The following is a 41,973-nucleotide window of genomic DNA, read 5'->3' as shown; positions in this document are numbered from 1 at the left end:
TCGCATCCGAATTCATGGATCATTACATTATTTAACACCGAATGAATACAAGTTAATGAACCTTTAAAAATTTGTTTGATTTAGTGTTGACATACCATGAATTTCTAGGGAATGTACTATTTAATTTAGATAACAATGAGACAATCGTAAATGAAAACATTAAATTCAGAACTTTATTTCCTTATTTTGCAAGAAAAGCAGCTGATGGTGGCTTTCTGACTGCGTCTAGATATTATAAAAATCAAAAAGTGTTCCTAACGCAAATTATACTTACATATTTAATAGGACTAGACACAAAACTGTCTATAAAACAGAAGAAGCTAGAGGAAAAGAAAAAAGAAGTCTCAGATCTTAAAAAGGTGTTAAAGACTGATGCTTATAAGGAAATCGTTAATAATGGAATTAATTTAGATAGAGAGATAACTATTTTAAAAGATAAAGCTGACAACTTAAAGAAAGAATTAGAGAATTTTCAGGTTCATCCCAAATATAAAGAAATTGAAGTTGAAGCAAGCGGTTTCGCTAAACAGATTTCCGAATTAAGTAACCAAAACTTTATTGACAGACAGGTAATTGCAGATTTAAAAGAAGCATCAATGAATGAAGAAAATATTTCAGATATAAATATTAGGGAACTGTATAAAGAAGTGAAAATAAAGCTCCCAGATGCTCTTATTAAGACTTTTAAGGATTCAAAGATATTCCATGAACGATTGGTTAGTAACAGAAAAAATTATCTTAGTTCTGAGTTAAATAAATATGAAAAGTTAGTTAAGGATAGGGGAGTTTTAATAAAGGAACTATCTATGGAGCAATCCAAGAAAATGGAAATTCTTAATACACATGGTGCTTTAGATCAATATTCCTTACTACAATCAGAATGGAATGAGCTAGAAAGTAAGATAAGAACATATAAAAATCAACAAATGCTTATTAGTTCAATACGTGAGGAGGAAGCAAACTTAAAAATAGAAGAGCAAAAGCTAATAATAGAAATTACAAAGTCACTAGAAGAACATACAAAGACGAAACAAAAAGCAATTTTACTAGTAGAAGAGGCCTCTAAAGCATTGTATTATTCTTCAGCACAACTTAATATCGGTCAAACAAAAAATGGGCGTTATGATATTGAAATGATATCTAGAAATCAAGGTAGTACCGGAATAAATAGCATGTTAATATATTGTTTTGATATGATGCTTATCCAAATGTCGGCATATTTGGGTAGAAGGATGAACATATTAATTCATGATAGTGCTTTGTATGATCCTGTTGATGAACGACAAATAGCAGAAGCGTTACGATTTGGAAAACATAAGTCTTTAGAAAAGGGGTTTCAATATATAATTACCTTAAATTCAGACGATCTTCCAGAAAGTATAGCTAAGGATGTAGAAAAGAATATACTACCAAAAGTACTTACAGATTCTGATGAGTCAGGTTGTCTTATGGGTGTCTATTTTTAATAGAAATGCTAACATTTTGCTAACGCAATCCTATAAAAAACTGTAAATCCCCGTTAAAGATGTTACAGTCAAAAACATCCAAAACGTTGATTTACTGCACTTTTTGCACCTCTCGTTAAAGATGTTACACACTCACATCTTACGCGCGGTAGGATGTGATGACTGCTCAATCACTTGATATATAAGGGTTCATGTGCAATCTGCTTACAAAATGCTAACATTGGATATATAAAAGTGGCTTCTCATTCATTGATTAAACTTTTGGGAGGCTTTGTTTATTTATTAAAAGTATATTGTATTTAGGAGGATTTTAACAAATTTTGTAGAATTATGTTTATAGAAAAGCAAAATTACAGAGTGTGAGTTAAACTGTAAGATTATCTCTGAATTTTATGTATAGCAAGGATGAAATGGTATTGACTTTATTGGAGGTGCAAAATGTCTAAAGTATCACTTTTACGAATAGACACACAGATTCTTAATATAAACAAGGTCATTGGCCGTCACATAGACAGCCTAGCCACTTCGCCAAGGGGAGTAGTTTCGCAGGACATCCTGTCTCAACTACGTAACTTTGTTGAGCATATAATGCTGAAATTCTACGCCAACGGCCAAGACATAGATAACAACTATGATAATATACGCAAAGCAATTGGCTTTGTTGGAACACAGGGCAATTTAAAAGTGCTGAGGCGGTTTCATGATTTTTTGCAAATCGTAGCATCACACTATACGCTTGACGAGGAAAACTCAGAGAGATTAATGCTAAAATATTATGAATACCTTTTGAGAATCAAAAACCTCATGCATGACAGATTTTCCTTTGAACTTCTTGGAAACCTTGACAAGTTTCCGCTGAACATGGATTCAAACTTGCAGGAGTACTATGAGAAGATTGCCACTAAGATAAATCAATATAATATACAGAACGTCGGAAAATCTGAGAAATACTATATTCAAAAGGTAAAGCCATTCTTTGTCGGGCAACGGGTATACTATGAAGTAACTTTTACACCCGCCAATGATTATGCGAGCAAGTTTAACCGAGTTATCGCCTTTACAAGTATGGAAATAACCGACAACTATGCTGTCAAGTTTTCCTTAGCCCCCGACAGCATTGAAATACTCGGCAAGACTATGCCTGTCATCGTTATCGTAGGTTGGGAGGTAGCAATTCGAGATTGTGAGTTTAAAAATTTCACAAGTCTAATTAGAGGAACAGCTGTTAAGACAGGATATGCTGAACAACAGGGGATTGCACAATTTTTAACATCAACCGGATTTAATCTAACGGAACTCGTGGATTTTCCCGATGCGGAATTTCAAAGGATTAAACAGCAAGCGACACAACAATCCAAGGCAGTTGTGTTCTTCGATGATTTAGAGCGTTGTCGTGCGGTATTGAATGCAAATTGCGCGGGCAAAAATCTACTGCGTTATTTGCTTTACCATATGAATAACAAAATTATTAAGAATCAACATCATAGCCTTGCAAACAATAATTTGTCCGGGCTTTTTGTGAAAAATGGTTGTCTCCCGTTCGACAGGATGCCCTTTAATTCTTCGCCATTAGGACATAACCCCAGACTGGTAGATTTGTTCGCTTGCATAAATGCTGCCGAACGGCAGCATGAAATACTTGCACGTCTAGTTAGGAACAACACCGAAATCAAAGGACAACTTTTTACGCCCGTAAAGGATATTGTTGGATTTGATGATATACCAGCACTTATAAGAATCTATAACTCTACTTTATGGCACGGCCATGTTGAAAACAGTAAATTAGTGATTGAATCTGGTCAAATATTCATTAATGGTTATAAAAAAAATACCCGATTCATTATTGGCGAACTTGAGGATCTAGCAAAAAGCGGAGTTGAGAACTATTCAAATTCGGTAAAGGCATGGTTGAGTGAACCCAACCACGGTGTTGACTGCGATGAGAAAAAAGCGGCTTTAACTCAAATGTTTGAAAACTCAAGAGTGGCCCTGATGTATGGATCGGCTGGCACGGGAAAGTCTACGCTCATAAACCACATAGCACATTTCTTTGCCGATAAGAAAAAGCTGTTTTTGGCACAGACCAACCCTGCTGTGGATAATTTGAAAAGACGGGTGAAAGCTTCCAACTGCACATTTTCCACGATTACAAAATTTGTAAAAAGACGGAGCATCATTACTGACTATGACTTGCTAATAATAGACGAATGCAGTACTGTGAACAATGATGACATGAGGGCTATTCTTACCAAAGCTACATATAAGTTGTTGGTTTTGGTAGGGGATTCATATCAAATAGCCTCTATCCGATTTGGTAACTGGTTCAGTGTGGCTCGTGCGTTTGTTCCTGAAAGCTCGGTATTTGAGTTAACTAAGCCTTATCGGAGCGACAACGAGGGATTGCTTTCACTATGGGCCAGAGTACGTAAGATGGATGACACCATTTTGGAACTCATTACACGGCAAGACTATTCAACTACGTTGGACGTTTCAATTTTTTCCTCTGCTGAAGCGGACGAAATAATTCTTTGTCTGAATTATGACGGGCTGTACGGAATAAATAACATTAATCGTTTTTTACAAGAGAGCAATCCGAGTGTTTCAGTGTTGTGGGGAGTTCAGCAATATAAGGTCAACGATCCAATTTTATTCAATGAATCCGATCGCTTTGCGCCCCTGATCTACAACAATATGAAGGGGCGGATAGTAGGGATAGAAATTCTTGATAGTGAAAAGCCTACCGAACGCATACAGTTTGATATCGAACTGGGTATGGTAATCAACGGCGTAGATGCCTTCGGTCAGGACTTTGAGTTGTTGGGCAATTTGGAGAGCGGTAACTCCGTAATACGTTTTTGTGTCTACAAACTTAAAAGCACAGATGAAGATGATGACGGATCTTCAAAATCTGTAGTTCCATTCCAAGTTGCATATGCCGTGTCCATACACAAGGCACAAGGCTTGGAGTACAACTCTGTTAAAGTCGTCATAACAGATGAGGTTGACGAACTTATAACACATAATATTTTCTACACGGCAATTACCCGTGCGAGAAATAAGCTCAAAATCTACTGGACACCGGAGGTTGAGCAAAAGGTGTTGAGTAACATAAAACCAAAAAATAACAATAAAGATATACAGCTGTTGAAGAATGCCATCGAATGATGGCTTTGGAAGACTATTTCACTACTGTCAAGTTTTACTATGCTAGAATGAGTTTTGATATTCTATTTCAAATAATAAATGCTGCAAAAATGTTGCTATGTGGCAGTGGAAAATAATTAGACAGAGTAATATATTTGAATTTAAAGGAGGAAAAAATATGGCACCCTATATTAGGGATTCCCTGTCGGAATTTGGTAAAGAACTATTGGGGCGAATAAGAGAAACTAGCAATGCAAGGCTAGAAGAAGCTGCCTTTGAAGAAAGAGTCATTGGGATTGAAAAGGCTACTGCCGCTCTGGTGGAAGCTACAGTTGAAGATGAAAAAATTATTTACCTTTTGCAAAAATATTGGATTTACGCCTCAGCGAGGCTAAGGAACTTTTGCAGCAAGAAAGATACCCTGAAGAGGAGTAATTGATTATTCTGGGTAAATATCCCAAAGATAAGTATTTGTGTGTTGCTTCAGAAAATTCATAAAAATATCGGAAAACTAAAACACGAAAACTAATTCTAGTTATCATGTTTTTAAAAATAAAACTAAATAAAAGCTATCTACTTAGTTTTTCCCTTCCACTACCAATACATAAGTTTATGCAAATATTATGTTAAAATTTAGTTAAAGTGCATTTTTGAGAGTCTTGCATTTTTAGGAGAAGACAGTCCATCATTGTCCTTTATAAAAGAAGTTATTGATGAGTTTGATAAATCATATACTTCAGATCAGGTTTTAGTGTGGCTTAGTAAACTTGGTAGTGTCTTAATAAATACACTTAATCATGAATGGAATGTATGGGCGGAATGGAATAAAAAAATAAAAAATAGTATTCTAAATTTCTGTAAATTATCTTATTTGAACTAATGTCACTTCTGTGTATACTATCATCTCTACAAATTTGGAGTTGTGAACAAGTGCTATCTGTTTGGACTTGCTAACATTTTGCTAACGCAATCCAGTGAAAAACAGTAACATCCGGTTAAAGATGTTACAGTAAGAATTTAACAAAACCTTGATATACCGCACTCTACGCATGCCAAGTTAAAGATATTACACATTCTCAACTTACGGGCGGCATGATGTAATAAGCATCAAGAAACCCTCATAAACCAAGAGTTATAAGAATACTATTAAACTGATAGGTATTCGAGGATAAAAATAAGAGGTTTTCCATTAAGTTCTTAACTTTTTGGAAGCCTCTTTTTTTATTCTTTCTCCACTTGGTAATTAGCATTCCTTATAGTTACGATTCAGCACACATAAAAAACATTGACAAAAAATCTACACTAATATATATTATAAACGAGATAAGTTAGTACTAAAAAATATAAATAAACAGACTTAGTACTAAAGGTTTGAAAGGAGTTAACATGAAAAAAGTTATTGACGGTGCAGTTTATAACACTGAGACAGCCAAAAAGGTCTGTGAACAAAGAATAGAAGAGGCCGATCATGCAAGAGGAGCTTATGTAAAACAGTTAAAACAACTTTATAAAACAAAAAGCGCAAAATACTTCTTTTATATTAACAATGAATTTCCAGCATACGTTGATATGAATGATGATGACCTAAATCCAAATTTTGAACTTACAGAAGTGACAGAAGAAAAAATCATACCAATATCTTATGAATTGGCTGCTCAATTTGCCAATGAAACGATAACTTCTTACCCTGAGTCAAAAAAGCAAATAGGAAAGTTTCTACCCGAGCTAATTCAAAATGAAAAGTCAGGTGATAAGAAAATCCAAAAAAAACTTTATATCTCTGAAAAAGCGAATTGGTATTTAGGGATGATGCTAACGGAAAGTAACGATACAAACAGTAGTTTCATTGAGAAATTAATCGTTGAGGAATACCGTAAACTTTATAAAAAAGGAATCATGCAGGGTGACCCATATTTTGAAATGGAAAATGACTAATATACTATACGAGGGGGAGATTCAGATGAAAACAACAGTTAGAGAATTTATTTTGGCTAATATGACCGATGAAAATTTTGAAAAACTAGTTAACATGTTAATTGTAGAAAAAGCATGGTATTACAACTATGATCATGAATTAATTGACACTCTGGAAAATTACTTAAATGAACAATCACCTTGTTACCCGCAAAACAATACATTCGAAGTAATGAATGAGATTAAGAAAGTTTCTACGCTATATAAATCGGATTACAGAGATGCCCTTATATTTGACGAATTGCAGGATTTGGAAGCATTAAATGACTTATCAACAACATTATGGATGCCTTCAAAAAATCAAACAGAAAATATTCCTGAGAAAGTGACCGATACAATGCCAAGGAAAATTGAGAACTTATCTGATGAACCTCTTGATTGTGGAGATTGTTTTGAAACGACGGAGGGTTACCCTTTAGATGATGATACACTCGAGATGTCAAATAATAATTCTCATAAAGACAATTCGGTATATTCTCACATACAAGATATAAAAATTGTTTTAATAACTGATAGATATGCAGGTTATCAGGAATATGATTTGACTACTGAAAATTATAAAGAATATGTGCATAAGGAAAAAAGTCAAACGGCTTTAGCACTTGCAAACTTTATTTATGAAGTGCTGTATTATACAAATGAAAACAGATTTGAACATAATTTCAATGAATTTTCTAATGAACCTTCCCTAGTTAAAATAACTGATAATAATAAATACATGGAAGGTTACGGTGTACAATTTCTTCTTGACAACAGAACGCGATATGTTTCCGAGAAAACGAAAAGAGCCTATTATGAAAGAAATGAAAGTATAGATGCAGCAAATGAAGGGAAGTTTGGCTACTATAGTATGCCGTATTTTCATTATACGGTAATGCCACCTAGATTTGTTGAATACATGGAATTAATGGAAGACTTAAGAGATTCACAGACTTTTATTCTGGCTCCATTTACATTTTACCTTAACGAAGAGTTAGAGATACCAAAAGTTTCAATGGAGGTTCTTTACGAAATTCTTGGACAATTAATCTGCCTACTAACTTTACAAGGATTTATCAAAGAAGAACAAATAAGCAACATTAATTTTTTTAATAAAGATTTTGAAAATAAGATTATGTAAACAAGGTCACATAACATCTGTACTTCAATAGGTGACTGAAAAAAATAAAGTTAAATCAATGAAAGAAATACAATCTACCTTTTTCGAAAAATGGTATAATAGAACTAGTGTCGCTTGAAAAATCATACATATGATCTAAATGAGGAGATGGGAAAGGATGCTACATAAAAAAATAGCGACCCTATTAACGGTTCTTATTGCTGTACTTGTTTTAACTGCTTGTGGGGGTTCAACGGAGAGTAAAATCATAGGGAGTTGGAAAGCTGTTGTTAATGGAGAGTCAGGGCAATATATAGAGATAGGTGAAGAAAGATTAATAAACAGATCCGAAAATATGAGTGCTGAATACATACTGACTGAAACACAAAGTGATACCTTCATGATAGAAATTATCAATCCAGAAGATGGTGTTCCTTTCCATTTTTTTGAAGGATATTTTGAAGGTAAAGATAGAATAATAGTTGTACAAATGATGGGTGAACCAATAGATAATGCCGAATTTATTAGGGTGGACAACATAGAAGAAGAAAAAGAAAAGGATGCAAAAGCACAACGAGAAGCTGAGGAAAAGAATCATGCTGCAGAAGATGTTGAAAGAAAAAAGGAGCAGGAAGAACAAGAAGAAGTTGTAACGGATGAAGCAGAAACAGTGAAAGTGAACGATGATGAATTAGAGAGATTTAATGCAGAATCAGAATATATTATGGAATTGATTGATGAAGGGAAATTAGGGGAAGCTAAGGAGCGATTAAATTTATTGACCGCATCAATCACATCGGAGGAATATATAAGTAGTATACGTGCTATGGACGATATGATAGAAAGTGCGAAATATGAAAAGGAACAAGAAAGGAAATCTCCAGATTACAGCAGCTTGAAAGAGGAATATGCTCATAAAGCAAGAATCTTAGATGAAGATGTTGAACAGAAATATAAAGGTGACATTGCGATCGGTCTTTTCGGAGATTACTTTGATGAGTGGGACGGATTGCTAAATGAAGTATGGGGCGTTTTAGCAGATACAATGCCAAAGGATAAATTTGAACAGTTAAAAAAAGAACAAGTGAAGTGGATTCAAGAAAAAGATGCAGATTATGAAGAGGCTCGTGGTGAAATTGATGCAAAAGATAGATTAACCAACAAGACGAGAGAAAGAACCTACTATTTAATTGAAAATTATTTAGATTAGTAGATAAGTAAGATGTACTAAAAAATCTTACTTTTAAAGACTATAACGGTAATTAAAGTCGAGTTAAATGATTTAAACTCATCTAATAATGACCACAGTTGGAATAACGGACGATGAAGAATGCTCTAATAGATAAAACCCGATCTATTATTATTCCGACTATTATTTTGACAATTGTATTCAATAAACTTTTCAATCAAATAGGAGGTAACATATGAATATCTTATATGAATCATGGATATGGAGGAAATTTGGAAATTATAAGACATTACACTTTATAGTTTATACTTGGATTTTTGCTAGCATTTTTAATAATATTGCGGATAAAGAGTTAACCAAACTGTTGAATGCCAATAATCAAACAATATATACATACAACTATTCGTTCGGTGCCACGGGTATAATACTTGTGATTCCAGCAGCATTACTTAGCTTAGTGCTTGTAGCAGCGTTGGTCAAAATAAGGGATATATTTTTTCCAAGTTTGACTACATATAAGGTCATAGTATTCCTGGTAAAAATGATTAAATTACTATGGAAAGTTGTATCTTATATACTAGCTTCGATAGGGATGCTTATATTTGCTCTCGCAGCTTTCTTTTCTGATAGTGGTGGCCGTTCTGGTGGTGGTAGTTATCGTTCTAGTGGGGGAGCTTCTGGTAATAGTTCAACCAACTCAATTGATAAACAGAAGTTAAAAAGAGAAGCAGAATGGGAAGAAAAAAAGGCGGAGAAGGAAGCAAAATATGCTTGGAAACAAGCAGCTAAACAGGGTAACTACAATGACAAAACCTATCATTTTAACAACAGTGTTAACAGGGCAAAGGCGAAGCAACGTGAATATGATGAAGCAGTGAAGAGAAATAGAAACTTATAATGATAGGACAAAGCAATCAATAGTGGGGGATATATTGGGGATAAGATAATATGAAGTAGGATTATTCGAGGTGCCGTTTACAACACAAAAACAGCGCGGATGTAAAAAACAACTAAAATAACCATTTATGTAGCGAGTATTTCCTTTCCGATAAAAAGAATTTATTGGCCATGTCGATATAAATGGTGATGATTTACATCTAAAATTTAAATTGGATAGGTTACACTTAATTAAGTTGTCCAATTAAGTGAACCTATCCAATATTGCTCTCTGTAAACTAATAGGAGGCTATTTTTTTGCGTGAAAAATAGCGACAATGGGCTTATCACGATACAATGAATACTGCTGCGTTACATGAAAATACTGCTTTGCCCGTTGATTTGCAGCATATTACATATTCGCATGATGGTCAGACATCATCTTTATACATAATAGATGCAACAATCATTTTCCATTACTTAATTTCCCTTTGAATAGAATTTTCTTTGAAAAAGTCAGATTCAACTGACGACCAAATCTTTGTAGTTGACGCTCCTCATTTTCCGTAACAATTGCTATAACGGCTCCTGATTCAGATCCCAATCGCCCAGTTCTACCAGAGCGATGCACAAATTGTGATGTCTCTTTAGGTAAGTCCATATGAATTACATGAGTTATATCAGGAATATCTAAGCCTCTTGCAGCAACATCAGAAGCTAGTAGTAGTTCCGATTTTCCTTCACGGAATTCTTTCATTGCTTTGGCGCGCTCTTGCTTTTTGACGTTACTATGCAGAACTCCTGCACGGATTCCTATATAATCTAATTTTTCTGCCAGTTCTGAAAGTGTTGAAATGTCTTTGACGAATACAAGAGCTTTCATTTCATTATTTCGAACGAGCTTTCTTAGTGATTCAATCTTATCTCTCGCCTCTGAAACAAGATACATGTATTCTACATGAGGTCGAACATCTTCTTCTTTACCTACTCGAATTACTTCAGGACTGCTCATCAGTTCTTCTGCCTTTAATTGTATAGTCTCAGGTAGAGTTGCTGAAAAGACGAGTACTTGTCGCTCACTCAAGGTACTTTTTACAATTTTTTCGATAACAGATAGATGTTCAGGCACTAACAGTTGATCTGCTTCATCCATTACAATCGTTTTTACATGATGCATCTTTAATTTTTTTTGGTTAATAAGTTCATGCATTCTTCCGGGTGTGCCGATTACGATATGCGGTTTCTTCTTCAATTTTTCAATTTGGCGTTTTACGTTCGCTCCACCAATCAGTGTAGCACTTCCTATTCCACTATCCCTTGACCACTCTTGAACCTCTTGATGTATTTGCATGACTAGTTCATGGGATGATGCTAAGATAACCACCTGCGTACTTTTTTGAATTGGATCGATTTGTTGCAAAAGTGGTAAAAGGTAAGCTAACGTTTTACCACTGCCAGTTGGGGACTCAGCAATGATATCTTTTCCTTCGATTATAGAGCGAGCTGTATGCATTTGAATAGCTGTAAGCTTCTCAAATCCAGATTTATCCCATGCGGTTTGAAGAAACGATTTTAAATTGGATATTGTTTCATTTAATGATTGTGTTTTATTCATTTTTACTGCTCCTTTTATTGCATCCATTCATGCATCTCTATTTAGAGTAATGCGGATTGTGATATACGTCAACTTGTACCATTTTTTAGTGATATTTTAAGCGATTATGTGCTAACAACATGATTGTGGGAAGATTACACATTATAAGTTTTTTCTCGTCACAAACTAAAGGTAACTAGAGATCTTTCTAATGGAAAAGTCATATTTAAATGTTATGGACGATAAACCAATCATTAAGAGTAATTTTATATACCGACTTTTGATATGGTTGATTAAAAAAGTATAAAGTCAGCAACACATCTCTAATGAGTAAAAAAATCTTGCTACTAAAAAATGGTCTTGCAAAATCTAACATTTACTGTTATTGTAATATAGCATCTATAAATCGTAAAGATTACGTTTTATCAATTGATATTTTTGCAAAGTGAGGAATGGCTCGCGTAGGTTATGGATACTAATAAGCGTTATATATTTCTAGTATCTACAGAAATGCATATTTAAGACTCATTTAGAAATCTGCATATATACCTTTTGGTAAAAAATTTTAAATTGTAAATCGTAATCATTATGATTTGTCATTGGGTTGTTCTTGAATCGCAATGAAAGAATATACTATGAGGTGCAAGTTCTTAGTATAAAGAATGTAAGTTATTTGAAGAAAGGGGGGTATGTTGGTATATAGAAATAAATTTCCGAAGATGAAAGTGTTACAGTTGATTGAAAGAATTGCGCAGGTGTAAATTGTTTGTAAATGATCTATTTTTTTACGATTTAAATCGTAATGATTACTATTTACAGTAAAGATTTTCTCAGATATTAATTATTTTTAATCTATGGAGGAGAGAATATGTTAAGAAAATTATTTGGAGTGTTCATTTTAGTTATTTTCATTATTACAATGTCTGCATGTGGTAATGGGGCTACAGAAAGTAGTGAAGAAAGTTCAGCTGCACAAAGTAAAGAAAAAACCTTGAAGATATTTACAACTGTTTATCCACTACAGTATTTTACACAAGTAATTGCAGGAGAATCTGCTTCTGTTGAGTCCATATTACCTGTAGGATCAGATCCACATACATATGAACCAACTTCAAAGGAAATAGTAGATTTAGCCGAAGCTGATGCATTTATATATAATGGAGCTGGATTAGAACCTTATGCGAAACAAATCTCTGATTCTATTGAATCCGAAGATGTGAAAATAGTGGAAGCTTCAAAAGGGATTGATTTATTAAATCACTCTCATGATCATAGCCATCAGCATAATCATACCGATGAAGAAAGTAATCATGAGGAAGAACATACGACACATAATCATGGAGATAAAGATCCACATGTTTGGCTAGACCCAATTCGCTCAATTGGAATAGCTGAGAATATAAAGAATACACTTGTAGAAATTAATCCCAAGTTAGAAGAAACCTTTAACAGAAATTTCGAAGAGCTGAAAAGAAATCTAGAAAAATTAGATGAAGAGTTTCGTATGCAATTAGAGAGCTTACCAGGAAAAGAAATGATAGTATCTCACGCTGCCTATGGATATTGGGAGCAATCGTATGGTATTAAACAAATTGCTGTTTCTGGTTTAAGTCCTTCTAATGAACCTTCACAAAAGGAATTAGAAAATGTTGTGAAAATTGCTCGGGATCATGATTTGAAATATGTGTTGTTTGAACAAAATATAACACCTAAAGTGGTAGAAGTGATTAGAAAGGAAATTAATGCTGAGGCGTTGCATATTCATAATTTATCCGTATTAACAGAAGAGGATATAGCGAATGATGCAGATTATTTTTCACTTATGAGAGCAAACTTAGCAGTGTTAAATGAAGCATTATCGGTAGAAACAAATCATGCATCAGATAGTGGACATCATCATGAGCATAGTCATGATGAGGAAGCAGAACAAATATATGCTGGTTATTTTGAAGATAGCCAAATAGAAGATCGTGCTCTTTCTGATTGGGAAGGGGACTGGCAATCTGTATATCCTTATCTTCTAGACGGTACACTTGATGAAGTTTTTGCTCATAAAGAAGAGAGTGGAGATAAGACAGCAGAAGAGTATAAGGAATATTATGAGGTAGGATATAAGACGGATGTGGAACGGATTATTTTCAATGGTGATACGGTAACTTTTTTTGAAAATGGTAAAGAAATGACAGGCACATACTTTTACCATGGTTATGAAATATTAACCTATGAGGCTGGTAATCGAGGGGTAAGATTCATATTTGAGTTAATAGAAGGTGCAGAAGGACTTCCACAATATATTCAATTTAGTGATCACAGCATTTATCCGACTAAAGCTAGTCACTATCATTTGTATTGGGGAGACGATTATGATGCTTTACTTGAAGAAGTTACAAATTGGCCTACCTATTATCCATCTACCATGAGCGGAGAAGAAATTGCACATGAAATGATTGCCCATTAAAAGGCTTGTCAAAAACATGTTATATAATTGGTAAGTTATTAGAGAAGCAGGAGACCTAACTAGTCTGCTGCTTTTCAACTATCCATGAATGTTTATGCGTACTTATACATATTGTGATTGCATCCACTCCAGAAATTACTTAATAACAATAAATCAAGTGCCAGATTTCACAATTTTATAATTGTCTTCATAACATACTTTTTATTATCCATTGGAATTTTGTTACATATATGGTACATTGATTATAACTATAGACAGCACTTTCGTTAAATGCCGTAAGTTTGTGTATTTTCTATTTCTTAGCAGGAGGGAATTAGATTGGGAAAAAATAAATCATTGGGCGTAGGAAGTCTGTCATTATTAATATTTATTCTTGCTTTACTAGTTTCTTATATGAATTTTAATAGGAAAACCCTTGGTGACCATATTTCAGACTTGCTCCACATCAATATACCAGAGATGTGGCTTACCATTGCTTTACTTATCTTAGCGATTATTGTCGGTAGAAAATTCGAGGATCACCTTTTTGCAAGAATAAGCACGTTGCTTTCACAAATTTTTTTAGGTATTTTTATCATAACAATAGTTATAGCAATTATTTTGTGGCTTTTCGAGTTATTTTCCTAATTGCATGAATAAATTAATTAGCAATTGTGTATGTGCTAAAAGGATGAGTATATGAGACAAATGAAAATAGGTTCTTGGATAATAGAAGTTGATGTGAATAAAACGAAGGAATTTTATGATAACTATCACGTAATCAGAGAAGATTGCAATTGTGATTACTGTGCGAACTATGTTTTGGCTTGTGAGCAGTTTCCGCCAAAGATGAAAGAACTCTTTCGTTCACTTGGTATAGATCCACGTAAGGAAGGAGAAGTTACAGAATATACAAAGAATAAAGATGGAACGCATTTGTATAGTGCATTTTATCATCTGGTTGGTCGAATAATAGAGGGGGAAAATGACTTTGTTTATGGTGATGGTGTGGAAATAAGTTTTACTGAGGAATTAGATTTAGTCCCAGAAGGATTTCCTAAGCCGACTATTCAATTTGAAATACAAATGAAGATTCCGTGGGTGTTAAAATAAAGGCTACTCATGTGATAGAGACTTTTTTGACAAACAAAAAGGAAAGACCACCTCTGTCTAATTGGTGACTGAGTGATCTTTTCTAAACATTTCCTATCAGAAGGGAAATTGGAAGTAATGCATGCATAGTCAACTCTCCCCAATCAAACAAACTTCTTCGTTATCGTAAACGACACAATTGTACCAACACCAACTTTACTCTTTATTCGTAATCCATCCCCAAACCCTTGCTTCAATCGCTTATTCGTATTGATTAAGCCGACACCTCTAGTTTCATCCTTATTCATTTGCAAAATAGATTGTAGATTAGATGCTTCTATACCAACACCATTGTCTTTAATAATAACACGTAAATACTCCCCTTTTTGAATTGTCTTGATAGAAATTGTACCTCCATTTGCTTGCTTCATAATGCCATGTTTTATCGCATTTTCTACAATAGGCTGGATGGTAAGTGTCGGTAAATGAAAAACGTCTGAATCTTTACGATCAATCTGAATCGTTAACTTATCACTATACCTCACCTTTTGAATATATAAATAAGAATTAACTATATCTATTTCCTCATTAACTGATACCCATCTACTAAATGAATGATAATCGAATTTGCTTCTTAAGAAATCACTAAATGCTTCCACTAAACGACGCATTTTCTTAATATCAATCGTGCTTAGTGCATTAATTGAATTCAATGTATTAAAAATGAAATGCGGTTGTATTTGTGCTTGAAGCCATTTTGCCTCCATTGCACCTTCTATTTCTTGTCTCATTTGATAAGTAATTGCAAGACTTAATCCTAAAGACCAACCGATAATATGTGGAATGACACTTAAAAACAATATGCCTACAAAAAAATGCCCGGAAGGTCCGACTAATGAAGTCTCTAGTTGACCACTAACTGCTAAAAACCACCGATAAGAAAAAACAGGAATAATAATTACAAATGCAAGAGCTGTGTACATATGTACAATAAATTGTAGTTTTGTTGTTTTGTATAACATAGCAAGTGCTGAAATAATCGATACAGCGACAACAATGAAGTCGTGATATATATATCTCGCAGTTGGATTGTATTGATTGATATATGCCATCACAACAGAAAGAATCATAAAGAAAATGATGTACTTTAATCGTTTTCGCTCATTACCAATGTTTCTAAATCTAAGAATTCCTTCCATCAATAAGAGTGCACCAATTAGTGTTCCGCAATTATTTAGAAAAATACGATAACTGTCATCCCATGTCTGCATCAAAATAAATCCGATAAAGGAAACCGAAGCAGATGCTGCCCACAAAGCAGGGCCTTTAACCATCTTATTAATTCTCCAAAAAACAATCATTAACATACATGCCATAAAGTTAACAATTCCAACAACAATATATAATGTAGCAATGTCAAAAGTCATATGTAACCCTCCGATGTCCATCTAATACGAATACAACTATTTTACCATTAGAGTCATTTTTTTGTATATATCTAGAGAAAGCAATTGTATATAGATTTCAATAAATGAAACTTTTACAGAATAATTTGATATATCTATCATGTTGAAAGCGTTTTATAATTTGGATGACTACATATTTAAGGAGGAGTTCGATTGTGATAAGAAAGGGAATGGTTTACAGCATTATTTTTCTACTAATCTTTAGTTCTACATTGTTTCAACATCCACTAGACGTACAAGCAAATACATCAACGAATCTGATAGAAAATGGTAGCTTTGAAACGGATTTATTTGCTGATGAGTCATGGGCAGTAGAATCTATTGATTGGGATTATGTAACGATTAATGGACAAAGTACAGAAGCGGTAGATGGAAGTAGTTCATTTAATTACTGGTTAAATGACAATGGAACAAAAGAGCAAGTATTTCAGTTGCAACAAGAGATTCCTTCACTAGAAGAAGGTACGTATCGTTTCACTGTAAATTCGATGGGTGGTGAGGCAGAACAAGCGGGACAAATCTCTTTATTTATTGGTGAAGCGTCATCAACAACGTATACAACAACAGGTTATAACAATTGGGAGGCACTAACATTTGATGTGACAGTTACAGAGGCAAAAAGTAATGTGCCAGTCGGTATTCAAATTGCTGGTCAACCAGGAGCATGGGGAAATATCGATTATCTATCATTAGTAAAACTTACAGATGATGATGGCACAACAGAGCCTATCGAAGCAGATATATTTGTCGAGCGAATAGACGGGTTAGCAAATGACTTTATAAAAGGTGTCGATGTTTCTAGTGTTATTGCTTTAGAACAAAGTGGAGTGACATTTAAAGATGCGACTGGTAACGAACAAGACATTTTTCAAACAATGAGTGAAGCTGGTGTGAATTATGTTCGGGTTAGAATTTGGAATGACCCTTACGATGCAGAAGGGAATGGCTATGGCGGAGGAAATAATGATATTGATAAAGCAATAGAAATAGGGAAGCGTGCAACAGCGAATGGAATGAAGTTGTTAGTCAACTTCCATTATTCAGATTTCTGGGCAGATCCAGCAAAGCAACATGAACCAAAAGCGTGGGAAGATTTGAATCTTGAAGAAAAGAAAGTAGCCTTATATGACTATACAAAAACAAGCTTGGAACGACTTGTAGAAGAAGGCATCGATATTGGAATGGTGCAAGTCGGAAATGAAACAAATAGTGCAGTGGCTGGGGAAAGAGATTGGGCAAACATTTCACAATTGTTTCAAGCAGGTAGTGCAGCGGTAAGAGATGTAAGTGAAGATATCTTAGTTGCATTACATTTTACAAATCCAGAAACGAGTGGGCGATATGAATCGATTGCAAAAACATTAAATGACCATAAAGTCGATTATGATGTGTTTGCGAGCTCCTATTACCCATTCTGGCACGGTTCATTAAGTAATTTGACGAATGTGTTATCAGATGTAGCAGATACGTATGGGAAAAAAGTAATGGTAGCAGAGACAAGTTATGCCTATACCCTTCTAGAAGGAGATGGCCATGGTAACACGATAGCAGACAATTCTAGCCATTTACCATATCCAGTATCTGTACAAGGTCAAGCAACTGCAGTAAGAGATGTGATGAAAGCTGTGCATGATATTGGAGAAGCAGGCATTGGTGTGTTCTATTGGGAGCCAGCGTGGATACCTGTCGGGACACCTGATAATATTGAAATAAATAAACAATTGTGGGAGCAATATGGTTCAGGTTGGGCGACAAGTTATGCAGCGGAATACGATCCAGAAGATGCGGGTAAATGGTTTGGTGGAAGTGCTGTGGACAACCAAGCATTATTTGATTTTAATGGGAAACCTTTATCATCCTTACAAGTATTTCGTTATGTAGAGACAGGAACAATTGCACCTCGTCAAATAGAAGAAATACAAGATGTAACATTGGAGATAGAATTAGGATTAGATATAGCTTTACCGTCTCATGTGGAAGTAATATACAATGACGGAAGTAAAGAAACGAGTGAAGTGAAATGGGACGAAAATGCGTTACAGATTGTAAAAAATAGCGGGATTGGAACATATACAGTAAGTGGAACAGTACTTGAACAATACGAAGTAAAAGCAACGATACAAGTAAAGCCAGTAAACTATGTAGATAATAGTAGTTTTGAAGCAAGTGATATGAGTATGTGGCAGATTACTTATCCAGAAGACATCACACCATATGTCACCAGAAAAGATAATGCCCAAGATGCACACAATGGTTCGCACTCCTTGCATTTCTATTCTGAGCAAGCTGTGGAATTTGAAGTGACGCAGAAAATAACAGGTCTTGACGATGGTATGTATCAAGCATCTATGTTTATCCAAGGTGGCGATGCTGGGGACCATGACATGAACTTTTTCGTAATCATAGATGGAGAAAAAAAGGAAGTCGCAACTGGTGTGAATGGATGGGCGAATTGGAATGAAGCGATGCTAGATGATTTCATCGTAACGAATGGAGAAATCACCATTGGTGCAACGATTAAAGCCGGTCCTGGCGCATGGGGTACACTAGATGATTTTTCATTGTACAAAAAAGGTGACTTAGAAAATATTGATTTATCTGCACTTGATGAATTATTGGAAGAAGCGAAGCAATTTGAGAAAGAAACCTATACAGAAGTTTCTTATGCGCAGTTAACAAAAGTAATCGAAGAAGCAGAAAGAGCAAGAGATACAATCCAAACAGAAGAAGCATTACAAGAATGGATGCGTTTGTTAACAGATGCGATTCATCAATTAGAAGAAGTAAAACCAAGTGAATCAGAAGAGCCTAATGAGCCAACGGAACCAGATAGTCCAGAAAATCCAACGCCAGATGTGAATCAAGATTTACAAACAATTGTTACAACAAAACCAAGTATAACGAATCAAATTGCTAAGATAGAGGATGCATCAATAGAACACATTGCAATGAATGGGAAGTTAGTAATTGACTTAGGTGAAAATGCAGAGTCTGTAAGTATTCAGTTAACTCAGGCACAAGTGCAACAGTTAAAAGAGAAAGAGGTCACTATTTTAATAAAGCAAAAAGGTGTTGCACTTGAAATTGCAGCAGTTAACTTTACGAATGGAGATTATGGAGTGACCATTTACCTCAAAAAAATGAAAGAGATAGAAAGTGCATTAAGTGATGTCTATGACTTCTCTATTCAACAAGGTGATGTGGCTATTAGTCAATTTAATATACCAGTAGAGCTTCAATTTACAATAGATGAAAATGAAGTGAACAATGTAGACAATGCAAAAATCTATTATTGGAATACAGAAGCTGATGTTTGGAAATTAGTTGGTGGTACCTATAAAGATGGTATCGTCACAGCTGACACGAATCATTTCAGTACATTTGCTGTATTTGAAGAGGATGTAGAGAGTGATTCTTCTATCGATAGTGGAACAAAACCTGTACAAGGTAATGATGGGCAGTTATTACCAGATACCGCGTCAAATGTATGGAATCTAGTATTTGTTGGAATTATACTGATTGTCGCAGGTCTAATTGTACAAATACGTAGAAAATCTTATAAGTAAGAGCACAGTGAAAGAATGGTGGAGTGGATAGCTTACACCATTCTTTTTTTATTCCAATCTAGCATGTCTGATTTCATTCATAGAGAAAGTTTATAATAATTGTAGTTCTGGATGAATTTATATACTATAGATTCATAGTGATTTTTTACTATTCAAATAGTTATGTAGGTAAATGTAAGGTGAGGTATATAAGAAATGAGTAATATATTAATTAGAAACAATGTACATGTATTAGGTGAAGGAAATAACGTTTTGTTATTTGCCCCTGGATTTGGGTGCGATCAGAATATGTGGAGATTTGTCGCACCTGATTTTCAAAAAGCGTATCGCATAATTCTTTTTGACTATGTAGGATCAGGCCGCTCTGATTATGCCGCATATGATTCGACAAAATATAGTGAACTAAATGGCTATGCTGAGGATATTATTGAGATATGTGCAACATTGGAGTTAGAAGAAGTTACGATTATAGGACATTCTGTTGGTTCTACAATTGGAATGTTGGCGGCAATTAAGCGACCTGAACTTGTGACTAAGTTAATCCTTATCGGTCCATCACCATGTTATGTAAATGATCCACCGAAATACTTTGGTGGATTTGAGAAGGAAGATTTAGATGGTTTAATCAACATGATGGAATTAAATTATATCGGTTGGGGAAATTACCTTTCTAAATTAGTCATGAAAAACCCTGATCGCCCAGAACTTGCCCAGGAGTTAGAAGAATCTTTCTGCTCCACAGACCCTGATATTCAGCGTGAATTTGCGATAGCAACTTTTATGTCTGATTACCGAATTATTTTGTCAGATGTAGACACACCTTCACTTATTTTGCAGTGCCAAGAGGATGCGATTGCACCAATAGAAGTGGGAGAGTATATGAGTAATCAAATGCCAAATAGTACTATGCGACAAATGAAAGCAACTGGACATTGTCCTCATATGAGTCATCCGAAAGAAACAATCGAGCTAATCAAAGAGTACTTAACAGCAAATGAATAGGATGTCTTGAAGGAGTAGATGATTCTGATGGAAGAACGATTGGATTTCGCCCCATGTGGGTATGTATCAATTAAAGACGATGGTACGATTGTTTGCATCAATCAAACATTACTTACATTACTTGATTATAAAATGGATGACGTGAAAGGGAAACTTATATATAAGATTCTAACCAAGCCGAGTCAATCCTTTTATCAGCTTTACTTTTTACCTATGATTACAATAGAAGAAAAGGTAGAGGAAATGCATCTGACATTAGAGACAAAGGATGGTAGTCACATACCAATACTCCTGAGTGCTGTTCGCAGAAAATCGGATGGAATGCTTGTAAATGAATGTATTCTATTTCCGATGAAGCAGCGGCATGCATATGAACAAGCAATGCTACTCGCAAAGAAGACTGCAGAAGACAGTGAACGTAGTAAAAAAGAAGCGCTAATGGAGCTAGAAAAAGTACAAAAAGAATTAGAAAATAAACAGACAGAATTACTTCAATTAAATGAGAAATTACAAAAACTAGCGATGACAGATGAATTAACAAGTCTTTATAACAGAAGAATATATAAGAGAGAATTAACAGAAAATCTGTCTATTTATAAAAAAACGAGGATTCCATTTTCTTTATTGATGGTTGATATTGATTATTTTAAAGATATAAATGATACGTATGGGCATGTAACAGGTGATCGAATTCTAAAGGCATTAGCACAGATGTTAGTGACACAATCAAGAAAACAGGATGTTGTTGCGAGATACGGTGGAGAAGAGTTTGCTATTATTCTTACAAATACAACTGTTGCCGACTCGATTCAAATTGCAGAGCGAATTCGTAAGAGTGTAGAGGAAGCGATTTGGGACATCTCCTCTCTGTCCTTAACCATCAGTGCAGGCATTGCAACGAGTAGAGAAGGGGATAATAGGAAAACTATTCAAACAAGAGCAGATGAGGCGTTATATCGTTCCAAACATAATGGGCGTAACCAGATTACGCATGCTTCGCAGTTGGAGAGAGTGTAGCCGAGATAGTATTACAATTGTTGGAGAAAGATTAAAAAACAACGGAATAGTTGTTAAAAATGAATTTGATAGAAATTGTATTTATTAAATAAATAGAATTTGTACGCCTAATTAGAATATGTTTTATATTCTGGTTGGGCTATTTTTATACAAAAAAACAAATCTCTTACCTACTCTAGTTAATCTTAATAACGAATTTACAGTATCCATAAATTTACTTAACAAATCTACGTTATTCTTAATATTAGCAATTAGAAAGAGTATGAGGGGGATTACTGATGAAAAGATTATGGCTATTGATTACAGCACTAGTAGTAACGATGGTACTGGTTGCATGTGGTGATGCTGAAACAGATGGTGGAGAAGACACGAATACTGCTGAAGCGAGTGAAAATAATGCTTCAAGTCAAGAAAACACAGATGAAGAGCCAGCGAAAAATGAATCCATTGATAAGCTATCTATTGGATTTGTTCCTTCAAGAGAACCAGATGAAATCATTACTGCTACTAATCCATTGAAAGAACTATTAAAAGCAGAGTTAGCTAATCATGGATTTGATGTTGGTGAAGTAGAAATAACTGTAGGAACAAATTATGAAGCAGTAGGCGAGGCATTATCATCTGGAACACAGGATATCGGGTTTATACCTGGTGGTACATATGTGTTATATGATGACGGTGCAGAAGTCATTTTAACATCTACTCGTGCAGGATTAACTAATGATTCAGATGATGCAAAAGATTGGAATGAAAATAAACCAACAGATGCTAGTGTTGAGCAAGTGACGTATTATCGCGCATTAATGATAGCTGGTCCTTCAGAAAAAGGACAAGAATTAGCAGAAAAAGTGAATAACGGTGAACAATTGACATTTGAAGATGTGAATAGTGCTTCTTGGGCGGTGATGTCATCCTCCTCACCAGCTGGTTATATTTATCCAGCGTTATGGCTAAAAGATAATTTTGATAAGACCATTTCAGATTTGGAAAATGTCGTATCAGTAGACTCTTATGGCAATGCATTCGCACGTCTTGCAGCAGAGCAAATTGATGTAATGGTAACATATGCAGATGCTAGAAGAGATAATGCAGATATTTGGCAAACAGATTTAAATCGTGAAGGAACCATTTGGGATGAAACAAATGTGATTGGTGTGACACCAGGTATTTACAACGATACTGTAAGTGTAAGTAAGAATTCAGAAGTGATGACAGATGAATTGAAAAAAGCAATCCAACAAGCATTAATTTCGATTGCTCAAACAGAAGAAGGAAAAGAAGTCATTGCAATTTATAATCATGAGGGGTATCAAGAAGCAACAGATGCCGATTATGATAAAGAACGAGAGGCACAAAAGCTAGTACAGACATTAAATTAAATAGATTGACAAGATGAGAACATCAGATGGTGTTCTCATTTTGTCACGATAGTTTTTGTTAGGTTTGCTAACTAGAAAGGAGCTCTTTCATGATTGAGTTTATAAATGTAGATAAGGTTTATAAGAATAATGTAAAAGCATTAGATAATATTAATATATCCATTAATCAAGGGGAATTTGTTGCAATAATTGGATTATCAGGAGCAGGTAAGTCTACTCTATTAAGATGTATTAATAGAATGCATGAAATTACTAGTGGACAATTGATGGTGAATGATACGAATGTAAGCAAGCTAAAAGGAAAAGAAGTTCGTACGTTTAGACGGAAAATCGGAATGATTTTTCAGTCATTTAATTTAGTGACAAGAACGACTGTCCTAAATAATGTCCTTGTTTCTTTCGTTCCAGACTTATCACTTTTTCGTAAATGGACAGGGATATTTGCTTATGAACATAAAGTAAAAGCACTATCAGCATTAGATAAAGTAGGTATATTAGATAAAGCATTTGTGCGTGTGGATCAACTATCTGGTGGGCAACAACAACGTGTTGCACTAGCAAGAACATTGGCGCAAAATCCTGATATTATTTTGGCTGATGAACCCATTGCATCACTAGATCCAATAACCTCCAAACAAGTAATGGAAGATTTCAAAATTATTAATCGTGATATGAATATTACAGTACTCATGAATATTCACCATGTAGAAGTAGCGTTAGAATATGCTGACAGAATTATTGGTGTACGAGAAGGAAAAGTCGTTTATGACGGGAAAGCAAGTGAAGTGACAGAAGCTGTATTAAATCATATTTATCAAGGAAATCAAGAGCAAGAGTTGGAGAAAGCTAAGGGAGACGCAGTATATGCTTGAAAAAATTTGGACGCAGAAGCCAATAGTTTTAGACAATGGAAGAACGGTTACTATCAGACGATCTAAGATACCATTTATTCTTGTGCTAATCATAGTTGGTATTCTATTGTCGATTGAATTTACTCAATTTGATGTACAGCAGTTGATTAAAAGGTGGAATCAATTCTTTGTCATTATTGGTGAAATGATACCACCTACATGGGAGTATATCCCCTACATTTGGCAACCGCTAATGGATACGATTAAAATGTCGCTACTTGGTACTTTGTTAGGCTCTATTGCGTCTATACCAGTCGCGTATATGGCATCATCCAATATAGTCAATCATACATGGATCAATACTGTTGCGAGAATTTTTCTAAGTTTAATAAGAACAATGCCTACATTAGTCTCAGCACTAATTGCAACTTTTGTATTCGGATTAGGCACATTAGCAGGTACAGTTGCCATCTTTTTATTTACATTAGCATATGTTGGGAAGTTGTTATATGAACAAATAGAGAATGCGGATATGGGTGCATTTGAGGCTATGGAGTCATTAGGAATGCATCGTATCCAAACATTTCGGTATGCTATTTTCCCACAAATAGTTCCCAATTTCTTATCTACTTCTCTTTTCTGTTTTGAAGGAAATGTTCGTTATGCAGCTATTTTAGGATATGTCGGAGCAGGTGGAGTTGGATTGTTACTACAAGAAAGCCTTGGTTGGCGGAATTATGCGAATGTTGGCATGATTTTGCTTGTACTAGCAATTACAGTATTTTTAATTGAATCTGTAAGTGAACATTTCAGGAAAAAATTAGTATGAAATGACGTAATTATTTTTCTAAATAAAAGGAGAAGGACATTGTAATGAATGATATAGAAAAACAATTATATGTAGCCCCAAAAAATTACGCTCGTTTCCTCATGTATGTTGTGTTGATAACTTTATTACTAGGATGGACATTATCTACACTTCAATTTAGTCAAATGGAAGCAAGTAACTGGGTCATTGCCAAGAATATACTGACAGGAATTGTAACACCTGATTTAAATTTATTATTTACTTTTACGTCAAAAGGTGTGCCATATTTACTAGTGGAGACAATAGCTATTGCATTCCTTGGAACAATCATTGGGGCGCTATTAGCCATTCCTTTAGCATTTCTGTCAGCTTCTAATGTAGTACCAAAACCTGTTGCTTTTGTAACAAGAATAATCTTAATATGCATTCGTACAGTTCCTGCTTTGGTATATGGGCTAATGCTAATTAGGGTAACAGGGCCTGGGCCATTTGCAGGTGTATTAACGATAGCGCTCGTTTCAATTGGGATGCTTGCTAAACTCTATGTAGATGCAATTGAAGATTTAGATACAAGTATATTTGAGTCAATGAATTCCATTGGTTGTACTACATTTGAAAAGATTCGATATGGAATTGTCCCACAGCTATTCTCCATTTTCTTGTCTATTATGATTTATCGCTTTGATATGAATTTGAGGGAAGCTTCTATCCTCGGTTTAGTAGGAGCGGGTGGAATAGGTGCACCATTGATTTTTGCAATGAATGCATATAGATGGAATGAAGTCGGATCTATACTAATTGGATTAGTTGTGTTGATTTTGATTGTAGAAGTATTTTCAAATAAGGTGAGGAATAAATTGATTCGCGGATAGATGTATACAGGCTTCAAGGAACAAATGAGAATGAAGTGTATGCAAAATTATTTGTGAAGTATTATTATTTATAGTTATAGTCTATTTACTTCATTCCATAAATTTTACACATTCGAACATCAGCAATTGAAGGATGTGCTATAAATGGCGTTATATAAGGATATAATCTAAATCAATAGCCAGACATATTTTATACTTCCTTTTGCTAATGATTTTACATTTTATTTTTATTTGTTACAATAGCACCTAACATGTTGTAAAGGAGAATGTTTGTGAACAAGAAATGGTTAATTAGTTTATTGCTAATTTGTATAACAACAGTGATGGTAGCATGTAGTGACAATGATTCTACTGAAGGAAATGAGAAAACAAGTACTGAAGAAGGTAACCAACAAGCGGAAATGGAACAACCTGATTTAGAGAATGTTCCAGAAGTGGTTGCGGAAGTAAATGGTGACAAGATTTCAAAAGCAGATTTTGAATCAACATATCAGGCACAATTTCAACAAGTCATGATGCAAGCGCAAATGTCAGGTGAAGAAGTGAATCAAGATGAATTAAAAGGGCAAATTGTCGATGCACTAATTGGACAAAGACTTGTGATTCAAGAGGCAGAAGATAAAGGGTTTGAAGTGGCAGAAGAAGATGTAAATAAGACATTAGATAGTTTAGTTGCTCAAAATGGATTAGAGTCACAAGATGAATTTTTCGCTGCATTAGAAGAACAAGGAATGGCGAAAGAGGAAGTAATGAGCCAAGTAGAAACACAAGTAAAAGTAAACAAACTCATTGCTGATGAGACAGGGGAAGTCAACCCATCAGAAGAAGAATTGAAAGAAATGTATGACACATATGTGAAACAATTAGAACAAATGAGTGAATCAGGCCAAGATGTGACGATTCCATCATATGAAGAAATGGAACCGAATTTAATTGCGCAAATCAAGTCTCAAAAAGATGCGGAGACATATCAGAAACTAGTAGAAAAACTAGAAAAAGATGCAGAAATTACAAAAAATCTTTAAATAAAACAGAGATTTAATATAGACTGTATCGTCCTTACGCCAAGATGAAAAGGACGATGCGGTTTTTTTATATTCAAATTAAGAAACTATAAATGTAAGTGTATATAGGTTGAAAATACGTATATAAATAGGTGATTTTAGTAGCAAAAGAGCTTATTTCCAATTTTGACGTTAGAACGATTATAGGAAAAAATAATAGTACAAACATTCTCCTCTCCATTTAACATCACATTATCTAGAAAACCATTCTGTAAAAATACATCCAATATGAGTCAAATTTAATTAAAGGAGGTGTCCATGAAATGGGACACGACATTTTTGCATATAACAAGGCAAATCAAGAAGTTGCATATGCCAGATTTTCTATGTTTAACGATAATTCTTATATATTATATGATTTGTTACAAGCGAGGGAATTTCATGCAGGTGTAAGTGGAAGTGGTGTATGTGTGGAGTTTTCTGATGTCATGATGAATCAAGTGATGCAAGATTGTAATTTACTATTTCCTAAAAATGATAGAGCAAATCGTAGAGATATTGATGTAAAACAGATTCAAGGATTTATCAAGAATTCCTATGAAGCAGCTAAGAATGAGGGTAGTGTAAAAATTTGCTTTGGATGAAGGAATAAAGAAATCGATGGATTGAGGGAGAATGTTTCTACAAATACAACTGCACTGCCAATAATAGGTAGTGTAGTTTTTGGTATATAATAGATTGAAAAAGTAGCGAATGCGAATATATGTTCTATTTTTTGCTGGATTATGTTATAATCTAAAAAGATAACGTTCTTTTAGGGTTAGGTCGGCTAATTCCCTTATGGAAAGGGGGAATGCCTATGAGTATGTATGAAAGCTTTATGGTACTATTTGGTTTTGGTACTTTCTTGATTGCACTGCTCACGTTGATTATCTCGATGATTAAACGAAAATAGACCTCCCTATTTGCCCTTACAAGTAACTAGGAGAGGTCTAATACAAACAATGTTTAGCCGATTCCTCTGGGGGAACCACTTATCTATACCCGTAGTTGCCGCTACGGGTCATTTATTATATGTGTAATTCCTTTCTATTATAACATGTTTCCACAAATAAGTGTATGGATGAGTGATAAAGCATACAAAATAAACGGGGTGTACTGGATGCAGCAACAACAAAAAGAAATTATTTCTAAGAAGATATTAACAGAGACAAAAGGGTATCTAGATATTGGTTTCACACATTCCTTAAATCCTTATAGTGGCTGTGGTTTTGCGTGCTCGTATTGTTATGTGAGAGAAATGCCTATTCAACGCTTTAAAGATATACCATGGGGTGAATGGATTGAGATAAAATCAAATGCTAAAGAAATTCTTCAAAAAGAAATGAACAAACTACGCAAAAAAGGGAAAGTCATCAATATATTTATGGCTTCAGCAACAGATCCATATCAACCAGTGGAGAGAAACACGGAGTTAACTCGTAATTTATTAGAAGTGATGATTGACCATCCACCAGACTTATTACAGATACAAACAAGAGGACCACTAATTACAAGAGATATCGACTTGCTTATACAATTAAAGGAAAAGTGTAAATTAATTGTTTCAATGACAGTGGAAACAGATAGAGAAGATATCAAGCGAATTTTCGCACCATATGCACCAGGTATAGGAATTAGATTAAAAGCAATGAAGGAGTTACACGATGCGGGGATTGTTACACAAGCATCGATTTCACCTGTACTCCCATTTACAAGGAATTTCCCAAATAAATTAAAAGGGATTGTCGATGCTGTGTGGATTGATACATTGATGATTGGAGATGGAGCAATGGGCAAGAGGTCATCTCGATTAGGTATGCCACAGCTCTTTCTGGAACATCATCTAGAGAAATGGTATGATCCCAAATTGCATGTAAAAGTAGAGAAGTACTTCAAGAAATACTTTTCTGCCGAATGTGTTCGTGTATCTAAAGAAGAAGGTTTTCCAAAGCAAATAGAACAGAAAGGACGATGACAGTTCCATCATCATTTTAAATGTAAAAATGCCTTGTTCTAAAAACATTTTTCTTCTTATTTCATATAATGCCCTTAGAGGTGATGAATGTGGCAAGAGTGAAATATACAGACAATGATCTCGCGTTACTAGCAAGAATGATGCGGGCAGAAGCAGAAGGCGAAGGAAAGCTTGGCATGTTAATGGTCGGTAATGTAATTATAAATAGATTAAAAGCAAATTGTTTAGATTTTAAAGATTTACGATCAATTAGAGATGTGATTTTTCAAATTCAAGGTGGTAACTACTCTTTTGAAGCCGTTCAAAAAGGGAACGTATTCTACAATCGGGCGAGAGATGTAGAAAAGAGATTAGCGGAACAAGTTGTGAAGTATTGGCGTGAACATCCTTCGAAATATGCATTATGGTATTTCAATCCATATGGACCTTGTCCTCCGACATGGTATGACCAACCTTTTGCGGGACAATTCAAACAACATTGTTATTATGAACCACAAGCAAATACGTGTGAAGGCGCGTATCGTTGGTAAACTTACACGAAATTCAAATCAAGAAAAAACCGACACTTGTCTACAAATATAGTAGCTAAGTGTCGGTTTTTGACTATTTATTTTTTTCCTTGTTCCTCTGGTGCGGGTAAATCTTCTATTTCTGGCGCTTCCTCATCTTTATTATCAGAATCATCCGGCACTGGTAATTCTTCTTCAGGTGGTGTAGGTGTAGTTACTTCAACAGATTTGTTGTTACTTACGCGTATTTCCACAGTATAATCCATGGAAACAAAGGAATTAAATTGGCTCATGCCTACAACGGTTCCTTTTACTTCTGCTGAATCGACATATTTAATAATATAAGAAATGTTAGCACCTTTAGACTGATAATCTTCATAGAATAGGCGCGGTAAGTCACCCTCTAATTGGCCACGATAATCTCTAAGATATGGCTTACCTTCTGAGTAAGTTACAGTAATGTTCTTATTGTCTTGGTCCGTTAGCTTTGTACCTGGTTCAATCGATTGTGCAATTAATTGTCCAAATTTCACTTTGTTATGGAACCTTTGCTTTACAGTAACATTTAGTCCTTCCACAGTCATTGCTTCTTCGACAGAGTAGTTAGCGAAATTAGGAACTTCAATTGCTTTACCTAGTGACAGAGTTATTTCTATCTTATCTTTTTTCGCAACGAGTTCATCTGCAGCGATGCTTTGACTAGCAACAAATCCTGCTTCCACATCATCAGAAGCAGCATCTTTGTAGCTAACGTCAATTTCATTTGTCTTCGCCCATTGATCTACTTCTTCTTTTGATTTGTTTTTGAAATTAGGAACTTTAATATTTTTTTCAAATGTCTCTTTACCTCTAGAAAAATAGATTGTTGCAATATCTTGTCTTCGATAATTGTCTTCGGAAATCGTTTCATCTCTAATGACAAATCGAGTGAATTCGCCTTCTTTAACGTCATCGCTATATTCTGTGACAACTTGAATATTTTCTGCTTTCGCTTCTTCTTTCCAAGCTTCAAAGTCACTCATTGTCATAACAGCAAAATCAGGCAGTTCTATTTTTGCTTCAGGATCAGGTCCTTTACTACTAGTAATCGAAATTGTTGAACCTTTTTTAATTTTTTTCCCTTTTACAACAGATTGTGTCATGATTTGATTCGCAGGATACTCCATGCTAAATTCATGTGTAAGTTCTAATTCCATATCGTTCTCATCTGCCCATTTTCTTGCATCAGATATCGGCTCTCCAACGAAATCTTTCATTTCAATATAAGAAAGTTGATAGTAAATGAATCCAATAAGAGCAATTCCAATGATTGCTAGTACGCTAAATAGGATAATTTTATTCCGTTTTTTCTTTCTGTACGTTGGGTCTATTTCTATTTGTTCATTGGATTCGCGTGTACTTCTTCTATCCACTACTGGTTCATGTTCCGCAGGAGCTGGAAGGTCACTCTGCTCCTGTTTATTAGTGGGCTTCGAACTAGATTCTTTAGACAAATCATCATATTTGTCTTTATCGAAATTAGATAAAAAATCACTCATGTTTATTTAAAACGCCTTTCTTTAAATATAAAACTTCGTCAGATTGGAGTGCGATATCATTTGAGTGTGTTACCATAATGACACATTTATTATGTTCGTGAGCTAATTTCTTAAAAATATCAATGATTTCTTGTTCCATCTCTTCATCAAGATTACCTGTAGGCTCATCGGCTAAGATTAATTCCACATTCGTAGATAAAGCTCTTGCTATAGCAACACGTTGTTGCTCACCACCAGATAATTTATTTACAGTACGATTTGCCTTCTCTTGCGAAATACCAATATAGTCTAATAGATTGTAAGCAACCGTTTTTTGGTCTTTTGGTATATCATTTTCTGTAATCGACATTGCGATTAATACATTCTCAACTGCTGTAAATGTAGGGATAAGATTATAATTTTGAAAAATAATCCCGATTTTGTTTTTTCGATAAGAATCATATCCAATTTCAATTAAATTCTTTTCGTGAAAAAGTACTTCTCCACTGTGCGGTTTATCCATCGCACTAAGTAAGGATAATAGTGTCGTCTTTCCAGAGCCTGATTGTCCTAGAATTGTATAAAATTTTCCTTGTTCAAAGGAAACGCTCGTGTCTTTTAGAATATATCTTCGGCTTTCTCCGTCTTGATAATAATAGTTCAGATTTTTTGCTTCTAAAATCATGTTTTTACCTCCCTTTACATCATTATTTTCTTCGGATTCAGACGCATTATATAAATCAATGGAATGAGTGTGGAAAGTAAGATAGTAGCAATTCCAACACCATAGAATAATAGAATGAATTCAGTAGATAAGTTCACTTCATATGCTGCTAATACATCATCTGTTGTTAAATCTGTTTGCAACTCTGAATAGTAGAACATCTCATCTGTTGTCTGTTCATTATTACTTTCAATCATCTTATCAGATACCGATTGTGCAAGAAGATTACCAGTAAATAAGGATAGAGTCATTCCAATAATGGATACGATCAATACTTCTGTCATAATTTGTCCGATAACTTTTCCTCGAGACTCACCAAGTGATAAATAAATACCTAGCTCGTGTTTTCTATCTCGTAAGAATAATAGAACAACAAGACCGATAATTAAAATTGTAGTAGCAATAGATACGATAAGGACATATTTAGATAATGTAGACATGGATTCAATCGGTTTTGCGATAGAATCGTACGCATCACTTGCATGTCTCACTACATATAATTCTGGTAATAATGGATTGACTTCTTCTTCAAATGCTTGTGCATCTTCCGGTTGTTTTAAAACAAAAATCGGTACATAATACTCTTCATACTCTCCGGCCATCTCACCCATAGAATGCTTTGTTTCTGCAGCAACTAACTCGTTAGATACATAGACAGTATTTTGGTAATCAATATCCATCCAATTAAATTCTTCGTTATTTTCTGTGTCAGTATTTACTTTTTGTGGTTCAAAAATCCCAATAATTTCAATTGGTACTTCTCTAGAATTATCTACAGATTCTTCGCCTGTTTCTTCATTAAAAGAATAGACAGAATTGATGAATGAAATCGTGTCCCCAACATGTACAGAGTTCAACTCAGCAATTTTGCTAGAAATAATCGCAACAGGAGTACCATTCTTTATTTCATCTTCCGTAAACACGCGTCCATCTACAAGCTTACCTTTTCCTTCTTCAAAATCAACAACTGGTGCGTAGTTAATTCCTTTAAATTGAAAGTCTGTGCTAATGTATTCTTCGTTCTCTTCAACAGCGAAGTCGACTTCCGTGTCTTCTCCATAGTATGCATTTACTTCTTTTGAACCAAGATAGAGCATTTTGTTGAAGTCATAGTACTTCACATAAGAAAGTTGCCCAATTTCTTCAATTAGATCCAATTTTAATGGTTGCATCTCAAAATTCATTAATTCCGATTCTTCCATTTTGTCTAATTGCTCATAATCTAATTCAATCGTCGCAGCAGAACCTAAGCGATCTTTAATCGTACTTTCTACATTAGATGTTGCTTGGGTAATCGAAATCGCACCTGCAATCACATTTCCCAAAATAAATAAAACTGCTAACAAAATAATCGACTTGCCTGGTCTTCTCGTAATACTTAATAATCCACGCTTAAAAAAACTCATGTCTTTCCCCCTGTTCTTTATATTAATGATGAGAGCAAATTTATTCTATATAGATGTTAGATTCTATATTCATTAGTGTATGTATTCTAAATAGGATATGTAGGTAAAGAAGCCCTCATTAATTAAACGAATGAATCATCTAAAAAGTTACAATTATTTTCATAAATTTATAGAAATATATAAAATAATTGTTTTCATGTTAAATATTACTATATTTATTAAAAGTTGACGAGTGTATTTGGAAAAAAGTAAAATAAAAATAGTCGTTTTTTAGAAGGAAGTGTATTTTTTTGAAAAAAGGATATTTACATATTGTAACTAAAGTGATTCGGATAGTAATAATTGTATTAGGTGGATTTATTACTGCATATGGATTAGAAGCAGTTCTTATTCCAAATAATGTATCTGATGGTGGTGTAACAGGTCTTAGTATTGTTGGATCACAATGGACAGGTCTACAATTAGGTATATTAATTGGAATTCTAAATATTCCTTTTGTCTATTTGGGATACAAACAAATCGGTAAAAGTTTTGCGATTAATTCAATTATTGGTATTGTTTCATTAGCGATTGGTACGAGCTTGATGCATCATATACCACCAATCATTGAAGGAGATACATTACTTGTTACTGTTGTTGGTGGTATTATTATTGGTTTTGGGATGGGACTTGCCTTGCGTAATGGTGGTGCTCTAGATGGGATTGATATGTTAGCAGTATTATTATCCCGTAAGCTACCTTTTGGTACAAGTGATCTAATTTTGTTCTTGAATTTGTTTGTTTTTATTGTTGTATCAACAGTATTTGGATTACAAGGTGCCTTTTTATCAGGTATCGCATATTTTATAGCATCGAAAGTCATTCATATTGTAGAAGAAGGCTTGAGTGGTTCCAAAACATTCAAAATCATTACAAATGAACCTGAATTAATGGTAGAGACGATACGTGATCGCTTAGGAAGAGGGGCGACTTACAATATTGTTCGTGGAGCATATTCTAACGAAGAATTTAAAGAAATTACATGTGTAATTAACCGATTAGAAGAAAGCAAAATGAAAGAAATCATTCAAGAGATTGACCCTCGTGCATTTGTAACAGTATACGATGTTGCAGAAGTAAAAGGTGGAAACTTTAAGAAAGCGAATATTCACTAATGTAGGGTGAGGCAGTATCGAGTGGGAGCTTGGTGCTGCTTTTTTCTTATGTGGTGGGGATGACGCTGGGAATGTTTGTGGGACGCAGGGAAAATGAGAATGACGCTGGGATTCTTTGTGGGACGCAGGGAAAATGAGGATGACACTGGGAATGTTTGTGGGACGCAGGGAAAATGAGAATGACGCTGGGATTCTTTGTGGGACACAGGAAATATGAGAGCCACGCAGGGATTAATGAAAAACCAGCATTAATTTTAAAAAAAGAAGTTTATTCACTTCTTGGTTAATGAGAATTCCAGCGTGGCTATGAGAATCCCAGCGTGGCCATGAGAATTCCAGTGTGGCTATGAGAATTCCAGCGTGGCTATGAGAATCCCAGCGTGGCTCGAAGAATCCCTAATTTATGAGCAGATATGTTTATTTTCATATACTAAAGGCGTACCATTATATTTAGGGAGTCGAAATAGTTTTAAAAAACAGTCACTTCCTAACATGGTTAAAATTAAATTAGAAGAAGGGGATAATGATTAATCAACAACAAGTAGCAAAAAGAAATCTGTTTATCATGTGGTTTGCGAATTTCTTTATTGCAGCAAGTATGACGATGGTGATTCCGTTTCTTTCATTATATATCGGTTCATTAGGAAATTATCCTGATGATTTTGTTCAACAATGGTCTGGATGGGTATTTGCGATTACCTTCTTTATCGCATTTCTTGTCTCACCGCTATGGGGAAGATATGGGGATAAACGAGGTAGAAAGCCTTTCTTGGTTATCTCTGGATTTGGTTTAGGAATTAGTGTACTTTTGATGGGGTTTGTTACGAATGTGTATCAACTCTTTTTATTACGCTTATTCATGGGACTTTTTGCTGGTTTTATCTCGATGTCACAAGCATTTATCTCGACACAAACACCAAAACATATTGCAGGTAAGGTTTTAGGAACTTTGCAAACAGGGAATGTAACTGGGAGTTTGCTAGGTCCATTGTTTGGTGGAATACTAGCTGATCTTATTGGATATGCACACACATTTCAATTAACTGCAATTACTCTTTTTACTGCAGCAATCTTCGTCTTAGTCGGGATTAAAGAAAGACGAATAGAGGAAGAAAGTGAAAATGAGAAGAAATATACTTCTTTGCAAGTGTTAAAGCATATTCTTGCGCACCCCATTCTTGTAATGGTAATGATCGTATCTATGTTTGTCCAAGTTGCTAATTTTAGTATTCAACCAATATTATCCTTATATGTGGACCAAATTCATGGGCCGACTAGTATTGCCTTTTTCTCTGGATTAGCATTTTCTGCTGCAGGGTTAGGGAATCTTTTTATGTCTAGGAATTGGGGGAAATTAGCTGATCGTATAGGTTACGAAAAAGTACTCATTCTTCTGTTGTTCTTGTCAGGTATCTTTTTCTTTCCAGGTGGATTTGTTTCCTCGATTAGTCAGCTCATAGTCGTTCGCTTTTTACTAGGAATGGCGATTGGTGGCATCATTCCAATTCGTACTGCATATATACGTCAAGTCACGCCGCTCCATATTCAAGGAGAAGTACTTGGCTATAATACGAGTATTCGTTTTCTAGGAAATATTATTGGACCTATTTTAGGCGGTTGGATTGCAGGTATGTATACAATCGCAACAGTATTCTTCTTTAGTAGTTCGATCTTAGTAATAAGTGGTTTAGCATTAGTTGTGACAGTGAAACGAAATAAAGAAGAAGTAGTCGCGCATTATCCAGTACATTCTTGAATGAAATAGATAAGAAAAAGCAAGCTACATGGACAAGATGTAGCTTGCTTTTTCAGGTTCCAGTCCCTACGTCTCTAAACGAATGCTTGCGCTTTTGTGGCATCCAGCTTAAGCACCCAGAAACTAGGCGACTTCGTGAAGCAACTATCAACATAGAAGACTTACCTCATGTGAATACATGAGGTATAGTCGCACTTGTACTGGTGAGTATAAGTCATCATCGGCTCGTGCCTCACCGTGATTCCTTTATTTCTGTTACTTCACTCCAGTCGCTACGTTTCTAAACGGGTGCTTGCGCTTTTGTGGCATGTATTGTTCCGAATGGGTGTTCTGGTGGGGCGTAGATAGAATAGAGTTTTAATGGGCGATTTCCTACATTGATTAGATTGTGCCACACGCCAGCTGGGATCATAATGGCTGAGCCTGGACATACATATTGTTGGAAGGTTAGTTGATCTTTGTGCTCGCCTATTTGCACAAGACCTTCACCGTCTTCTATTCGCAGGAATTGATCCGTGTGTGGGTGAATTTCTAAACCGATATCATCACCGACACCAATACACATTAACGTAACTTGAAGGTGTTTGCCCGTCCAAATAACTGTACGGAAATAATGATTGTGCTTTGTTAATTGTTGAATATCCACCACATTAGGGGAATTTCCTTTATCATAGGAAGGCATTTGTTGCATCATTGGATACGCCTCTGTTGGATAAAATGGCTGATTCCAATAAGGTGGTGTAGGGCTCATTGGATGGCAGGAATACGGATAATTATACATAATGGACTCTCCTTTTTTTTAGTAACTTTTTCTCTACATAGTATGCAAACGCCTAGTAGTGTGACAAAATTACTTAAGGAGAGTAGGAAGATTAGTTGTTAACTGGAATGTCATTCTCACACTCAGGTAAGATGAAAATAACGGAAATGGTTACAACAGCTTTAGAAGGGTTGCAATAGTCTACATCAGAGATATAGGCAAATGCCAATACATTTCCATTACAAAATTCTGGGCATGGATCAACTGTATCTGGTGTAGTGTAACATAATGTGTGATTCACACATAACGTACTAGCACAAGAGAATGTGTGATTCATTGTTCTGTTACAATCTGCGGCACCATTGTTATAAAATGTAGGAGCGTTAAATGAAGTAACATAATTAATATTCCCTATTGCTTTTACTTCTTGAGCGGTACATGCATTGACAAGTGTGCCACACTCTGTAATCCCATCAATTGTAGTAGGATTCGAGCAACATTCAAGGAAGAAATAATCCGCATAAATATTGATCAATCCTTTTGGTAAATCGATTACGGATTCGGGTGATAATGTGAGGTGACAACAATCAAATAAAACGCGATGACAGTTTGCTTGTTGTGCATCTGCTACTTGATCTAACACAGCTTGAACGGACGGGTCCATATTTCTATTCTCTAACTTTTCTCTTAATTCGGCTAATACTTTATCTCTATTTACAGCCATATAATCTTTCCTTAAAGAATGAATTAGAAAACATAAGACAATATTGCTTACGTTTCTAATACACTATATTCTTTTTAAAGGAGAATGTAATGGACAAGTGTTCGAGCACAAACGTATATTTTTGAGCGTTGACTATAAAATAACAAGCAGTTCCATTCGCTAATCGGAATGGAACTGCTTTAAAAGTATGTCTTTATTTAAAAACAACTTCTTTTATAATTTTAGTCGGTTCATGATCTAACATATTTTTAGGAACAACTTTTGTGATATTTTTTTGCATATTTGATTTTAAATCATGCACTTCATCTTTTTCACCTACAATATAGATGTTGTCCCAGTGTAACCCTTTCGCAAATCGATCAAGTGTAGCAGCTAATTGTTTATACCAACGATAACGATTGGCCTCAAAACGTTCCTTGAATTGATCCTGTTGTGTGCTTTTACTGCCATTACCTACAGTTGCTTGCGCGCGATGGGGCCCAGCATATTCTCGCCAATCTTCTGTTTCGATGTCTAATTCGAATATATGTGTATCTTTCACTGTGCCTAATTCTGTATCAAGTACACGTACCGCTTCTCTTTGTGTAAGAATAATCCCTGATTTAGGAAATTTCTCGTGCATCTGTTTTAATTGATTAATCTTCACATCCTCATCCCAAGCAAAATCAGTTGTGACAGGCATTTGGAATTTATCAGCAAACCAAATGGATCCATCAGCTGTTGCGAATATGACGACACTTTTGGCTAAACTTTGTTCGTTTTCTTTCATAAATGTAAGTACTTTATCTTTAATGATGGTAAAATTCTTTTGTTCTTCTTTGTTGTTATCTTTTTCTAAATACTTCTCGAAATTATTCAATCCATTCTTAAGGTGTATTTTCCATTCGCCACCTTGTTGGTCGGGATCGGCACGGTCTGTGTTCAAATACATAGAAAAAACTCTGTTCGGCTTGGCTAAAGATACTTTTTTCCATTGCTTTATTTGTTCTTTAATATCCATTCGCGCACTACTCCTTTATTTCTTAGTATTAGAAAATGTACTACACTACTCATGTAACCGTTAACTATCATAGTTAAACATTCTAATTGGTGATAAAAAAATGACGCAATGATTTCCAATGCGTCATTTGTATTTTATACTGTTAAAAATTCATTCAGGTAATAGGCTACTTGACTATCCCAATATGTTTTTTGATCTGTGATGTATTGTTCGATTTCGTCAAAAAATGCTTGATCTAATATTGGGTATTTCACTGTACGCACTTGATCATATGGTGAATTGTGTTGCAAAACAATGTTGATACTTTCAAGGAAATGAGTGATTAATTTTTGATTAGGTGAGATGCCAATGACTGCTTGGAATATCTCCTTATCTTCCTTAATATCTAATGCGTGATAAGGTAATTTCATATCAATATGAATACCATCAACTAAATGAAGTTCAATCAGTTGCTTTAGTTTGTTTGGATATGCCCCACATGTTGTTACAATGATTTTACCATCAAAGCATTTCCGGACACGTGTAAGTAACTGAATGATATCATCTATTTTATCTATTAGAAATTCTCCCCCACTGAACATAATCGCATCAAATAAGAAGCCACTTTTATCTAAATAATCATATAAATCTTGTTCTGTCTTATACAATTTTGGTTTGTTAGCAATAATTTCATCGTAATTATGACACCCATAGCAATGAAGCAGACAACCTGATAAGGAATGAACTAGTAGTGTCGTATGATCTGGTAAGTCGTTAAATGTACGAATGAAATTGTTGTAAAACTCCATTATTTCACAGCTTCTTCCATTGTTTCTTCTTTTAGTCGTTTACGCTCATTCCAATCATGTCGTCTTGCTTTAGACCAGAAGTTATATTTTCCTTCATAATATCCTTTGTCATTTACTTCAATATTGTTGCGAGCAATCATTTTCAAATAACCAATCACACGGCTGAATGTGGCAATATCATGTGACTCACATGTCGGGCATTGTTTAATATTCTTGGCATCTTCTGCAATAATTTTTTGACCACATGCCATACAAGAAGTAATTGTTGGTGTTAATGTAATATAATTAATTGGTTTTTGGAAAATACGATCGATATATATTGCTAACTTTTCAGGTGCTACTTTAGCTTCTAAGAAATGATGCAAGACACTACCTGATGTGGCATATCCTTGAAATTCTGCACTGTTTTCTAATTGTTCTAAAAAGTCTTCTTCAGAAAATGGTGTCATGCAGCCGCTTGTTAAATATGGATTCTCTCCTTCGCCTTGTGTAAAAATTTCTCGACCATTCTTCTTAGCCCATTTGTGATCATGTCTCGCCAACTTAATCGCTGCATTTTCGGCAGGTGCATATTCAATACCACATGCCACTTTGTCACGTACAATGAAGTGATTCACTATTTCTGTCATGTATTGCATTAAGTCATGTGCAATTAATTTTCCTTCTGAATCTTTTATGCCATTCTCATAACCAATGTTGACAAGTCCTTCATTCATCCCAGTGATGGCAAAGACATTGAAATAATTTTTTAGATTATGGTTATAAGAGAAGAAGGTAGGATATAGTTCTTTATTTTGTTCAATCCATTTTCTTTTTGCCATATGTGCTTCTTGCATAACTTCTAAGTATTCGGCCATTTTTTCTTTTACTAAAGCTAAATCGTGTCCGAATTCAATCAGTAATCGATTCATATTCAAATTGAGTACTTGTACAGCACCAGTGGAACCAGTAGAAGAACCGAATACACCACCGCCAGCTTTAGATAATGTTTCTAAATTAATTTGAAGACGACAGCATAAACTACGACTAACTTCTGGATCTTTTGCTTGAATCATAGGGTTTAATGATTTGTAATAGGTATTCTCAAATGGGGCTGTTTTGAAATTCTCGAAATACACACCACCCCAATTGTACATTTTGTCTAATAACTCTAGAAATAATGGATTTTGGTAGTTGAAATCATCATCAATCTGTACGGTTAGTAATGGGAATGTGAATGGAATGCCATCACTACCTGTACCTTCACTCATGACGTCAATAATTGCTTGATTAATTTGGTCAAAATATGTACTTGGTAAATCTTTATACGTCATGGACAGTGCTTCACCGCCGATTACAATATATTCATCTTTAATTTCCTCAGACGGTTTGCCAAATTCAAGTGTGATATTAGAAAAGCTACTCTGCGCACCTGAACGAAGCGGCATGTTCAATTCCCAGATTAAACTTTGGAATAATTGCTTTAACTCATCTTTATCATACTCATGGCCTTGTTGTTCTTCAGCGTATAAATAGGAAGCGGCTATAGTCGATAATTGAGCAAGCATGACCGCACCTGATACTTGTTGAGAAATTAATGTAACCACATTACTAAAATGGCGTAATAATATGGATAATCGCTTAGTTGGTTTGGAAGTAATCATATTCTTTGCGAGTGATGGAATACCTTTCATCGCAATATCTTTACAACTAATGGAGACGCAATATGGTGCCAATTGTTTGTCATGCACATACACAATGCCATCATCATATAGTTCTTTTATTCTTTTAGGGAGAACATGTCGGAATAAAAATTCTTCCTCTGCATGATTATTTAAATTATGTCGCAATAATGGTAAGGAATAGACATAGTTACTATTCTCACGTTTTAAGTAATCCGCTTTTTTATCTTCTGTATTCGAAGTGAATTTCTGGATAATTTGCTCTGAATTTTGGAACATAGACTGAACTCTCCTTATCAATATGATGATTCTACATTAATACAATATATAGTGTCTAATAGTGATATTTATCACTATATATTGTACCTAGATGTTTGGAAAGTTAATCTATCAAGACATATTGCATACGTGAATTCGTGTAAAAAAAGTCTGCTTTTGCTAAAATGATATAATAGATTTAAAAAAAGGAGCCAAACATAATGGAAACAGCAAACCAATTATTTTTTCGTGAATTTAATGAAGCATTTGTCAAAGGTAATGTCGGGAAAATTTTAGAAAGTGTGACAGATGATATTGTATGGCGCATGGTCGGTACAGATACGATTCGGGGAATAGAATCACTAAGACAGGCATTAGAAGGGATGGAAAGTGGCAATCAGTTTGAATTAGACATCGAAACAATGATTACACATGGAAAAGAAGCTGCTGTTCATGGTGTCATCCATACGACAGATCGTGACGGAGAACTAAATCATTATAGTTTTTGTGATATCTATAAATTAAATAAGCATAAAGATGGGAAAATTAAAGAAATAATTAGTTATGTTTTGGAAGCATAAGTTGTTAGTATAGAAAAAGCACACATCTGCTAAATGAACAGATGTGTGCTTTTACTTTTTGTATCGGCTAGCGTAAATGCCCAGAAACTAGGCGACTTCGCGAATCAACGATCAATAAGTCATCATCGACTCGTACCTCGCCGTGATTCCTTTATTTCTGTTGATGCACTCCAGTCGCTACGTTTCTAGACGGGCATTTCTGCTTTTGTATCATCTAGCATAAATGCCCAGAAACTAGGCGACTTCGTGAATCAACGATCAATAAGTCATCATCGACTCGTA

At 34.9% G+C, this 41,973-nt stretch carries 35 protein-coding genes; 25 read left to right on the top strand and 10 right to left on the bottom strand.

Features of this window, described 5'->3' with window-relative positions; translation table 11 throughout:
* Nucleotides 1-71 precede the first annotated feature (71 nt).
* From ACFOZ1_RS14700 to ACFOZ1_RS14670, 7 genes are all read left to right on the top strand, one after another.
* Nucleotides 72-1,466: a DUF2326 domain-containing protein gene (locus ACFOZ1_RS14700; protein WP_390200510.1), complete on the top strand. Its 1,395-nt coding sequence runs from the start codon at nt 72-74 to the stop codon at nt 1,464-1,466.
* Nucleotides 1,467-1,904: 438 nt separating this feature from the next.
* Nucleotides 1,905-4,631: an ATP-dependent DNA helicase gene (locus ACFOZ1_RS14695; RefSeq protein ID WP_390200508.1), complete on the top strand. Its 2,727-nt coding sequence runs from the start codon at nt 1,905-1,907 to the stop codon at nt 4,629-4,631.
* A gap of 157 nt (nt 4,632-4,788) precedes the next feature.
* Nucleotides 4,789-5,049 (top strand): hypothetical protein, encoded by a 261-nt coding sequence (locus ACFOZ1_RS14690; RefSeq protein WP_390200507.1) that lies wholly within the window; start codon nt 4,789-4,791, stop codon nt 5,047-5,049.
* 947 nt (nt 5,050-5,996) lie between these two features.
* Nucleotides 5,997-6,545 carry a hypothetical protein gene (locus ACFOZ1_RS14685; RefSeq protein ID WP_390200505.1) on the top strand — a complete coding sequence of 183 codons (549 nt, stop codon included), beginning with the start codon at nt 5,997-5,999 and terminating at the stop codon, nt 6,543-6,545.
* Between the two features lie 25 nt (nt 6,546-6,570).
* Nucleotides 6,571-7,704 carry a hypothetical protein gene (locus ACFOZ1_RS14680; RefSeq protein WP_390200504.1) on the top strand — a complete coding sequence of 378 codons (1,134 nt, stop codon included), beginning with the start codon at nt 6,571-6,573 and terminating at the stop codon, nt 7,702-7,704.
* Between the two features lie 157 nt (nt 7,705-7,861).
* Entirely contained in the window at nt 7,862-8,893 is a 1,032-nt protein-coding gene (locus ACFOZ1_RS14675) for a lysozyme inhibitor LprI family protein (protein ID WP_390200502.1), read from the top strand.
* 214 nt (nt 8,894-9,107) lie between these two features.
* Nucleotides 9,108-9,770, top strand: coding sequence for a hypothetical protein (locus ACFOZ1_RS14670; RefSeq protein ID WP_390200501.1), 663 nt, complete (start codon nt 9,108-9,110; stop codon nt 9,768-9,770).
* A gap of 444 nt (nt 9,771-10,214) precedes the next feature.
* On the opposite strand, the gene ACFOZ1_RS14665 is transcribed toward ACFOZ1_RS14670, so the two are convergent.
* Nucleotides 10,215-11,390: a DEAD/DEAH box helicase gene (locus ACFOZ1_RS14665; protein ID WP_390200500.1), complete on the bottom strand. Its 1,176-nt coding sequence runs from the start codon at nt 11,388-11,390 to the stop codon at nt 10,215-10,217.
* 820 nt (nt 11,391-12,210) lie between these two features.
* On the opposite strand from ACFOZ1_RS14665, the gene ACFOZ1_RS14660 reads away from it, so the two are divergent.
* The 3 genes from ACFOZ1_RS14660 to ACFOZ1_RS14650 all read left to right on the top strand — a co-directional run bounded on the left by ACFOZ1_RS14660 (nt 12,211) and on the right by ACFOZ1_RS14650 (nt 14,892).
* Nucleotides 12,211-13,800, top strand: a complete 1,590-nt coding sequence (locus ACFOZ1_RS14660) for a metal ABC transporter solute-binding protein, Zn/Mn family (protein ID WP_390200498.1) — start codon at nt 12,211-12,213, stop codon at nt 13,798-13,800.
* Between the two features lie 318 nt (nt 13,801-14,118).
* Complete coding sequence (locus ACFOZ1_RS14655) at nt 14,119-14,427, top strand: hypothetical protein (RefSeq protein ID WP_390200496.1); 309 nt, start codon at nt 14,119-14,121, stop codon at nt 14,425-14,427.
* Between the two features lie 51 nt (nt 14,428-14,478).
* Nucleotides 14,479-14,892 carry a hypothetical protein gene (locus tag ACFOZ1_RS14650; RefSeq protein ID WP_390200494.1) on the top strand — a complete coding sequence of 138 codons (414 nt, stop codon included), beginning with the start codon at nt 14,479-14,481 and terminating at the stop codon, nt 14,890-14,892.
* A gap of 143 nt (nt 14,893-15,035) precedes the next feature.
* Here the strand turns inward: ACFOZ1_RS14650 and ACFOZ1_RS14645 are convergent, their stop codons facing one another.
* Nucleotides 15,036-16,298, bottom strand: coding sequence for a sensor histidine kinase (locus tag ACFOZ1_RS14645; protein WP_390200492.1), 1,263 nt, complete (start codon nt 16,296-16,298; stop codon nt 15,036-15,038).
* 194 nt (nt 16,299-16,492) lie between these two features.
* Between ACFOZ1_RS14645 and ACFOZ1_RS14640 the strand changes: the two genes are divergently transcribed.
* The 12 genes from ACFOZ1_RS14640 (at nt 16,493) to ACFOZ1_RS14585 (ending at nt 29,383) form a co-directional block, all read left to right on the top strand.
* The gene (locus tag ACFOZ1_RS14640) at nt 16,493-19,903 is read left to right on the top strand and encodes a glycosyl hydrolase 53 family protein (protein ID WP_390200491.1); all 3,411 of its coding nucleotides are present in this window, start codon (nt 16,493-16,495) and stop codon (nt 19,901-19,903) included.
* A gap of 195 nt (nt 19,904-20,098) precedes the next feature.
* Nucleotides 20,099-20,905, top strand: coding sequence for an alpha/beta fold hydrolase (locus ACFOZ1_RS14635; protein WP_390200489.1), 807 nt, complete (start codon nt 20,099-20,101; stop codon nt 20,903-20,905).
* A gap of 27 nt (nt 20,906-20,932) precedes the next feature.
* Nucleotides 20,933-21,922 carry a sensor domain-containing diguanylate cyclase gene (locus ACFOZ1_RS14630; RefSeq protein WP_390200488.1) on the top strand — a complete coding sequence of 330 codons (990 nt, stop codon included), beginning with the start codon at nt 20,933-20,935 and terminating at the stop codon, nt 21,920-21,922.
* Nucleotides 21,923-22,200: 278 nt separating this feature from the next.
* Complete coding sequence (locus ACFOZ1_RS14625; RefSeq protein WP_390200486.1) at nt 22,201-23,301, top strand: PhnD/SsuA/transferrin family substrate-binding protein; 1,101 nt, start codon at nt 22,201-22,203, stop codon at nt 23,299-23,301.
* Between the two features lie 89 nt (nt 23,302-23,390).
* Nucleotides 23,391-24,173: a phosphonate ABC transporter ATP-binding protein gene (gene phnC / locus ACFOZ1_RS14620; protein WP_390200484.1), complete on the top strand. Its 783-nt coding sequence runs from the start codon at nt 23,391-23,393 to the stop codon at nt 24,171-24,173.
* Nucleotides 24,166-24,981, top strand: a complete 816-nt coding sequence (phnE, locus tag ACFOZ1_RS14615) for a phosphonate ABC transporter, permease protein PhnE (protein WP_390200483.1) — start codon at nt 24,166-24,168, stop codon at nt 24,979-24,981. The genes phnC and phnE (ACFOZ1_RS14615) overlap by 8 nt, the downstream gene beginning before the upstream one ends.
* A gap of 44 nt (nt 24,982-25,025) precedes the next feature.
* Nucleotides 25,026-25,832: a phosphonate ABC transporter, permease protein PhnE gene (gene phnE, locus ACFOZ1_RS14610; RefSeq protein ID WP_390200482.1), complete on the top strand. Its 807-nt coding sequence runs from the start codon at nt 25,026-25,028 to the stop codon at nt 25,830-25,832.
* 272 nt (nt 25,833-26,104) lie between these two features.
* Complete coding sequence (locus tag ACFOZ1_RS14605) at nt 26,105-26,857, top strand: SurA N-terminal domain-containing protein (RefSeq protein WP_390200481.1); 753 nt, start codon at nt 26,105-26,107, stop codon at nt 26,855-26,857.
* A 302-nt stretch (nt 26,858-27,159) separates the two neighbouring features.
* Nucleotides 27,160-27,480, top strand: coding sequence for a hypothetical protein (locus ACFOZ1_RS14600; protein WP_390200480.1), 321 nt, complete (start codon nt 27,160-27,162; stop codon nt 27,478-27,480).
* Between the two features lie 215 nt (nt 27,481-27,695).
* Nucleotides 27,696-27,791 carry a putative holin-like toxin gene (locus ACFOZ1_RS14595; RefSeq protein ID WP_390200478.1) on the top strand — a complete coding sequence of 32 codons (96 nt, stop codon included), beginning with the start codon at nt 27,696-27,698 and terminating at the stop codon, nt 27,789-27,791.
* A gap of 207 nt (nt 27,792-27,998) precedes the next feature.
* Nucleotides 27,999-28,853: an SPL family radical SAM protein gene (locus ACFOZ1_RS14590; protein WP_390200477.1), complete on the top strand. Its 855-nt coding sequence runs from the start codon at nt 27,999-28,001 to the stop codon at nt 28,851-28,853.
* Between the two features lie 89 nt (nt 28,854-28,942).
* Nucleotides 28,943-29,383 (top strand): cell wall hydrolase, encoded by a 441-nt coding sequence (locus tag ACFOZ1_RS14585; RefSeq protein ID WP_390200475.1) that lies wholly within the window; start codon nt 28,943-28,945, stop codon nt 29,381-29,383.
* A gap of 77 nt (nt 29,384-29,460) precedes the next feature.
* On the opposite strand, the gene ACFOZ1_RS14580 is transcribed toward ACFOZ1_RS14585, so the two are convergent.
* Genes ACFOZ1_RS14580 through ACFOZ1_RS14570 form a run of 3 tightly spaced genes read right to left on the bottom strand, consistent with a single transcriptional unit; the run spans nt 29,461 to nt 33,009 of the window.
* Entirely contained in the window at nt 29,461-30,900 is a 1,440-nt protein-coding gene (locus tag ACFOZ1_RS14580) for a PASTA domain-containing protein (protein WP_390200473.1), read from the bottom strand.
* Nucleotides 30,893-31,564, bottom strand: coding sequence for an ABC transporter ATP-binding protein (locus ACFOZ1_RS14575; RefSeq protein WP_390200472.1), 672 nt, complete (start codon nt 31,562-31,564; stop codon nt 30,893-30,895). The genes ACFOZ1_RS14580 and ACFOZ1_RS14575 overlap by 8 nt, the downstream gene beginning before the upstream one ends.
* A 14-nt stretch (nt 31,565-31,578) precedes the next feature.
* Nucleotides 31,579-33,009 carry an ABC transporter permease gene (locus tag ACFOZ1_RS14570; RefSeq protein WP_390200471.1) on the bottom strand — a complete coding sequence of 477 codons (1,431 nt, stop codon included), beginning with the start codon at nt 33,007-33,009 and terminating at the stop codon, nt 31,579-31,581.
* Nucleotides 33,010-33,299: 290 nt separating this feature from the next.
* Between ACFOZ1_RS14570 and ACFOZ1_RS14565 the strand changes: the two genes are divergently transcribed.
* Both ACFOZ1_RS14565 and ACFOZ1_RS14560 read left to right on the top strand, forming a co-directional pair.
* Nucleotides 33,300-34,163, top strand: coding sequence for a YitT family protein (locus tag ACFOZ1_RS14565; protein WP_390200469.1), 864 nt, complete (start codon nt 33,300-33,302; stop codon nt 34,161-34,163).
* Nucleotides 34,164-34,686: 523 nt separating this feature from the next.
* Nucleotides 34,687-35,919, top strand: a complete 1,233-nt coding sequence (locus ACFOZ1_RS14560) for an MFS transporter (RefSeq protein WP_390200468.1) — start codon at nt 34,687-34,689, stop codon at nt 35,917-35,919.
* 280 nt (nt 35,920-36,199) lie between these two features.
* On the opposite strand, the gene ACFOZ1_RS14555 is transcribed toward ACFOZ1_RS14560, so the two are convergent.
* The 5 genes from ACFOZ1_RS14555 to nrdD form a co-directional block, all read right to left on the bottom strand.
* A complete protein-coding gene (locus tag ACFOZ1_RS14555) occupies nt 36,200-36,700 on the bottom strand; it encodes a cupin domain-containing protein (protein ID WP_390200466.1) in 501 nt (166 codons plus the stop codon).
* A 91-nt stretch (nt 36,701-36,791) separates the two neighbouring features.
* Nucleotides 36,792-37,403 (bottom strand): hypothetical protein, encoded by a 612-nt coding sequence (locus ACFOZ1_RS14550; RefSeq protein WP_390200465.1) that lies wholly within the window; start codon nt 37,401-37,403, stop codon nt 36,792-36,794.
* A gap of 193 nt (nt 37,404-37,596) precedes the next feature.
* On the bottom strand, nt 37,597-38,403 hold the full coding sequence (locus tag ACFOZ1_RS14545; RefSeq protein ID WP_390200463.1) for a VLRF1 family aeRF1-type release factor: 807 nt from the start codon (nt 38,401-38,403) through the stop codon (nt 37,597-37,599).
* A gap of 134 nt (nt 38,404-38,537) precedes the next feature.
* Nucleotides 38,538-39,191, bottom strand: coding sequence for a 4Fe-4S cluster-binding domain-containing protein (locus tag ACFOZ1_RS14540; protein WP_390200462.1), 654 nt, complete (start codon nt 39,189-39,191; stop codon nt 38,538-38,540).
* Nucleotides 39,191-41,131: an anaerobic ribonucleoside-triphosphate reductase gene (gene nrdD, locus ACFOZ1_RS14535; RefSeq protein WP_390200460.1), complete on the bottom strand. Its 1,941-nt coding sequence runs from the start codon at nt 41,129-41,131 to the stop codon at nt 39,191-39,193. Before nrdD ends, ACFOZ1_RS14540 begins: the two co-directional genes overlap by 1 nt.
* Nucleotides 41,132-41,331: 200 nt before the next feature.
* Between nrdD and ACFOZ1_RS14530 the strand changes: the two genes are divergently transcribed.
* A complete protein-coding gene (locus ACFOZ1_RS14530) occupies nt 41,332-41,691 on the top strand; it encodes a nuclear transport factor 2 family protein (RefSeq protein ID WP_390200458.1) in 360 nt (119 codons plus the stop codon).
* The last annotated feature ends 282 nt before the right edge of the window (nt 41,692-41,973 follow it).

Origin of the sequence: Gracilibacillus marinus, from assembly GCF_042651725.1 — a bacterium.
In the GTDB taxonomy this organism is placed as follows: domain Bacteria; phylum Bacillota; class Bacilli; order Bacillales; family Amphibacillaceae; genus Gracilibacillus; species Gracilibacillus marinus.
This window is presented reverse-complemented; position numbering and strand designations above follow the sequence as displayed.

Coding starts and splice junctions, on each gene's coding strand:
- ACFOZ1_RS14600 (WP_390200480.1), top strand. CDS start 27,160: ATGGGACACGACATTTTTGCATATAACAAGGCAAATCAAGAAGTTGCA.
- ACFOZ1_RS14575 (WP_390200472.1), bottom strand. CDS start 31,564: ATGATTTTAGAAGCAAAAAATCTGAACTATTATTATCAAGACGGAGAA.
- ACFOZ1_RS14670 (WP_390200501.1), top strand. CDS start 9,108: ATGAATATCTTATATGAATCATGGATATGGAGGAAATTTGGAAATTAT.
- ACFOZ1_RS14665 (WP_390200500.1), bottom strand. CDS start 11,390: ATGGATGCAATAAAAGGAGCAGTAAAAATGAATAAAACACAATCATTA.
- ACFOZ1_RS14555 (WP_390200466.1), bottom strand. CDS start 36,700: ATGTATAATTATCCGTATTCCTGCCATCCAATGAGCCCTACACCACCT.
- phnE (WP_390200482.1), top strand. CDS start 25,026: ATGAATGATATAGAAAAACAATTATATGTAGCCCCAAAAAATTACGCT.
- ACFOZ1_RS14625 (WP_390200486.1), top strand. CDS start 22,201: ATGAAAAGATTATGGCTATTGATTACAGCACTAGTAGTAACGATGGTA.
- ACFOZ1_RS14650 (WP_390200494.1), top strand. CDS start 14,479: ATGAGACAAATGAAAATAGGTTCTTGGATAATAGAAGTTGATGTGAAT.
- ACFOZ1_RS14680 (WP_390200504.1), top strand. CDS start 6,571: ATGAAAACAACAGTTAGAGAATTTATTTTGGCTAATATGACCGATGAA.
- ACFOZ1_RS14580 (WP_390200473.1), bottom strand. CDS start 30,900: ATGAGTGATTTTTTATCTAATTTCGATAAAGACAAATATGATGATTTG.
- ACFOZ1_RS14695 (WP_390200508.1), top strand. CDS start 1,905: ATGTCTAAAGTATCACTTTTACGAATAGACACACAGATTCTTAATATA.
- ACFOZ1_RS14675 (WP_390200502.1), top strand. CDS start 7,862: ATGCTACATAAAAAAATAGCGACCCTATTAACGGTTCTTATTGCTGTA.
- ACFOZ1_RS14560 (WP_390200468.1), top strand. CDS start 34,687: ATGATTAATCAACAACAAGTAGCAAAAAGAAATCTGTTTATCATGTGG.
- ACFOZ1_RS14595 (WP_390200478.1), top strand. CDS start 27,696: ATGAGTATGTATGAAAGCTTTATGGTACTATTTGGTTTTGGTACTTTC.
- ACFOZ1_RS14660 (WP_390200498.1), top strand. CDS start 12,211: ATGTTAAGAAAATTATTTGGAGTGTTCATTTTAGTTATTTTCATTATT.
- phnE (WP_390200483.1), top strand. CDS start 24,166: ATGCTTGAAAAAATTTGGACGCAGAAGCCAATAGTTTTAGACAATGGA.
- ACFOZ1_RS14645 (WP_390200492.1), bottom strand. CDS start 16,298: ATGACTTTTGACATTGCTACATTATATATTGTTGTTGGAATTGTTAAC.
- ACFOZ1_RS14540 (WP_390200462.1), bottom strand. CDS start 39,191: ATGGAGTTTTACAACAATTTCATTCGTACATTTAACGACTTACCAGAT.
- ACFOZ1_RS14530 (WP_390200458.1), top strand. CDS start 41,332: ATGGAAACAGCAAACCAATTATTTTTTCGTGAATTTAATGAAGCATTT.
- ACFOZ1_RS14550 (WP_390200465.1), bottom strand. CDS start 37,403: ATGGCTGTAAATAGAGATAAAGTATTAGCCGAATTAAGAGAAAAGTTA.
- ACFOZ1_RS14685 (WP_390200505.1), top strand. CDS start 5,997: ATGAAAAAAGTTATTGACGGTGCAGTTTATAACACTGAGACAGCCAAA.
- ACFOZ1_RS14630 (WP_390200488.1), top strand. CDS start 20,933: ATGGAAGAACGATTGGATTTCGCCCCATGTGGGTATGTATCAATTAAA.
- ACFOZ1_RS14545 (WP_390200463.1), bottom strand. CDS start 38,403: ATGGATATTAAAGAACAAATAAAGCAATGGAAAAAAGTATCTTTAGCC.
- ACFOZ1_RS14570 (WP_390200471.1), bottom strand. CDS start 33,009: ATGAGTTTTTTTAAGCGTGGATTATTAAGTATTACGAGAAGACCAGGC.
- nrdD (WP_390200460.1), bottom strand. CDS start 41,131: ATGTTCCAAAATTCAGAGCAAATTATCCAGAAATTCACTTCGAATACA.
- ACFOZ1_RS14635 (WP_390200489.1), top strand. CDS start 20,099: ATGAGTAATATATTAATTAGAAACAATGTACATGTATTAGGTGAAGGA.
- ACFOZ1_RS14690 (WP_390200507.1), top strand. CDS start 4,789: ATGGCACCCTATATTAGGGATTCCCTGTCGGAATTTGGTAAAGAACTA.
- ACFOZ1_RS14590 (WP_390200477.1), top strand. CDS start 27,999: ATGCAGCAACAACAAAAAGAAATTATTTCTAAGAAGATATTAACAGAG.
- phnC (WP_390200484.1), top strand. CDS start 23,391: ATGATTGAGTTTATAAATGTAGATAAGGTTTATAAGAATAATGTAAAA.